General features: G+C 63.9%; 54 protein-coding genes (2 of these 54 running past the window's edge). 33 read left to right on the forward strand and 21 right to left on the reverse strand.

The features are described from left to right. Window positions 1–72, forward strand: partial view of a hypothetical protein gene (locus EPN80_RS01170; RefSeq protein ID WP_293022582.1) — the 3' end only. Its footprint begins 291 nt before the window's first position; 72 of the gene's 363 nt are visible here — the last part of the coding sequence; its start codon lies off the left edge, out of view; its stop codon occupies window positions 70–72. Window positions 73–102: 30 nt separating this feature from the next. Next, window positions 103–735 (forward strand): DUF938 domain-containing protein, encoded by a 633-nt coding sequence (locus tag EPN80_RS01175; RefSeq protein WP_293022585.1) that lies wholly within the window; start codon window positions 103–105, stop codon window positions 733–735. Window positions 736–757: 22 nt separating this feature from the next. Here EPN80_RS01175 and mog read toward each other — a convergent pair whose 3' ends face one another. Together mog and yjgA are read right to left on the reverse strand one after the other, a co-directional pair. Then, window positions 758–1,372: a molybdopterin adenylyltransferase gene (mog, locus tag EPN80_RS01180; RefSeq protein ID WP_293022588.1), complete on the reverse strand. Its 615-nt coding sequence runs from the start codon at window positions 1,370–1,372 to the stop codon at window positions 758–760. After that, window positions 1,369–1,968: a ribosome biogenesis factor YjgA gene (yjgA, locus tag EPN80_RS01185; protein WP_293022591.1), complete on the reverse strand. Its 600-nt coding sequence runs from the start codon at window positions 1,966–1,968 to the stop codon at window positions 1,369–1,371. Before yjgA ends, mog begins: the two co-directional genes overlap by 4 nt. A gap of 130 nt (window positions 1,969–2,098) precedes the next feature. On the opposite strand from yjgA, the gene pmbA reads away from it, so the two are divergent. The 6 genes from pmbA to EPN80_RS01215 all read left to right on the forward strand — a co-directional run bounded on the left by pmbA (window position 2,099) and on the right by EPN80_RS01215 (window position 8,282). Beyond that, a complete protein-coding gene (gene pmbA / locus EPN80_RS01190; RefSeq protein WP_293022593.1) occupies window positions 2,099–3,457 on the forward strand; it encodes a metalloprotease PmbA in 1,359 nt (452 codons plus the stop codon). A gap of 161 nt (window positions 3,458–3,618) precedes the next feature. Next, entirely contained in the window at window positions 3,619–4,773 is a 1,155-nt protein-coding gene (locus EPN80_RS01195) for an ABC transporter substrate-binding protein (RefSeq protein WP_293022596.1), read from the forward strand. A gap of 138 nt (window positions 4,774–4,911) precedes the next feature. Further along, entirely contained in the window at window positions 4,912–5,793 is an 882-nt protein-coding gene (locus tag EPN80_RS01200) for a branched-chain amino acid ABC transporter permease (RefSeq protein WP_293022599.1), read from the forward strand. 101 nt (window positions 5,794–5,894) lie between these two features. Further along, window positions 5,895–6,746 (forward strand): branched-chain amino acid ABC transporter permease, encoded by an 852-nt coding sequence (locus tag EPN80_RS01205; protein ID WP_047214487.1) that lies wholly within the window; start codon window positions 5,895–5,897, stop codon window positions 6,744–6,746. A gap of 10 nt (window positions 6,747–6,756) precedes the next feature. Further along, window positions 6,757–7,572, forward strand: coding sequence for an ABC transporter ATP-binding protein (locus tag EPN80_RS01210; protein WP_293022605.1), 816 nt, complete (start codon window positions 6,757–6,759; stop codon window positions 7,570–7,572). Next, entirely contained in the window at window positions 7,569–8,282 is a 714-nt protein-coding gene (locus EPN80_RS01215; protein WP_293022608.1) for an ABC transporter ATP-binding protein, read from the forward strand. Before EPN80_RS01210 ends, EPN80_RS01215 begins: the two co-directional genes overlap by 4 nt. Window positions 8,283–8,345: 63 nt before the next feature. Here the strand turns inward: EPN80_RS01215 and EPN80_RS01220 are convergent, their stop codons facing one another. Genes EPN80_RS01220 through EPN80_RS01230 form a run of 3 tightly spaced genes read right to left on the reverse strand, consistent with a single transcriptional unit; the run spans window position 8,346 to window position 10,823 of the window. Beyond that, a complete protein-coding gene (locus tag EPN80_RS01220) occupies window positions 8,346–8,837 on the reverse strand; it encodes a dihydrofolate reductase (protein WP_293022611.1) in 492 nt (163 codons plus the stop codon). A gap of 45 nt (window positions 8,838–8,882) precedes the next feature. Continuing rightward, the gene (locus EPN80_RS01225; RefSeq protein WP_293022613.1) at window positions 8,883–9,677 is read right to left on the reverse strand and encodes a thymidylate synthase; all 795 of its coding nucleotides are present in this window, start codon (window positions 9,675–9,677) and stop codon (window positions 8,883–8,885) included. A 51-nt stretch (window positions 9,678–9,728) separates the two neighbouring features. After that, window positions 9,729–10,823, reverse strand: coding sequence for an ABC transporter ATP-binding protein (locus EPN80_RS01230; RefSeq protein WP_293022616.1), 1,095 nt, complete (start codon window positions 10,821–10,823; stop codon window positions 9,729–9,731). Window positions 10,824–10,968: 145 nt separating this feature from the next. Between EPN80_RS01230 and EPN80_RS01235 the strand changes: the two genes are divergently transcribed. The 6 genes from EPN80_RS01235 to EPN80_RS01260 all read left to right on the forward strand — a co-directional run bounded on the left by EPN80_RS01235 (window position 10,969) and on the right by EPN80_RS01260 (window position 18,413). Continuing rightward, complete coding sequence (locus EPN80_RS01235; protein ID WP_293022619.1) at window positions 10,969–12,639, forward strand: iron ABC transporter permease; 1,671 nt, start codon at window positions 10,969–10,971, stop codon at window positions 12,637–12,639. A gap of 87 nt (window positions 12,640–12,726) precedes the next feature. Beyond that, a complete protein-coding gene (locus tag EPN80_RS01240; protein WP_293022622.1) occupies window positions 12,727–12,855 on the forward strand; it encodes a hypothetical protein in 129 nt (42 codons plus the stop codon). Window positions 12,856–12,979: 124 nt separating this feature from the next. Next, the gene (locus EPN80_RS01245; protein ID WP_293022625.1) at window positions 12,980–13,873 is read left to right on the forward strand and encodes a LysR family transcriptional regulator; all 894 of its coding nucleotides are present in this window, start codon (window positions 12,980–12,982) and stop codon (window positions 13,871–13,873) included. A gap of 204 nt (window positions 13,874–14,077) precedes the next feature. Further along, the gene (locus EPN80_RS01250; RefSeq protein ID WP_293022628.1) at window positions 14,078–16,090 is read left to right on the forward strand and encodes an aconitase family protein; all 2,013 of its coding nucleotides are present in this window, start codon (window positions 14,078–14,080) and stop codon (window positions 16,088–16,090) included. 26 nt (window positions 16,091–16,116) lie between these two features. Further along, complete coding sequence (locus tag EPN80_RS01255; protein WP_293022631.1) at window positions 16,117–17,313, forward strand: CaiB/BaiF CoA-transferase family protein; 1,197 nt, start codon at window positions 16,117–16,119, stop codon at window positions 17,311–17,313. A 71-nt stretch (window positions 17,314–17,384) separates the two neighbouring features. Further along, window positions 17,385–18,413, forward strand: a complete 1,029-nt coding sequence (locus tag EPN80_RS01260; protein ID WP_293022634.1) for a CaiB/BaiF CoA-transferase family protein — start codon at window positions 17,385–17,387, stop codon at window positions 18,411–18,413. A gap of 24 nt (window positions 18,414–18,437) precedes the next feature. On the opposite strand, the gene EPN80_RS01265 is transcribed toward EPN80_RS01260, so the two are convergent. The 4 genes from EPN80_RS01265 to EPN80_RS01280 form a co-directional block, all read right to left on the reverse strand. Next, window positions 18,438–18,641 (reverse strand): glycine zipper 2TM domain-containing protein, encoded by a 204-nt coding sequence (locus EPN80_RS01265; RefSeq protein ID WP_293022639.1) that lies wholly within the window; start codon window positions 18,639–18,641, stop codon window positions 18,438–18,440. Window positions 18,642–18,723: 82 nt separating this feature from the next. Then, window positions 18,724–19,821 (reverse strand): DNA polymerase IV, encoded by a 1,098-nt coding sequence (gene dinB, locus EPN80_RS01270; protein WP_293022806.1) that lies wholly within the window; start codon window positions 19,819–19,821, stop codon window positions 18,724–18,726. Between the two features lie 77 nt (window positions 19,822–19,898). Further along, window positions 19,899–20,807 carry an OmpA family protein gene (locus tag EPN80_RS01275; protein WP_293022642.1) on the reverse strand — a complete coding sequence of 303 codons (909 nt, stop codon included), beginning with the start codon at window positions 20,805–20,807 and terminating at the stop codon, window positions 19,899–19,901. Window positions 20,808–21,208: 401 nt separating this feature from the next. Then, window positions 21,209–22,225: a TadG family pilus assembly protein gene (locus EPN80_RS01280; RefSeq protein WP_293022645.1), complete on the reverse strand. Its 1,017-nt coding sequence runs from the start codon at window positions 22,223–22,225 to the stop codon at window positions 21,209–21,211. A gap of 1,332 nt (window positions 22,226–23,557) precedes the next feature. Between EPN80_RS01280 and EPN80_RS01285 the strand changes: the two genes are divergently transcribed. From EPN80_RS01285 to EPN80_RS01355, 15 genes are all read left to right on the forward strand, one after another. Continuing rightward, window positions 23,558–23,737, forward strand: coding sequence for a Flp family type IVb pilin (locus tag EPN80_RS01285; RefSeq protein WP_047214472.1), 180 nt, complete (start codon window positions 23,558–23,560; stop codon window positions 23,735–23,737). Window positions 23,738–23,824: 87 nt separating this feature from the next. Next, window positions 23,825–24,373 (forward strand): prepilin peptidase, encoded by a 549-nt coding sequence (locus tag EPN80_RS01290; protein WP_293022649.1) that lies wholly within the window; start codon window positions 23,825–23,827, stop codon window positions 24,371–24,373. Window positions 24,374–24,479: 106 nt separating this feature from the next. Beyond that, on the forward strand, window positions 24,480–25,904 hold the full coding sequence (locus tag EPN80_RS01295) for an ATP-binding protein (RefSeq protein ID WP_293022651.1): 1,425 nt from the start codon (window positions 24,480–24,482) through the stop codon (window positions 25,902–25,904). Between the two features lie 57 nt (window positions 25,905–25,961). Next, complete coding sequence (gene cpaB, locus EPN80_RS01300; protein WP_293022653.1) at window positions 25,962–26,795, forward strand: Flp pilus assembly protein CpaB; 834 nt, start codon at window positions 25,962–25,964, stop codon at window positions 26,793–26,795. 47 nt (window positions 26,796–26,842) lie between these two features. Then, window positions 26,843–28,717, forward strand: a complete 1,875-nt coding sequence (locus EPN80_RS01305; RefSeq protein WP_293022655.1) for a pilus assembly protein N-terminal domain-containing protein — start codon at window positions 26,843–26,845, stop codon at window positions 28,715–28,717. 79 nt (window positions 28,718–28,796) lie between these two features. Further along, window positions 28,797–29,096, forward strand: a complete 300-nt coding sequence (locus EPN80_RS01310; protein ID WP_293022658.1) for a hypothetical protein — start codon at window positions 28,797–28,799, stop codon at window positions 29,094–29,096. Between the two features lie 10 nt (window positions 29,097–29,106). Then, a complete protein-coding gene (locus tag EPN80_RS01315) occupies window positions 29,107–30,363 on the forward strand; it encodes a pilus assembly protein TadG-related protein (protein WP_293022661.1) in 1,257 nt (418 codons plus the stop codon). 10 nt (window positions 30,364–30,373) lie between these two features. Continuing rightward, a complete protein-coding gene (locus EPN80_RS01320; protein WP_293022663.1) occupies window positions 30,374–30,859 on the forward strand; it encodes a TadE/TadG family type IV pilus assembly protein in 486 nt (161 codons plus the stop codon). Beyond that, on the forward strand, window positions 30,856–31,311 hold the full coding sequence (locus EPN80_RS01325) for a TadE/TadG family type IV pilus assembly protein (protein ID WP_293022666.1): 456 nt from the start codon (window positions 30,856–30,858) through the stop codon (window positions 31,309–31,311). Before EPN80_RS01320 ends, EPN80_RS01325 begins: the two co-directional genes overlap by 4 nt. A gap of 30 nt (window positions 31,312–31,341) precedes the next feature. Further along, window positions 31,342–32,517 carry an AAA family ATPase gene (locus EPN80_RS01330; protein ID WP_293022669.1) on the forward strand — a complete coding sequence of 392 codons (1,176 nt, stop codon included), beginning with the start codon at window positions 31,342–31,344 and terminating at the stop codon, window positions 32,515–32,517. Between the two features lie 13 nt (window positions 32,518–32,530). After that, entirely contained in the window at window positions 32,531–33,904 is a 1,374-nt protein-coding gene (locus tag EPN80_RS01335; protein ID WP_293022670.1) for a CpaF family protein, read from the forward strand. Between the two features lie 39 nt (window positions 33,905–33,943). Further along, a complete protein-coding gene (locus tag EPN80_RS01340; RefSeq protein WP_293022808.1) occupies window positions 33,944–34,921 on the forward strand; it encodes a type II secretion system F family protein in 978 nt (325 codons plus the stop codon). Window positions 34,922–34,972: 51 nt separating this feature from the next. Then, entirely contained in the window at window positions 34,973–35,938 is a 966-nt protein-coding gene (locus EPN80_RS01345; protein ID WP_293022673.1) for a type II secretion system F family protein, read from the forward strand. Beyond that, window positions 35,935–36,438, forward strand: coding sequence for a MarR family transcriptional regulator (locus EPN80_RS01350; protein WP_293022676.1), 504 nt, complete (start codon window positions 35,935–35,937; stop codon window positions 36,436–36,438). The genes EPN80_RS01345 and EPN80_RS01350 overlap by 4 nt, the downstream gene beginning before the upstream one ends. Window positions 36,439–36,503: 65 nt before the next feature. Further along, window positions 36,504–37,199, forward strand: a complete 696-nt coding sequence (locus tag EPN80_RS01355; RefSeq protein ID WP_293022679.1) for an isoprenylcysteine carboxylmethyltransferase family protein — start codon at window positions 36,504–36,506, stop codon at window positions 37,197–37,199. Between the two features lie 140 nt (window positions 37,200–37,339). On the opposite strand, the gene EPN80_RS01360 is transcribed toward EPN80_RS01355, so the two are convergent. Both EPN80_RS01360 and EPN80_RS01365 read right to left on the reverse strand, forming a co-directional pair. Further along, a complete protein-coding gene (locus EPN80_RS01360) occupies window positions 37,340–38,233 on the reverse strand; it encodes an urea transporter (RefSeq protein WP_293022682.1) in 894 nt (297 codons plus the stop codon). A gap of 18 nt (window positions 38,234–38,251) precedes the next feature. After that, entirely contained in the window at window positions 38,252–39,961 is a 1,710-nt protein-coding gene (locus EPN80_RS01365) for a glutamine--tRNA ligase/YqeY domain fusion protein (protein ID WP_293022685.1), read from the reverse strand. Between the two features lie 193 nt (window positions 39,962–40,154). Between EPN80_RS01365 and EPN80_RS01370 the strand changes: the two genes are divergently transcribed. Further along, a complete protein-coding gene (locus EPN80_RS01370; RefSeq protein ID WP_293022687.1) occupies window positions 40,155–40,391 on the forward strand; it encodes a hypothetical protein in 237 nt (78 codons plus the stop codon). Between the two features lie 67 nt (window positions 40,392–40,458). Further along, complete coding sequence (locus EPN80_RS01375; RefSeq protein WP_293022689.1) at window positions 40,459–40,659, forward strand: hypothetical protein; 201 nt, start codon at window positions 40,459–40,461, stop codon at window positions 40,657–40,659. An 18-nt stretch (window positions 40,660–40,677) separates the two neighbouring features. Here the strand turns inward: EPN80_RS01375 and EPN80_RS01380 are convergent, their stop codons facing one another. From EPN80_RS01380 to EPN80_RS01425, 10 genes are all read right to left on the reverse strand, one after another. Then, window positions 40,678–41,934, reverse strand: a complete 1,257-nt coding sequence (locus EPN80_RS01380; protein WP_293022692.1) for a cytochrome P450 — start codon at window positions 41,932–41,934, stop codon at window positions 40,678–40,680. Beyond that, on the reverse strand, window positions 41,931–42,929 hold the full coding sequence (gene bioB, locus EPN80_RS01385; protein ID WP_293022810.1) for a biotin synthase BioB: 999 nt from the start codon (window positions 42,927–42,929) through the stop codon (window positions 41,931–41,933). The genes EPN80_RS01380 and bioB overlap by 4 nt, the downstream gene beginning before the upstream one ends. A 136-nt stretch (window positions 42,930–43,065) precedes the next feature. After that, a complete protein-coding gene (locus EPN80_RS01390; RefSeq protein ID WP_293022695.1) occupies window positions 43,066–44,634 on the reverse strand; it encodes a carboxyl transferase domain-containing protein in 1,569 nt (522 codons plus the stop codon). Between the two features lie 101 nt (window positions 44,635–44,735). Further along, window positions 44,736–45,986 carry an MFS transporter gene (locus EPN80_RS01395; RefSeq protein WP_293022698.1) on the reverse strand — a complete coding sequence of 417 codons (1,251 nt, stop codon included), beginning with the start codon at window positions 45,984–45,986 and terminating at the stop codon, window positions 44,736–44,738. A 211-nt stretch (window positions 45,987–46,197) separates the two neighbouring features. After that, window positions 46,198–46,419: a biotin/lipoyl-binding carrier protein gene (locus EPN80_RS01400; protein ID WP_293022700.1), complete on the reverse strand. Its 222-nt coding sequence runs from the start codon at window positions 46,417–46,419 to the stop codon at window positions 46,198–46,200. A gap of 26 nt (window positions 46,420–46,445) precedes the next feature. Continuing rightward, on the reverse strand, window positions 46,446–47,786 hold the full coding sequence (locus EPN80_RS01405; protein WP_293022702.1) for a biotin carboxylase N-terminal domain-containing protein: 1,341 nt from the start codon (window positions 47,784–47,786) through the stop codon (window positions 46,446–46,448). 17 nt (window positions 47,787–47,803) lie between these two features. Further along, window positions 47,804–49,360: a carboxyl transferase domain-containing protein gene (locus EPN80_RS01410; RefSeq protein WP_293022704.1), complete on the reverse strand. Its 1,557-nt coding sequence runs from the start codon at window positions 49,358–49,360 to the stop codon at window positions 47,804–47,806. A 48-nt stretch (window positions 49,361–49,408) separates the two neighbouring features. Then, window positions 49,409–50,671, reverse strand: a complete 1,263-nt coding sequence (locus EPN80_RS01415) for a CaiB/BaiF CoA-transferase family protein (RefSeq protein ID WP_293022706.1) — start codon at window positions 50,669–50,671, stop codon at window positions 49,409–49,411. Window positions 50,672–50,707: 36 nt separating this feature from the next. Beyond that, window positions 50,708–51,349: a GntR family transcriptional regulator gene (locus tag EPN80_RS01420; RefSeq protein ID WP_293022709.1), complete on the reverse strand. Its 642-nt coding sequence runs from the start codon at window positions 51,347–51,349 to the stop codon at window positions 50,708–50,710. Between the two features lie 388 nt (window positions 51,350–51,737). Continuing rightward, a complete protein-coding gene (locus EPN80_RS01425; RefSeq protein WP_293022711.1) occupies window positions 51,738–52,958 on the reverse strand; it encodes a CaiB/BaiF CoA-transferase family protein in 1,221 nt (406 codons plus the stop codon). Window positions 52,959–53,164: 206 nt separating this feature from the next. Between EPN80_RS01425 and alaS the strand changes: the two genes are divergently transcribed. Together alaS and EPN80_RS01435 are read left to right on the forward strand one after the other, a co-directional pair. Beyond that, window positions 53,165–55,789: an alanine--tRNA ligase gene (alaS, locus tag EPN80_RS01430; RefSeq protein WP_293022714.1), complete on the forward strand. Its 2,625-nt coding sequence runs from the start codon at window positions 53,165–53,167 to the stop codon at window positions 55,787–55,789. Window positions 55,790–55,969: 180 nt separating this feature from the next. Continuing rightward, window positions 55,970–56,470 carry the 5' portion of a YbfB/YjiJ family MFS transporter gene (locus EPN80_RS01435; RefSeq protein ID WP_293022717.1) on the forward strand. The gene runs 714 nt beyond the window's last position, so the window shows 501 of its 1,215 coding nt (coding positions 1–501); it begins with the start codon at window positions 55,970–55,972; its stop codon lies off the right edge, out of view.

The raw sequence follows: 56,470 nt of genomic DNA on the forward strand, positions 1-56,470 counted from the left end.
CGCTCCGACATCGCATTCGATTTGCTCGACGAGTGCGAGCGACTGCTGCGCGAAAACGGCGTGACCGAATAGGCCGCGCCTGGCGCGAGGAGATATTCAAGCGTGACCGATCCTGGAACTTCCGATGCGCGCGCCGTCGCGCCAGCGGCCGAGCGCAATCGCGACGCCATTCTGACGGTGCTGCGGCGCGTCCTGCCGGGCACCGGCACCGTGCTGGAAATCGCCAGCGGTACCGGCCAGCATGCGGTGTATTTCGCCGCGGCGTTGCCGAACCTGACCTGGCAGCCCAGCGACGCCGATGCCGCCGCACGCGACTCGATCGCGGCCTGGCGCGCTCACGCCGGGCTGGCGAATCTGCGCGCGCCGCTGGCGCTTGACGTGTGTGGCCAGCCATGGCCGATCGATGTCGCGCAGGCGCTGGTATGCATCAATATGATCCACATTGCGCCGTGGGCGGCAGCCGAACATCTGTTCGCCGGCGCCGCAGAGGTGCTGAGCCCCGATGGCACGCTGTTTCTCTATGGGCCGTACAAGCGCGGCGGCGAGCATACCTCGCCGGGCAACGCGGCGTTCGATGCGCAATTGCGGTCCCGCAATCCGGCCTGGGGCGTGCGCGACATGGAAGTGGTGACGCAACTGGCCAGCAGCCACGGCTTCCCGTTGATCGAGGCGGTGCCGATGCCGGCCAACAATTTCAGTCTGGTCTTTCGGAAGGGCAGTCCGAGCCGCGCTTGAGTCGCAGGCCAGGCGCGCCCCGTCAGGGCCGCTGACGCACTGCGCTTTTGGGCCGGAATGCCTTGCACACGCCGTCGTGCGTGTCGATATAGGGCCCGCCGATCAGGTCGATGCAATAGGGGACGGCGGCAAAGATACCGTGCACCAACGTGTTGCCCTGGGCATCCTTGAGACCCTCCAGGGTTTCCTGGATAGATTTCGGCTGGCCGGGCAAATTGATGATCAGCGCCGCATGCGCCGGCGTCTCTCGGATCACCGCCACTTGGCGCGACAGAATCGCGGTGGGCACGAAGTTCAGGCTGATTTGCCGCATCTGCTCGCCGAAACCGGGCATTTCCCTGGTGCCGGCAGCCAGCGTGGCCTCGGGCGTGACGTCGCGTCGTGCCGGCCCGGTGCCGCCGGTAGTCAGCACTAGATCGCAACCGGCTTCATCGACCAGTTCGATCAGTGTGCGCACGATCGTCTGGTGCTCGTCCGGAATCAGACGGGTTTCGGCCTGCCAGGGGCTGGCGAGCGCCTGACCCAGCCAGGCCTGCAGGGCCGGAATGCCCTGATCCTGGTAGGTGCCCTGGCTCGCTCGGTCACTGACCGACACCAGGCCGACCAGCAGTTCGTCGGGATGATGACGCGCTTTCATTCTGGATACTCCTCGCCGCGGCCATCTTCAGGGACGGTCGCGCTGCCAGCGGCATCGGGCGTCTCGAGCAATTCGCGCAACACCTGGAACAACTCGCGGAACGCCTTGGGCGGGCGCTGCTGCTGTTGCTCGCGTCGCGCATTGCGGATCAGCGTGCGCAACTGCTGGGCGTCGGCCTGCGGATGGGCCGCCAATAATTGCGTCAGTGCGTCATCGTCGGCCAGCAGCCGCTCGCGCCAGCGCTCGAGCGTATGCAGGCGGGCGGTTTCGGCCTTGCTGACACCCTTGATGGCGTCGAGCGCGCGGCGGATCGCCGCGACCTCGCTCTCATGCAGCGAGCGCATGATCTTGCCGACGTACTGGAGCTGGCGCCGCTTGCCTTCGTGGCTGGTGATGTTGCGCGCCTCGCGCACCGCGTCATGCAGGCGCTCGGGCAGATCGAGCCGGCCGAGCGCTTCTTTCGAGAGCGCGACAAGTTCCTCGCCGATCTCCTGCAGGGCGTGCATTTCGCGCTTGAGCTGCGATTTGCTCGGCCGCGCATCCGGGTCGGGCAACTGGCTGTGCGCGATTTGATCGAATCGTTGTTGGTGCGTCATGGCGCGTATTGTAGCGCGCCGGCAGGATTTCCAGCAGGATCGGGCGGCCGCGCCGCGCGACAGAACATGGAACGGGATGGGCCAGGAATTGTTAAGATTGCGGTTCCCTCTGCTTTGCGCCCAGCCACTCATGTCATCTTCGATTCAGTATTTCCCCCATTCCCAGGATCAATTGAAGGAAATCGCCTCGGACGTTCTGCGGCAAGCGAAGGCACTCGGCGCGACCGATGCGGCGACCGAAATCTCCGAAGGCGATGGACTGTCGGTCTCGGTGCGCCGCGGCAAAGTCGAAACCATTGAACACAATCGCGACAAACTGGTCGGCGTAACGGTATTCATCGGCCAGCGGCGCGGTAACGCCAGCACCTCGGATTTTTCGCCCCAGGCGCTGCGCGACACGGTCGCCGCGGCATACAACATTGCGCGCTTTACCGCCGAGGACGACTGCGCGGGTCTGGCCGAGGCGGAATTGCTCGAGACCGATCCGCAAGACCTGTCGCTGTTCCACCATTGGGCGCTGACCCCCGACGAGGCCGTCGAACTGGCCCGGCGTGCAGAACAGGCCGCTTTCGATACCAGTCCGCTGATTCGCAACTCCGAAGGTGCCGGCGTGTCGGCGCAGCATTCCCAGTTCGTGCTGGCCACCACCCGCGGCTTCCTGGCCGGCTACCCGTATTCGCGCCATTACATCTCCTGCTCGCCGATCGCCGGATCGGGCCGCGACATGCAGCGCGACGACTGGTACAGCTCCAAGCGCGCCGCGGCCGATCTGGCCGCGCCCGAGGCGATTGGCCGGTATGCTGCGCAGCGGACCCTGGCGCGCTTGCGCGGGCGCAAGCTCTCCACTCGCAAATGCCCGGTGCTGTTCGAGGCGCCGCTGGCCACCGGTTTGCTCGGCGCCTTCGTGCAGGCCGTGAGCGGTGGATCGCTCTACCGCAAGGCGACGTTCCTGGTCGATAGTCTGGGCAAGCCGGTTTTCGCGCCGCACGTGGGCATCAGAGAGAATCCGCACGAGCCGCGCGCGATGGGCAGCGCGCCGTTCGACGAGGAGGGAGTGCGCACCCAGGCGCGCGACGTGGTGTGCGGCGGCGTGCTCGAGGGCTATTTCCTCTCGACTTACTCGGCTCGCAAGCTCGGCATGCAGACCACCGGCAACGCCGGCGGCTCGCACAACCTGCGCCTCTACAGCAACGCGGCCCAGGACAGCGACGATTTCCGCGCAATGCTCGGCAAGCTCGGCACCGGGCTGCTGGTGACGGAGCTGATGGGGCAGGGCGTCAATTACGTGACCGGCGACTATTCACGCGGGGCGGCCGGATTCTGGGTCGAAAACGGCGAAATCCAGTATCCGGTCGAGGAAATCACCCTGGCCGGCAACCTGCGCGACATGTTTCGCCAGATCGTGGCGATCGGCAACGACGTGATTGTGCGCGGCACCAAGGAAACCGGCTCGGTTCTGATCGACCAAATGACGATTGCCGGCCATTGATGGGTATTCGGGTTTCCCTGTAAGCGAGGTATTTCCCGAGCGGGGCCGGCGCGTTTTGCGCTATCCTTGGGAGCTTTCTTAATAAATTGGCGGCGATCCGCGGGGGGTCGCCGTATCGCATGTACGGCATGTACGACTTGATGTCTGGAGGAAAGACAACGATGAAAAAAAGCACCATGAATAAAGTGTTGGTGGCGCTCGCCGCCGCGGGGGTGGTTGCCACAGCGCAGGCGGCCGATATCAAGATCGGCGTGGCCGAGGCGCTCACCGGCGGCGCGGCGCAGTATGGCATCGCGATTCGCAACGGGTTCGAGTTGGCGGCCGAGCAGATCAACGCGGCGGGCGGCGTCAACGGCAACAAGCTCCAACTCGTGATCGAGGACGAGCAAGGCAAGAAGGATGAAGCCATCAACGTCTTCAAGAAACTGATTTTCGAAGACAAGGTGCTGATGGTGTTCGGCCCGACCCTGTCGAATTCCGCCCAGGCGGCCGACCCGATCGCCCAGGCCGCCAAGACCGTGGCGTTCGGCACGTCCAACACCGCCGACGGCATCACCTCGATCGGCAACTACGTGTTCCGCAACTCGGTGACCGAGGCCGACGTGTTGCCTGAGACCATCAAGGTGGCGGCCAAGCATACCGGGCTCAAGAAAGTCGCCATCATGTACGGCAACGACGACGTCTTCACCAAGAGCGGCTACGACAACTTCAAGAAGGCGCTGGCCGACCTGAAGATTCCGGTGACCGCCACCGAAACGTTCTCCAAGGGCGACGTCGACTTCAAGGCGCAACTGACCAAGATCAAGGCCACGCATCCGGACGCGCTGGTGCTCTCCGCGCTGATCGCCGAGGGTGCGCCGATCATGGTGCAGGCGCGGCAGGTCGGATTGAACGTGCCGTTCATCGGCGGCAACGGCATGAATTCGGTCAAGGTATTCGATCTGGCCAAGGGCAATTCCGACAACCTGTGGGTCGGCAGCCCATGGTCGATCGACAACCAGACGCCGGAGAACCAGCAGTTTATCGCCGCCTACAAGGCCAAGTTCAAGATGGCGCCTGACCAGTTCGCCGCGCAAGCCTACGACGCGATGCATATCGCCGTGCAGGCCATGAAGCAGGTCAAGTTCAACGGCAACCTGGCGGCCGAGCGTACCGCCTTGCGCAATGCGCTGCCTGCGGTCAAATGGACCGGCGCCACCGGACCGTTCGCGTTCCGCGAGGCGATGGGGCGCGGCGGCAAGCCGGCCGGCTATGACGCGCTGCAAAAGCCGATCATCAGCGTGACCAAGGACGGCCACTACACCATCGAGAAATAAGGCTTCGTCATACTGCGGCACGCGCGACGGCATAGCCGCCGCGCGACACGCGGGCGCGGGCGATCCCGCGCCCGCGATGTATCCGGCAGCGCGAGCCATGAGTTCGCGCTGCTTTCATTTCAAGCTGGAAAATAGACCATGCTGGATCAGCAACTTGTCAACGCGCTGGCGCTGGGCTGTGTGTACGCACTGTTTGCGCTCGGCTTCACGCTTGTGTTCGGCATCCTCGGGGTGATCAACCTGTCGCACGGCGCCGTCTTCATGGTCGGCTCCTATGCCGCGCTGCAGGCGATCGTGCATCTTCATCTGCCGCTGTGGGGCGCGCTGATATTCGCCTTTTTCGTCGGCGGCGTGGTCGGCATGATCATCGACGTGCTGGTGCTCAAGCCATTGCGCAAGCGCAATGTGCCGCACCTGGTGCCAATGATCGCCACCATCGGCGTGGCAATCATCATCAACAACGGCGCGCAAGGCATTTTCGGCGCGCAGAACATGCGGTATCCGTACGGCACCATTTCCGACACCACGCTTTCGCTGGCCGGGCTGCGCGTGACGACGCTCGAACTCGGCATCGTCTTCCTGTCGTTCGCCCTGATGATGGTGCTGATGGTCCTGATTCGCAAAACCCAACTGGGGCGCGCGCTGCGCGCGATCGCCGAATCCCCCAAGGCGGCGAGCCTGCTTGGCATCAACGTCGAGGGCCTGTTTCTGCTGACCTCGTTTGCCGCGGCCGCGCTCGGTGGCGTCTCGGGGGTCATGATCAGTCTGTACTCGAACGCCATTTTTCCGCTGATGGGTCAGCCGATGCTGGAAAAGGGCATCGCCGTCATCATTCTGGGCGGCATGGGCGACATTCGCGGCGCGATGCTCGGCGGCCTGTTCCTCGGGTTCGCAGAGGTGCTGTCGGTGGCCTACGTCGGCTCGACCATGCGCGACGCGGTGGCCTTCGGCCTGTTGTTCCTCATCCTGCTGGTGCGGCCCCAGGGCCTGTTCGGCAAAGTGCTGGAACGCAAGGCATGAGACCTTCACGCACCACGGCGGGCACGGGCTCGCGCGTTTGCCCAAGACGTCTCGCCGGTGGCTGAGTGCGTCGCAACGATACCGTTTTCTGCGGGGAAACCATGGATTGGTTGAGTAATTTCTGGGCGGTGTACAGCAACCTGGTGCTATCGCTTGGCACCAACGCGCTGCTGGCGCTGTCGATCTATCTGACCTTGTCGTGCGGCATGCTGGCGATGGCCAATGCCGCCTTCATGGGCATCGGCGCCTATACCGCGGCGCTGCTGACGATGAACTACAACATGCCGTTCCCGGTCTCGCTGGCCGGCGGCATGCTGATGCCGGCGCTGGCCGCATTCATCATCGGCAAGCCCACGCTGCGCCTGTCGGGCGTGTATCTGGCCATTGCCACCCTGAGCTTCGGCGAAGTGGTGCGCGTGATCGTGCTCAACACCGACTCGCTCACTGGCGGCGCGCTCGGCCTGAACGGCATACCGCAGCTCACCCAATGGTGGCACGTGGCGCTGGCCGTGGTGCTCACGCTCGCCGTGCTGTACCGGCTGCGTCGCTCCAAGGTCGGGCGGGCTTTCGAGGCCATCAAGGAAGACGAAACGGCAGCCGGCCTGATGGGGATTCACGTGGACGGCTACAAGATGCTGGCGTTCGTGCTGGGCGCGGCGATCGCCGGGCTCGCCGGCGGGCTCGACGCTCATTTGACCTTCTTCATCGGTCCCAACGAATACGGCTTCGGGCGCGGCGTGGAAATCCTGACCATGGCGATTCTGGGCGGCATCGGCGGGCTGGTCGGCCCGGTACTGGGTGGCGTGATCCTGACGCTGCTGCCGGAAGTGCTGCGCTCCTTCGACAACTTCCGGCTCATAGCCAACGGCCTGATTCTGGTGCTCATCGTGCTGTTCCTGCCCAAGGGCATTTGGGACCCCGCGCGCATGCGCCGCTGGTTCAAGAAAGCCTGAGGAGCGCGCCATGCTGACACTTTCATCCGTCTCGAAAAGCTTCGGCGGCCTGCACGTGCTGCAGGACGTCAACATCGAGGTTCCGCAAGGGACCATTTTCGGCCTGATCGGCCCCAACGGCGCCGGCAAGACAACCGTATTCAATCTCATCACCGGCCTGCTCGCGCCCAGCGGCGGCGACATCACCTTCGACGGCGCGAGCCTGCTGGGCCATAAACCGCACCGGATCACCCAGCGCGGGATTGCGCGCACTTTCCAGAACATCCGCATCTTCAGGGAGATGTCGCTGCTCGACAACGTGGTGGTCGGCATGCACCGTCACTTCGACTACGGCCCGGCCGGGTTGCTGCTGTCGCTGCCGGGATATCGACGCCAGGAAAAACGCGCCCGCGAGCGGGCGCTCGAACTGCTGTCGTGGGTGCGTCTGGATCACAAGGCGCACGAAACGGCCGACAACCTCTCATATGGCGATCAGCGCAAGCTCGAACTGGCGCGCGCCCTGGCGACCGAGCCCAAGCTGCTGCTGCTTGACGAGCCGGTGGCGGGCATGAACACCGGCGAGAAAGTCGACCTGATGGGCGAAATCGAAAACATCCGTGCGCGCGGCTATACGATCTTCATGATCGAGCACGATATGCGTTTCGTGATGGGGTTGTGCGAGCGCATCGCGGTGCTCAATTTCGGCCGCATCATCGCCGAAGGCAAGCCCGACGAAATCAAGAATAACCCGCAAGTCATCGAAGCCTACCTGGGCAGCGACGATGACGGCGACGACGGTGACGAACCGCCCGGCAACGCGGCGACGGGCGCGGGGGTGACGGCATGAGCGCATTATTGGAAGTACAGGGACTGCAGGTCGCTTACGGTCACATCCAGGCGGTCAAGGGCATCGATCTGAGCTTGCGCGAGGGCGAGATCACCACACTGGTGGGCGCCAACGGCGCGGGCAAGTCGACCACGCTGCTGGCGTTGTCCGGACTGGTCAGGAAAAACGGCGGTACCGTGCGTTTCGACGGGCAAGATATTTCCCGCCTGGCGCCGCATCAGATCGTTGCGCGCGGTGTCGTGCAAGTGGCCGAGGGCCGCGCGATCCTGACCACCATGACGGTACGCGAGAACCTCGAACTGGGTGCTTACACCCGCAAGGATCGCCAGGCCGTCGGCAGCGATCTGGAACGGGTCTTTCATCTGTTCCCGCGCCTGAAGGAGCGCATCGACGGCATGGCCGGCAACCTCTCGGGCGGCGAACAGCAGATGCTGGCGATCGGCCGCGCGCTGATGGCCAAGCCGCGCCTGCTGCTGCTCGACGAGCCGTCGATGGGCCTGGCGCCGATCATCGTGCAGGAAATTTTCCGCACCTTGCGCGATATCAATCGGGATGGGTTGACCATCTTCCTGGTCGAGCAGAACGTGCGGCAGGCGCTGAAAATTGCCCATCACGGCTATGTGCTGGAAACCGGGGAGATCGTGCTGGCCGACACCGGCCGCGCGCTGCTGGGCCATCCGCGCGTGCTCGAGGCTTATCTGGGCGCCTGAGCCTGCGGGTTCGATATGCGTTGGCAATGGCCGGTAGCGTACCGGCCATTTTTCATGCGGAGTTCAGTCGCGCCGCCGGTAGGTCACGAACGCGTAGTCGAAATCGTTGGGCGCCGGCGCATGATGCCGCTCGGCGTCAACCACACGCCACACCGCCGGGTCGGGGGCCGGAAAGAATGCATCCCCGTCGAACTCCCGGGCAATCTCGGTGACGATCAGCTTGTCGGCCGAAGGCAATGCCTCGGCATAGAGCTGAGCGCCGCCGATCAGGCAGACTTCCTCGGCGCCCACGCACAGGCGCAGGGCGTCGATCAGCGAGCTGGCGACCTCGCAGCCCTCGATGTGCAACTCCGGATTGCGCGAGACCACGATATTGCGACGCCCCGGCAGGGGCCGGCCGATCGACTCGAACGTTTTGCGACCCATCACGATCGGCTTGCCGAGCGTGGCACGCTTGAAATGCGCCAGGTCCTCCGGCAAGCGCCAGGGCAGCTGATTGTTGCGGCCGATCGTGCCGTTGGCGGCGCGGGCCACGATAAGCGTGAGGATCGTCATCGAGTGCTCTGAAAACAGCGTAAGGGTTGTGCGTGGCCGCGCCGCTCAGACGGCGACCGGCGCTTTGATGTGCGGGTGTGCCTCGTAGCCAACGATGGCGAAGTCCTCGAAGCGGTAATCGAACAGCGACGCGGGCTTGCGGGCAATCTCCAGACGCGGCAACGGATACGGCGTGCGCGCCAGTTGCGTTTGCACCTGCTCGAAATGGTTGCTGTAGATATGGCAGTCGCCCCCGGTCCAGATGAACTCGCCCGGCGCCAGGCCGGTCTGTTGCGCGACCATATGCGTGAGTAGCGCGTAGCTGGCGATGTTGAAGGGCACGCCAAGAAAGATGTCGGCGCTGCGCTGGTACAACTGGCAGGACAGTTTTCCGTCGGCCACGTAGAACTGGAAAAACGCGTGGCACGGCGGCAGCTTCATGCGCGGGATCTCGCCCACATTCCAGGCCGAGACGATCAGGCGGCGCGAATCCGGATTGGCGCGGATCTGCTTGAGCACTTCGCTGATCTGGTCGATGTGCCGGCCGTCGGGCGTGGGCCACGAGCGCCATTGCGAGCCGTAGACCGGGCCCAGCTCGCCATCGGCATCGGCCCATTCGTCCCAGATCGATACGCCGTGTTCCTGGAGCCAGCGCACGTTGGTGCTGCCTTGCAGGAACCACAGCAGTTCGTAGATGATCGATTTCAGGTGCAGCTTCTTGGTGGTGACCAGCGGAAAGCCTTCCTGCAGGTCGAAGCGCATCTGGTAACCGAAGACCGAGCGTGTGCCGGTTCCCGTGCGGTCGGTTTTTTCGGTGCCATGCTCGTACACATGGCGCATGAAGTCGAGATATTGTTTCATCGGGCAGGCTCGCAGCGCGATTCGGGCAACGCCACGCTCCGGGACGGAGCGTCAAGCCGACGATTCTACCAGCCCAACGGCGTATCCATCGCCCGTGCGCTCCAGCGTCACGGCATGCCGCGCCGCCAGGCGAACGCCGATCGCATCGCCCGGCGCGAACTGGCGATCGCCCGGCGCATGCGCGAAAATCTGCCGGCCGGAAGCCAGTCGCAGCGTAAGCAAAGTGTCGGCGCCGCGAAAGGCCCGCCGCACGACCTCGACGCGATGCGGGCTGGTGTCGTCGAGCACGATATGCTCGGCGCGCAGCAGTACATCGAGCGCGCGCTGGCGAGTCGCGACACCGGGCGGTAGCGGCAGCTCGCCCAGTTCGAGGCGCACCGCAGCGCCGTCGCACTGGCCGGGCAGTACCGCGCCGCGCCCGATGAAATCGGCGACGAAATGCGTGGCCGGCGCGTGGTAAAGGCGCTGTGGCGTGTCCCATTGGACGAGCGTGCCGCCGTCCATCACGCCGACCCGGTCGGCCATCACGAAGGCCTCGTGCTGATCGTGGGTGACCAGCAGCGCGGTGGTGCCGCTTTCCACCAGCAGATCCCGCACCTCGAGCGCGAGCCGCTCCCGCAGTTCCTGATCGAGGCTGGAAAACGGTTCGTCGAGCAGCAGCAGGTCGGGGGCCGGCGCGAGTGCACGGGCAATCGCCACACGTTGCTGCTGGCCGCCCGACAGCTCGTGCGGGAAGCGCCGCAGGCTGGCCGACAGCCCGACCAGCGCCGCCAGTGCGGCCACACGCTCACGCCGCTGCCGCGCCGGTGCGAGGCGCAAGCCGAAACCGATGTTGTCCGCCACATTGAGATGAGGGAACAACGCATGTTCCTGAAAGACCACGCCGATACGCCGGGCCTCGGGCGCGAGCGCCCGGCAGGCAGAGGCGATTTGCCGGCCACCCAGCACGATGCGCCCGTCGAGCAGCGGCTCGAATCCGGCGAGCGCGCGCAGCACGGTGGTTTTGCCACAGCCCGAGGGGCCCAGCAGGCAGCCGATCGCGCCGCGCTCGAGCGTCAGTGAAAGGCCGCGCACCACCGCAAGCCGGTCGGCGCCGGCAAGGTAAGCGACGTGAATGTCTTCAACGAAGAGATGATCTGGGTTCATGCGGCAGATGGGGACCGTGCGCGGGCCGGGTATAATTCCAAGCTGGTTTGTCGTTCCAGGCCTCGCGCGGTTCCCCCTGCCGTTTCGCGATTTATCTCCGATTTATCTCCAATACATCCGGTTTTAACCGGTGTTACCGCTTCGCATGCCATTGATCTCGCGCGCTTCAGGCGCCATTCGCACGCTTGCGCTTCGCTGGTTTTGGCGCCCCGGCAGGGGTTGGGACAGCCTCGCCGCGGCACTGGCGCTGGCCATGCTGTTGCCCGTGTTGGGCATCGTTGCGGCGTGGGCACAGGGCGACGCCGCCTCGCGCGACATTTTGGCGCACCTGATGGCGACCGTGCTGCCCGGCTACGTCAGGAATTCCATGGTGATTGGGCTGTCGGTCGCGCTCGGCGTTACCCTGGTTGGCGTATCGACGGCCTGGGTGGTGGCCGCGCATGAGTTTCCCGGCTGCCGATTCTTTGCCTGGGCGCTGATCCTGCCGCTGGCGATGCCGGCCTATGTCATGGCATACGCCTATACCGATTTCCTGCAGTTTTCCGGGCCTCTGCAAGGCGCGTTGCGCAAGTGGCTGGGGGTCCCACGGCTTGCGTGGTTTCCGGAAATACGTTCCTGGTATGGCGCCTCGCTGGTGTTCGTGAGTGCCTTTTATCCCTACGTGTACCTGTTGGCGCGCACTGCCTTCGTGGAGCGAAATCCCCGTCTGGACGAAGCGGCCCGCACGCTCGGCTGCGGGCCATGGCGCCGCTTCGGGCTGGTGGCGTTGCCGCTCGCGCGCCCGGCGGTAGTCGCGGGTGTCGCCCTGGTGCTGATGGAGACCTTGGCCGACTACGGCGCGGTGGCCTATTTTGGCGTGCCCACCTTCACGACCGGCATCTATCGCGCCTGGCTGTCGATGGGCGACCGCCTGGCGGCCGCGCAACTGGCCTCGCTGCTGTTGCTTTTCGTGCTCGTATTGCTCGCCCTCGAGACCCGCAGCCGCGCCAGCCTGCGCTTCCATTCAGCCGGCCCGCGCACACGCCGCATCGCGCCGGCGCCGCTGCACGGGGTGGCCGGCTGGGCGGCCACCGCGCTGTGCGGCGTGCCGCTGCTGCTGGGTTTCGGTCTGCCCGCGCTCATCATGCTGCGCCTGGCCTGGCTCGAGGCGGAGGCGGTGGCGTGGGCGCGCTACGCGGGATGGGTCTGGAACACGCTGGTGCTCGCCGGGCTCACGGCCGGCCTGGCGGTCCTGCTGGCGACTGTGCTGGCCTATGCGCAGCGGCACTCGCCCGGCCGGCTGCCGCGCTGGGCCGCGCGGATGGTCGGCGCGGGCTACGCGATTCCTGGCGCGGTCATCGCGGTAGGATTGCTCACGCCAATGACCCGGCTCGACGCCTGGCTGGCCGGCCTGATGGGTGCCCAGGGCCTGGTGCTGAGCGGCAGCATGGGCATGCTGATCTACGCCTATCTGGTGCGCTTTATGGCCGCCGGGGTGCAAACGATCGAAGCAGGCCTGGCGAAAATATCCCCCAGCCTGGAGTCCAGCGCCCGCAGCCTGGGGGTGTCCGGATGGGCCATGCTGCGCGCGGTGCATGCACCGCTGCTTCGGCGCAGCGTGCTGAGCGCGGCGTTGCTAGTGTTCGTCGACGTGATGAAGGAGTTGCCAGCGACCCTGGCGTTGCGGCCTTTCAACATGGACACGCTGGCCGTCGTGGCCAGCCAGTTCGCGGCAGATGAACGTCTTGGCGAGGCGGCATTGCCCGCCCTGACGCTGGTGGCCGTCGGGCTAATCCCCGTTTTTTTGATCTCGCGCACGACTTGTGCGCGCCCGTGATGCGCCCGGCTGGCGGCGCGCGCACAATCGTCTATATTGAAATCAGGGCGTGCACTGGGAATGAACGCCTTTACGGGGATCAACGCAATGATTGCGATCGTCCTTTGCAAGTGCTGGCTAGCGCTTGCCGTCGCCGCCATCCCGCCCCAGGCAATCATCGGGTATGACGGTGGCACGGCGAATCCGCTGACCACCTCGGTAAGCTACACGGATTGAACCGGCAGAATCAAAAAATACCGGGGCCAATCCAATTCGGCCGCCCGATCGGGCATCGGCCGTGGATTTTTTCAACGATACAGTCCACAATCGCGGCACGACTGTCCTGGCGGATAACGGTGCTATGTGGCGTATCGACCTGGTATCCCTGCGTTTGTTCGTGGCCGTATGCGAAGAAGGCGGTATCGCGCGTGCTGCCGAGCGCGAATTCATCGCGGCCTCGGCCATCAGCAAGCGCATCAATGACCTCGAGACCCTGGTCGGCGCGGCATTGCTGCAGCGCCACAAATGGGGCGTCAGTCCCACCCCGGCCGGCGAGGCGATGCTCCATCACGCGCGCAACGTGCTGCGCAGCCTCGAAAAAATGCAGGGTGAACTGAGCGAATACGTCAGCGGCGTGCGCGGCTATATCCGCCTGTTCGCGAATATTTCGTCGATGGTCGAGACACTGTCCGAGGACATCGGCACCTTTTTGGCCCATCACGAAAACGTCAAGATCGATCTGGAGGAGCATGTCAGCAGCCAGGTGGTGCGCGCGGTCGCCGAAGGCAGCACCGATATCGGTATTTGCTGGGCGCAGGCCGATACCCGCGAACTGCAGGTGTTTCCCTACCGAACCGATCATCTGGTGGCCGTCATGCACCCGGGACATCCGCTGGCGTCGCGCCCAACGCTGGCTTTTGCCGACACGCTCGATCATGACCAGATCGGCCTGCATCCGGACAGCATGATGTACGCCACGCTGCGCCCGCTGGCCGCACAACTCGGCAAGACGCTGCGCTTTCGCATCCACGTCTCGACGTTCGAGTCGGCCTGCCGCATGGTGCGCGCCAATCTCGCCATGGCGATCGTGCCGGAAGAGGCCGTGACGCTCTACCGCACTCTGTTCGGACTGCACCAGATTCGCCTGAGCGATCCCTGGGCAGTGCGCCAGCAGGTGATCTGCGTGCGGGACTACGAGGCCTTGCCGGTGCCGGCGCGCCTGCTGGTCGATCATCTGCGCGTCGATTCGTCGTGATTCGCGATGGCAGCGATGGCGAATCGCGACTTGCCCGATTCCCTGCCATTGGTAATCCTATCGAAAACACCGTGCCGCCCAGAAGCGGCCGACAAAAGCCGGCGCCCGGCGCATGGGCGAGCCGCGCAAGACCGACGTTATCTGCAATCCGGACGGACCGCCGCCGCGCAAGCGGGGCTGGGCCATCCGACAGAAGGGGCCGACATGCTTGAGGCAGTGCGTTTCGACGGCAGGATTTTGTTCCTCGCCGAAGCAGGCGAGGCGATGGCCCGTCAAATGGCAGGCGAGGATCTCGCGCTCGAGTCGGCACTGCCGCTGCGCGACCAGCTCTCCACCGACGAAATCACGCCCGCCTGGGTGTGTTTTCATTACGACGAAAAGCTCGGCGACTATGTTTATCTCGGCCTCAAGTGCCTGCCGCTCGATGGCGCGCCGGGCGGCGGCGAATTCCCGATCCGGGTGGGGGCGATCAGGCAGGGCGGCTTCAGCGTCAGCGTGGCCGGCGCGCGGCGCGGCAAAGGCTCCTCGCGCGAGGCCAGCCCGTTTGCCGAACTGTCGGCCGGCATCCGCCTGGTGATCGCCGAGAGCTTCGAGCGGATCTATCAGCAAAACTGCCAAAATCTCGGACTGCTGACCTCGACCGATTTCGGCCTGATCGAGCGTATTCGCGCCGGCGAGACGATTCCGATCGAGGCTTTTCTGGAAGATTGCGACGCGCTCAGCGAGCAGATCGTGCGTTGCGGCGGCCTGTTCGGTTTCAATCAGCGCCGCCTGGCCGGGGCGGTGAGCGTGCCGTTGCCGGACCATCCGGCAGGCCCGATGACCTACGGCGAGAAGTTGCTGGCGCGGGCCCTGGGCATCGCGCGCGTGCGCCCGGGCGACGGCGTTTTCGTCAAGACCGATTGGCGCTTCTCCCATGAATACGTGACGCCCATGGCGGTCAGCTTTCTGTCCCGTCACCTGGGCTCGCCGGCCGCGCAGGCGCAGCACATCGCATTGCACGATCCGGCTTCGATCCTGTGCTTCGAGGACCATCTCAGCTTGCTGGCCGAGGTGATCGACGAAAAGAAACGAGCGCTTGGCCTGCTCGACGCGGCCGGACAAATGGCTCAGGTGCAGCGAGACTTCTGCGCCCGCCAGGGCATCCGGCTGCACGGGCGCAGCCCTGCGGGCGGCTCGGAGGGAATCTGCCATGCGCTGATGGCCGAACGCTACGTGCTGCCGGGCCAGATCGTCGCAGGCACCGACTCGCACACCACCCACTGCGGCGCCCTGGGCGCGCTGGCCTTTGGGGTGGGGACCACCGATATGGCCAATGCGTGGCTCACCGGCGATGTGCGCCTGAGCGTGCCCACCACCTGTCTGATCCAGTTGCACGGACAACTGCGTCCCGGCGTCAGCGCCAAGGATCTGGTGCTGCATTTGCTGCACCTGCCGTACATCCGCGACGGCCGGGCGATCGGGCAGATCATCGAATACGCGGGACCGGCCGTGGCCGGCCTGTCGATCGACGAGCGCGCGACCCTGACCAATATGGCGGCCGAAATCGGCGGCATGACCGGGTTGATCGCGCCGGACCGCGAGACACAGCGTTTCCTGCGCGAGCGGCGCGGCGTCGATGTCGCCCTCGAACCATGGATGAGGGGCGACGCCGACGCCAGCTATGCGCATGTCATCGAAGTCGACTGCGCGGTTCTCGAGCCGATGCTGGCAATGCCCGGGGATCCGGGCAACGGCCTGCCGGTCTCGGCGCTGCGCGAGGCAGTGCGCATCGATATCGCCTATGGCGGCTCGTGCACCGGCGGCAAGCGGGAAGATTTGCGCCGCTACCACGAGGTGCTGGCCTGGGGGCTGGCGCATGGCATGAAGGTCGCCGATCACGTCAAGTTCTACCTGCAGTTCGGCAGCGAAGACGTACGCGCCTACTGCGAGTCGCAGGGGTTCATGGAAACCTTCGAAGCTGCCGGCGTGGCGCTGGTGGCCCCGAGCTGCGGCGCTTGCGTCAACGCCGGGCCGGGCGCGTCGCGGCGCGCCGGCGAGGTCGTCATCAGCGCGCAGAACCGCAATTTCCCTGGGCGCTCGGGGCCTGGCCAGATGTGGCTGGCGAGCCCGGCGACGGTCGCGGCCAGCGCGCTGGCCGGCCGCATCGTGAGCTTCGCCGGGTTGCGGCAAGCGCTCGGGCAGGCGGCCGAACAAGCATTGCAGGAGCGATCCTGACAAAACGAAAAAGAGAGATTCGACGCATGGCAGAACAACAAGCATTGCCGCTGGCGGGTATCCGCATGGTGGAGTTTTCGCATATGGTGATGGGGCCCACGTGCGGCATGATTCTCGGCGATCTGGGGGCCGAAGTGATCAAGATCGAGCCGCTCGCGGGCGACGGCACGCGGCGCCTGCTGGGCGCGGGAGCCGGCTTCTTCCGGGCATTCAACCGCAACAAGCAAAGCCTGGCGATCGATCTGCTGCAGCCCGAGGGACGCGAAATCCTGTTGCGCCTGATCGCGACGGCCGATGTGGTCAGCGAAAATTTCAAGCCGGGCAAGATGAAGCAGGCCGGGCTTGACTACGCGACCCTGGCGCGCCTTAATCCGCGCCTCGTCTATGTCTCGCTCAAGGGCTTTCTGCCGGGGCCGTACGAGCATCGCACCGCGCTCGACGAAGTCGTGCAGATGATGGGCGGGCTGGCCTACATGACCGGGCCGGAGGGCAGGCCGCTGCGCGCCGGCGCTTCGGTCAACGACATCATGGGCGGCATGTTCGGCGCGCTGGGCGTGCTGGCCGCGTTGTTCGAGCGCCAGCACAGCGGGCGAGGACAGGAGGTGCAAAGTGCGCTGTTCGAAAACTGCGTGCTGCTCAGCGCCCAGCATATGCAGCAATTCGCGGTGACCGGCCAGGCACCCGCACCGATGCCGTCGCGCATCTCGTCATGGGGTATTTACGATGTATTTGCAACGCGCGACGGCACGCAGATTTTCCTGGCGGTGGTCAGCGACGGGCAGTGGCGTACCTTCTGCGACGTGTTCGGCCTGACGGCCTGGGCCGACGATGCCCGGCTGGCGACCAATAACGATCGCGTGCGCGCCCGCGAATGGTTCCTGCCGGCGCTGCGCGAGGTGATCGCCGGCTACGACGCGGCCTATTTGCAGCAGGCGTTCGAGCGGCACGGCCTGCCTTACGCGCCGATCGTGCGCCCGGAGACGTTGTTCGACGACGAGCACCTCAATGCCAGCGGCGCGCTCGGCGAGCTGCATACCGACGACGGCCAGCTCACCCGCGTGCCGTTGCTGCCGATCACCATGCGCGGCCAGCATCTGCCGATTCGCATGCCGTTGCCGCGCATCGGCGAGCATACGCAGGCTATCCTGCGCGAATTGGGGTACCACGACGATCAGATCGCGCAATGGGTCGCGCGCGGCATCGTCGGCACCCCCGCCGAATAGGCACTCGCTACGCGCTTGCGGCGCGCCATTGAAGCCGATAGTGTGGCGGTTTTGAGCAAAGGAACAGCAAGATGGCCGATCTTCCCCTGAGCGGTGTGCGCGTGCTCGACCTGTCGCGGCTGCTGCCCGGTCCGCTGGCCACGCTGCGGCTGCAGGAAATGGGCGCGCAGGTCACCAAAGTGGAGGACCCTGGCGCTGGCGACACCGCGCGCGCAATGCTGCGAACAGAATCGCAGTGCGCGGCTGGCGAGCCGGGCACGTTCTACACCCTGCTTAATCGGGGCAAGACGATCGAGCGGCTCGACCTGAAAAGCCCGGCCGGGCATGCGCGCCTGCTCGGGCTGGTGGCGCAGTGCGATGTGCTGGTCGAAGGGTTTCGCCCTGGCGTGATGGCGCGCCTGGGGCTTGGCTACGATACGCTGCGCACGCTCAATCCGCGCCTGGTGTACTGCGCGATCAGTGGCTACGGACAGCACGGACCGATGGCGCAGCGCGCCGGCCACGACATCAACTACATCGGTTACGCCGGGGTGCTCGACCAGTTGGCCGCACCCGACGATGCACCCATCGTGCCGAACTTCCAGATCGGCGACCTGTTCGGCGGCGCGCAGAGCGCCGTGCAGGAAATCCTCGCCGCCCTGTACGCAGTCGGGCGCACCGGACAAGGCCGCGCGCTCGATATCTCGATGACGCATGCGGTGCAGCGCAGCAACCTGCTGCCGGCGGTGGCCGTGCGCGATCACGGCGCGACGCGCCGCAGCGGCCAGGACCTGCTCAATGGCGGGGTGCCGTGCTACAACGTGTACCGCACGCGCGACGACCGCTGGATGGCCGTTGGCGCGCTCGAACTGAAATTCTGGCAGGCATTGTGCGAGGTGATCGGCAAGCCGCAATGGCGAACACTGCACTGGAGCCTGGGGCAAGCGCCGGGCAGCGATGCCGCCCGCGCGCTCAAGGCCGAGCTGGATGCGATTTTCGCTACCCGTACCCAGGCAGCGTGGTGCGCGCTGTTCGATCCGGCCGATTGCTGCGTGAGTCCTGTCTTGCGCCTGGAGGAGGCGCTCGCGCATCCGTTATTCAACCCAGGACAGGTCCAGTGATCGGTGCCGGCGGCGCCGGCTTAACTACTTGCTGACGCCCGCGCCGATCACGCCGCCCACCGCGGCTCCGCCGACGGTGCCGAGCGCATTGCCGGTCAGGACGTTACCCAGCACGCCACCGGCCACCGCGCCGATCGCCGCTCCTTTTTGCTGATGGCTCATGCTGGCGCAGCCTGCCATCGACGCCGCGAGCGTTGTCACGGCCAACAGCCGAGTCAATTTTTTCATGATGGAACCTCCGCGAGTTCTACTGATATTTTATGAGAGCCGCCTGCTTCCCGAAAGTTTGACAACTGCAACTGGGGGGCGATCAATCATCGAACAATTTGAATTGCCGCATCGCAGCATCGTCGGCCAGCCGCACGCCAACCCCCAGCAGCCGGACCGGGCGGCTGTGGCGCTTGAAGCCGGTGGCCAGCAATTGCAGGCATTGTGCTGCATCGAGCGTTGCGCTGACGCACTCGGCCGTGGTGCGGCTGAAGTCGTCGAAACGCAGCTTGACGAACAATTTATGTATCCACGCGCCTGCGTCGTTGCGTTCGATCCGCCGCGCCAATTGCTCGATCAATACGCCGAGCTCGCGCCGGCAATCGTCCAGCGTGCGCAAGTCGTGCACGTAAGTGGTTTCGACGCTGATCGACTTTCGCTCCTGGTCAGGATTGACGCGCCGGGTGTCGACGCCACGGCACAGATCGAACAGGCGCTGGCCGAAGCTGCCGAATTGCCGGTGCAGATCGAGCTTGGACCAGCCGCGCAACTCGCCGCAGGTCTTGACGCCCAACTCATGCAGCCGGGCGGCCGTCACTTTGCCGACGCCGAACAGCTTCTCGACCGGCAGCGCCGCGACGAAGGCGTCGGCCTCGCGCGGATGAATCACGAACAGGCCATCCGGCTTGCGCCAGTCGCTGGCGATCTTGGCGAGAAATTTATTCGGCGCGACGCCGGCCGACACGGTGATGCCGACATCGCGCGCCACGCGCGCGCGGATTTCGCGCGCGATCAGCGTGCCGCTGCCCTGGCAATGTTCGACGCCGGTCACGTCGAGATAGGCTTCGTCGAGCGAGAGCGGCTCCACCAGGGCCGTGTAGTCGCGGTAGATCGCCATGATCTGGCGCGACGCGATGCGATAACGCTCCATCGACGGCGGCAGAATCAACAGGGCAGGGCAGAGCTTGAGGGCCTGCGAGGACGGCATCGCCGAGCGCACTCCGAAGGCCCGCGCTTCGTAATTGCAGGTAGCGATCACGCCGCGCTGCGAAGGCTGGCCGCCGACCGCCAGCGGGATGCCGCGCAGTGAGGGGTCGTCACGCATCTCGATCGCCGCGTAAAAGCAGTCGCAATCGCAATGAATGATCTTGTTGGGAACGCTGGGGGGAATCTCGGGTTTCAAAATGGCGCCGGCACCGATCGCGCAAACGGTGTGCGTATTATGAAGCACTCGCGTCTCGCGCGCCGTGGGCCGCGGCGCCGGGGCGGCGCGGCGCGCTAGCGCCGGCGGTATGCCGAGCGTTGCGCCAGTAGCCGGTCGTGGCGCGCCAATTCGGCGATGCGGCGATTGACGACCTCGATCATGACGCGGCGATTCAGGGCGCGGCCCGCGGGGGTCGTGTCCGGCGCGATGAAGTCGCCGGCCGGTAGCGAAAACACTTGTATCTTCGCGGACGCGATGCCGTGGTCGAGCAGGAATTGCCTGACCGACAAGGCGCGCTGCCGGGCGATTTTGGGGTCGAGCGGACCGGGTATCGTCGAATCGGTCCGGCCGCGCAGCGTGATCCGATCGGCTGATCGCGCGGCCGACACCAATAACTGCGAGAACGCCGGGCTGGGCCGGAAGGCCGTCTGATAGGCGTCGAAGTGCGCCATCAGCATGGCAGCCGACGCCGCCTCCAGCACGTGCTGGATGTGATCCAGGCGGCGATTGAGCGCATGCAGCGTGCGCTCGTCGGGGGAGCCGTGCTCGACGACGGCCCGGGCGGCGGCAAGCTGGCTCGCGGCCGCCTCGATCAAGGTCGCTACATCGTTGTCGCTCGCACGTGCCGGCGCGCGAGCGGAACTGGCCGCGTTGGCGGCGGCTGGCGCGGGCGCCGGCGCAGCGGCAACCGCAGCGCCAACCGCCACTGCGGTCGACGCGGGCGGCACGCTGGCGGCGACTGGCGCTGGGCGCTGCAAATGAATTCGCCTCGCGCCTGCCGCGGTGTGGATGGTGAAATCGTAGATCTTGCGGGCAAGGCGAAAATTCGAGCCTTCGCGTGCGAGTCCGACTGGTGCGCCGCTCGCATCGGTCACCGATAGCGACGACGGCGCAGCGGTGAATTCCAGAACGATGCTGGACCCATAGTCATAGGCGCGCACCAGTTTGGGCTGGGCGGCGGCCGGCGATGCCGAACGAGTCATGGCGGTCGTTGGTCCCCCGGCGGTGGTACTCGACGCCGCGCAGGCGACCAATAATGCGCTTGCGGCCGCTGTCGCGGCCAGGCGAGGCAGGCTCATTGGTGCAATCCCCCTTGTCGTATGTGCCAAACATGCGATGGTTTTATCGCGGGCCGAGGCGAGCTTTCGCAAGTCCCTGCGATGCGCGGCTGCCTGGCAGGAATGGTCGCGCGCGCGGTGGCGGACGGCCATAGAGAGATACGCTGAGTCGTGGTTTTCCCGTCATACGCGTCAAGACAAGAGGCGGCAGGTTGCCCGGGCATGCGATCGATTTGCTCGATTAAAAGATTCGGTGGATTCGTTTGCGCGATGGTTTCCGCCCCTTTTTAAACATTGAAACAATCCAGGCCGCGCGCCCTGCCGTCTCATCGCACCAGCGTCGGACTGGCGACGGCGCCGGCGCTGGCCCGCTGACGGGCCGCATCGTCGGCAATGAAATGACCCTCGATATAGCGGCCGCCATGCGTTGCCGCAACGGTGATGCGAAATGGCGCGAACGCCACGATCGGCACGGCGCGATGCTCGCCGAATCCGGCCACGACCGGCAGCAGGACGTCCGCCGGCGCGCTCACCGCCGCGTTGCCCGGGCCTGTTGCGCCAGGCTGAGTCCATATGCTGTCGCCGGTGCTGATGCCGGTCGGGTTGCCGTGGGCGATCAGCCTGCCGAGCGGCGCCGCGCCGGGCGCGTCGTTCTCGAACGAGGTCCACCGCCCCGACGGGCATGCGCCGTCGCGATACGTCGCGCCGATTTTCAGGATGAATGGCCGGCCCGTGATGGGGTCGTTTCTCGGTCTGGCATTGGCGCTGTCCCAATACGCGTCGTACAGGCAGGCGGGAATCGCCAGCGGGAACACGGTCCCGGCGGCCGCATGGTCCGCGACCGCGATGACCGCGACGGCCGTCGCGCTGACGGGGATATGCGCCATCGCCAGCAACGAGGCCAGCAGCCGCCCGGACGCGTCCGGCTGACGAGCGGGCGCGTGACCGACCGTGACCATGACCGCCGGGCGGTCGTTGGCGCCGGGCGTGATGCCGGTCGGCCGCAGGCTGGCCCGGGGCTGGTTGAGGTTCCAGTAGCCCGTCTGGATTCGTTCGACGGCCAGTCTCGGCGTCGCCGCGCTGTTGAGCGAAACGGCGAGTGTGGCGAGGGTGCGCGCGCGTGACCAGTCGGGTCGCGGATATCCGGGCTCGAGCGCGCCGGCTCCGGCCAGGGCGGCCGCGTCGGCGGCGTTCTGCAATTCGCCGTGCAGCGCCCAGAACTTGCCGAAATCGATCGCCAGCACCCCAGCGCTCAGCAGCACTGCCGCCATAAGCGCGCTCAGCACGCCTGCCGAGGCGTGTTGGCGTATGTGGGCACGCTCGCCGATCGAATGAGTGCGCATCGATTTCCCCGCGATGCCGTACTGGTGCGCCGCGGCGGCCTAGTCGCCGCGAAAGGCCACGCGGGCGGCAAGAGCCGCTGTCGCGCACGATCGCGCAGGCCCGCCGAGCGGGCGTGGCGAGCATGGCAGAAATGATGGAAATCGCGCCAGACGGCGCCAGATGGTATCGCGCATCACTTCCCCCGGTTGACTCATGACTCAGGCTGACTTGGTACGGTCGGTTGACGGCAATGACCGCTTGATTTTGATGCTCAAAATCAAGCATGAAACATGCCACGGCGTGCCAACCCGGATGCCTGTTGAGGTCGCGCCCGATGGATGTCGCCGCGCCTGGTGCGCTTCGCACAAAACGTATCAAAACTGAAATGATGCCGCTTCAGATGCGCCGCGATCGCTGCAATGCCCGCCAAATAAGGCCTGGCGGGCGGTTCGGCAGCCTGCCGAACCATGAGTATTCCTCAATAAGCGAGCTTTTTTTCGTGGCATACCCACTCAAAAAGGCCGGTAAGCGGGGGTTGTATCAATTACGTAACATTTTGTAACGTTTTGTTTCTGCCGCGCGCCCGGTATCCGAACGCGCTCGACTGCGTGTTATTGGCCCGGCTGTCGCTCACCGTCAGCGGTATTTTCCTGGCCGGCGACGGCAAACGGTTAACTCTCGATTGACTTTGCCGGAAATCGCGCTCTCCGTTGGCGTGCCGGTCTTTTTTACTGCTTGCAAGACAGTCTCGGTCGGTGCGGGCGCTTGCCTCAAGCCTGTTGCTGGGCATCGAGTTGTTGTGCAAAACAGACGGCCGTCGGGATAGGTTTAGCGGCTTTTTTTCTGATGCGAGGCCAACGCGTCGGCGAGCCACTGCGCCACATCTCAATCGATTCCACGTCTTTCGTTATCAAAAATGAAACGTTTTCGCGCTATTGGCTGATTGGCAGGCCTTTTATTTTTTCAATTATTCAGTAATCACAACGATTTCCGTGCGCTGGCACGGTCTTCGCATCGGATATGGGCAACGGCGGCGTGTCGGCTGGGTAACCAACGGCGCGCCGGCTTCCGGAGTCACAGGACTGCTGTCGGGGAATCAGTGCTTTGACGCCGGAAAACTTTGATGCCTCGCAGAGCCGGCCATGCCGGTTCGCGGGTATCGAAGGCCGGGGCTGCGCGCACCGCTGGCACGGTGTGCGAAGCCAAACGCAGGCGCGGGCGGGTGGTCCGGCTGGACCGCTCGCCAAGCCTGGGGGCCATGCGGCAACGGCCCTATCGCAGTGCTCGGTCCCGCAGCGGGCATGTGTTTTGTACTTGAGTCAACAACTTCTTTCGCAATCAAGGAGCTTCAAATGCAAAAAACTCTTGACCTGGTCCGCGACTTTGCACGCGACGAAGAGGGCGTAACCGCCATCGAATACGGCTTGCTGGCCGCGTTGATCGCGGTGGCGATCATCGCTGCCGCGGGGCTTGTCGGCACCAATTTGGCCGGCATGTTCAACTATATCGCCGGTTTGTTGCCGCAGGGCTAACAGAATTGAGCCCAGCGAGTGGTCGTGGGTCCGGCTGTACACCGGGCCCACGCGGACACCTCGCAATCTGAGCAAAGAGGGGATGCCATGAATGCCTTCGAATTTCCTGTCGGGGCTTGCGTGCTGGGTCTGGTGGGCCTGGCGGCTGCCTGGGATCTACACGCGCGGCGTATCCCGAATTGGCTGGTGTTGCTCGGGCTGGTCGTGGCGCTCGCCGTGCAATGGGGTTTGCGTGGAGCGAGCGCGGGTATTGGGCAATGGCTCGGCGGCCTGGCGGTGGGCTTCGGCCTGTTTATGCCGATTTATCTGCTGCGCGGCATGAGTGCCGGCGACGTGAAATTGATGGCCGCCGTGGGCGCTTTCGTGGGGCCTGCCATGGCGTTGGAAATCGTGCTGGGCACCTGGGCGATCGGCGGTGTGCTGGCGCTTGGCGCCATCGTGCGCGAGCGGGCGTTTCGCGCCTCGGGCAGCAGCCTGCTGGCCATTTTTCTGAGCGGAACCAGCCGAGCGCGCTGGCACGCGGCGCCGGCGAGCGCCCACGCCAATGCGTCGATGGGAACGCTGCCCTATGCCGTGGCCATTGCGCTGGGCACCGTGGGAGTGATGTTCCTGCATGCCGCCGGCCACGTGCTTTGACGGCGCGACGCCGCGGGCAAGCAGTGCGGTGAAGTGAGCCTCCTGCAGAGAGGCACAGGCAGTAAGAGCATGGCCGCGCACGGCGCGGACAACCGGGGGAATGAACATGTCAGACATCCTGAAGCCAGTGCCGGGCGGCTCGGCCGACGTCAGCCATCTGCAAGATGTTAGCCGGGCCAGATTCAAGGGCGTGGATGCCGAATCCGGTCCGCTCGGGCGCGCGCCCAAGACCATCGCCGAGACCGGCCTGACGCAGAATTTCCTGTTCGAGCTGGTCGCCAAGAGCGCGCTGCTGGGCGGCAAGACCTCGCTCACCCAACTGGTTCAACGCCTCAAGCTGGGCATTGGCGTGCTCGATGCGGTGGTCGCTTTCGCGGTGCGCGAGCGCCTGCTGGAAATCGTCCGGCGCGGCGCCAACGACATCGACGTCGAGTTGCAATTGACCGACAACGGCCGGGTCCGGGCCGCCGAATTCATGGCCCGCTGCCGCTATGCCGGCCCCGCGCCGGTTTCGCTGGCGACGTATGAGGAGGTCATTCGCCGGCAGTCGGTCAGCCACCGGTTCGTCACCCGGCCGGCCCTGCGCGCGGCGTTTGCCGGCCTGGTCGTCAAGAGCGAATTGCTCGACGACATTGGCGGTGCCGTCAACAGCGGCAAACCGGTGATCTTTTTCGGCCCGGCCGGCAGCGGCAAGACCTCGCTGGCCGAGCGCCTGGGCAAATTGCTGCCCGGTTCGATCGCCGTGCCCTATGCGCTTGCTGTCGATAACGAGGTCGTGCAGATTTTCGACCCCCTGATTCATCAGCCTGCGCCGCCCGAAGAGGCGCCGGGCGCGGCCGATGCCCCGCTCGATACGCGCTGGCAGCGCTGCCGCCGCCCGGCGGTTATTTCGGGTGGCGAACTGACGCTCGAAATGCTCGAACTGCGTTATGACCCGTCGAGCGGCTTTTATCAGGCGCCGCCGCACGTCAAGGCCAACGGCGGCCTGTACGTGGTCGACGACCTCGGGCGCCAGCGCGTGGCGCCGGCCGATCTGCTCAACCGCTGGATCGCGCCGTTCGATCGCGGCCGCGACATGCTCACGCTGCATACGGGCACGCGTTTTTCGATGCCGTTCGATGTGTGGGTGGCCTTTTCCAGCAACTTCTCGCCCGACGAGCTTGGCGACGAGGCTTTCTTTCGGCGGCTCGGCAGCAAACTCTATGTGGGCGCGCTCGATATCGAGGCATATCGCCAGGTCTACGACCAGCGCTGCGCGGAGCTCGGCGTGGACTCCAGCGACGATGCCTTCCAGTTCCTGATTCATCACCTGCACATGCCTGCCGGGCGGCCGCTGCTCGCCTGCTATCCCGGCGACCTGCTGCGCATCGTGCTGGCCAGCGCGCGCTATCTGGAGCAGCCCGCACTGGCCGACCGGGGCAGCCTGCTGCGGGCATGGAACAGCTATTTCGCCGTGGTCGGCGATAACGACAATCTGCCGCCGCCGCATGGCGCAACGGAGTGGCCGGCAAAAAAGCTCGTGGCCGGCTAGACGGCCAAAAACGGTGAGCGGCAGGGCGCCTGGCGGGATCGACAAGGGGAAAGCATCATGAAAAACGTACGCGCGTTGGTGACGCTGCTGATCGCGGCACTGGCCGGTCTGGCGGCCGTGGCGATGGCTTCGCGTTGGCTGCTGGAGAAATCGTCGGCCATGACGACCCAGATCGCGGTTGCCGCGGTCGATATCAATTTGGGGCAGCGGCTCAACCCCGAGTTCATCAAGATGGTCGCCTGGCCCTCCGGCAGCATGCCGCCGGGGGCCTTTACCGACGCGGCGAAACTCGATGGCCGGGTGCTGCGCAGCAGCATGCTGCGCGGCGAACCGATCCTGGCCGGCAAGCTGACGCCGATCGGCACCAAGGGCGGCCTCTCGGCGGTGATCCCGGACGGCCGGCGCGCGATCACCGTACGCGTCAACGATGTGATCGGGGTAGCCGGTTTCGCCTTGCCCGGCAACTATGTCGACATCATCGTCAACACGCAAAAAGACGGCAACAACAACGCCAATAAGGACGCCAGCATCTCCAAGATTGTCCTCGAAAAAATCCTGGTGCTGGCCGTCGCGCAGGAGGTCAATCGCGACGAAACCAAACCCAAGGTGGTCAACGCGGTGACGCTGGAGGTCACGCCGGAACAGGCCGAGAAGCTCGATCTGGCGCGCAGCGTCGGCACCCTGTCGCTGGTATTGCGCAATCAAACCGATCCGAATCCGGTCGCGCCGGTGGGGGTCACCAAGGACATGCTGCTGGGCGAGAAGCCGGTACCGGCTGCGGCACCGGCCGACAAGAAGGCGCCGAGGGTCGCGCTCAGACGTGTCGCCGCGCAGCGCGGCGACTGTGTGGGCGTGATCGACGGCGTCAATAGCAGCAAAGAGTGCTTCTGAGCGCGTCGCCGCGATGCCGGACGGCAGCAATTTACCGGGGGAACAAAATGGACCGCATTGATCATCTTCGTTGGAGCAGCCACGCCAACGGTCGGCACGGCGAGCGGCGCTTCGGCTGGCGGGCGGCGGCATGCATGGCGCTGTGCGCCGGGCTCGCGGCGACGCAGGCTGCCGCGCAAACCCTGGCGATGGCCGCTGCCGAGCCGTCGCAACGCACGGAAGTCGTGCGCCCGGGCCAAGTGCAGGTAACCGTGGGCTTGCCGCGCGCGCCGGAGCGCCCGGTAAGCCTGAAGGGCCCGAATTGCGTGGGCGACTTGCGCGAGCACACGCAGGTGTCGGTGCCGGTCGGAAAATCGACCATCGTGACCCTGCCCGAGGCGGTGCGCAATCGCACGGTGGGCAATCCGAACATTCTTCAGGCCATGCTGGTGTCGCCGCGCGAACTCTATTTGCTCGGCATGAGCCTCGGCTCGACCAATATGATCGTGCAGGGCCGCAGCGGCGCCTGTTCGGTGATCGATGTCGAAGTCGGCGCTGATCCGGCGGGCGTGCAGGCGGCGCTGGCCAGGCTGATGCCGGAAGAAAAGGATATCCATGTGTCGGCCGCTGCCGACAGCCTGGTGCTGGCCGGCACCGTGTCGGATGCGCTCGCTGCACAACGTGTCGTGGAAATTGCCAGCGCGTTTGTGCGACGCGAAACTGCAAAAGACGTACCGACGGCTAGCTGCAAACAATTGGGTAATTGCATGTCGACACCAGACGAAAAGGTGGCGGCAGCACCGTCACCCAACGGAGACAATGTCCGCATCGTCAACATGCTCAGCATCGGCGCGCCGCAGCAGGTGCTGCTGGAAGTCAAGGTGGCCGAGGTCTCCAAGACGTTGATCGACCAGCTGGGTGCATCGGCCAATATCAATGGGGCGATCGGCAGCTGGAATTTCGGCCTGCTGGCTGACTTCCTGAGCGGCGCGACCAGCCTGATTTCCGCCACCAAGAACAATCATTTGCCGTTGAACCTGAATCTCGATGCCGAGAAACGCGACGGTCTGGTCAAGATCCTGGCCGAGCCGAACCTGATGGCGATCAGCGGGCAAACCGCCAGTTTCCTGGCCGGCGGCAAGGTGTTCATTCCGGTGCCGCAAAGCAACGGCACCGGCGGCTCGACCATCACCTTGCAGGAAGAGCAATTCGGCGTCGCTCTTAAATTCACGCCGACCGTGCTCGCCGGCGGGCGCATCAATCTGCAGGTCGCGCCCGAGGTCTCCGAGCTGTCGTCGACCGGCGTGACGCTCACCGCGCCCAATATCAACGGTAGCACGATCCTGCCGCTGATCACCACGCGCCGGGCGTCGACGACGGTGCAACTGCGCGATGGCCAGAGCTTCGCGATCGGCGGCCTGATCAAAAACAATGTGACGAGCAATGTCAACGGCTTGCCGGGGTTGGGCGAAGTGCCGGTATTGGGTGCGTTGTTTCGCAGCACGAACTTTCAGCAGGACAAGACCGAGCTGATGTTCGTGGTCACGCCGCATTTGGCCAAGCCGCTGGGCGCCAACTACCGGTTGCCGACGGATACCTTCGGTCAGACCAATACGCCGGGCGTGTTGTTGATGGGTGATATGGAGGGCAAGAAGGCGCCGGCTGTCGCGCCTGCGCCGGTCCCTGCCCAGGGGCCCGCACCGGGTACGCCGGCGACCCCGGCAACCGTCCCCGCGACGCCGGCAGCGGTGCCGCCCGAACCTCCGACGCAGATTGTGCCGCTACTGCCGGCGCCGGGCATGCCGCCGGCATCGACTCAGCAGGGATTGCCGCCCGGCACGGCCGCGACGACGATTTCGCGCACGGCCGCCAGGCAGGACATCGCCCAGGCGGGCCGACCGCCGGGCGCGGTGGGACCGAGCGATGCCCGGTCGCTGCCGTAGGCGGGATGCCGGAATGCGAGCGCCGCGGGCGCGCGCGAACAAACGATTGATTTCACATCGATGAGTTGCGGGGGATCCAATGAAAATTCTGTCGATATTGATACGCGCTGGCACCTGCGCGTGCCTCGGCGGCGCCCTGGCCGGGTGCTATACCTCCACGCCGCAATGGGACCGGCAGTTCGGCCATGCGGTGACCGAAGCCACGGCGCGCCAGACCCTTAACCCCGGGGCGTGGCAGGATCAGGCGCCGGTCGTGGGCATCGATGGCGTATCGGCCAAGCACGCGATCGACGAGTACCAGAAATCGTTCGTGCACCCGCGACAAGACGCCAACGCTTTCACGATCGGCGTGGGCGGGGCAAGCACGGGCTCGCGTTAGGAGAAGCATCATGCGCGCACCGATGCCACGCTATTCTGCCCGTCGCCTCGCGCGCCGCCGCAGGCAGGGCGGTGCGGTCGCAATTGTGGTCGGGCTCACGCTGGCGGTGTTGATCGGCTTTGCCGGGCTGTCGCTGGATCTGGGCAAGCTGTACATTGCCAAAACCGAACTGGCCAATGCGGCCGACGCGTGCGCGCTGGCCGCCGCGCGAGACCTCACCACCGCTCAGCCGCTGGCCACCGCGGAGGCGGCCGGCATTACCACCGGCACGAGCAATCGGGTGCTGTTCCAGAGCGAGGCAGTGTCGCTGTTGCCGGACGATAACGTCACCTTCAGCGAATCGTTTACCGGACCCTATCTGACCAAGGGCAATTTCACCACCGCCGATTTGCCCAAGGTCAAATACGTCAGATGTTCGGCCAGTCGCACCGGCATCACGAACTGGTTCATCCAGGTGCTCGATGCCGCCCTCGGAGCCTCGAGCGTATCGTCCACGGCGGTTGCCTCGACTACGCAATCGCAAACCACCTGCGCGTTGCCGGTGGGGATCTGCCAGGCGCCCAGCTCGACCCCCTATACGGTCGGCCAGTGGGTGGCCAGCAAGGTAGGCTCGAACAATCAGCTTACCGGCAACTTCATGTGGGTCGCCTATCCGGACAACCCGACCGTGCCGGACATGCGAGCGCTCCTGACCGGCGCGGGCGAGTGCAATCTGCCGACCCTGGGCACGGAGGTGGGCAAGACCGGCAACATCCAGAGCCTGGCGGCGGCCTGGAATACGCGCTTCGGCGTTTATCAGAACCCATATAATCCGCCGCCTGACCCGACCGGCGTGCCGGATTCCACGGGTTACGCCTACTCGCCGGTGACGCCCGGGCCGCAGTCGAACGCTTACAGCGATTTCGTCACGAGGCGGCTGCAACACGCACCCTATCAAGGCAACTCGGTGACGGGTCTCAATGTGCAAGGCGGCGCCAACGCCCCGCCGGCCAGCTATTACAGCAGCGGCACCGATCGCCGCCTGGCGCTGGTGCCGGTGATCAGTTGCCCGAGTTTGCTGAACAACCAAAAGGCACCGGTGCAATCGTGGGCCTGCGTGCTGATGCTGCATCCGATGGAGAAGAACATCAACGGCGCGCTCAATGGCAACGTCTATCTCGAGTACCGGGGCGACGCGTCCGATCCGAGTTCGCCTTGCGCGACCCAGGGCATTCCCGGCAGCAATACCGCCGGCATCGGGCCGCTGGTGCCCGTGCTGGTGCAATAGGAGACCCATCATGCGCAATCGGCTCGCACGAATTCGGCGCATGCGCGGCGTGGCCGCCGTCGAGTTCGCCCTGGTCGCGATTCCCATGGCACTGTTGCTCAGCGGGATCGTCGACTTCGGTTATGCCTTCTTTCAGTACAACACGCTGGCCAAATCGACCCGCGACGCGGTCCGCCTGTTGTCGACCTACAGTCCGACTTCCAGCGATTATCCGCTGGCCGCCGCCAAATGCTATGCGGTCTACGGCAACGGCAGCTGCACCGGTTCGCCGCTCGCCCCGGGCCTGACGACGGCCATGGTGGTCGTGTGCGACCCGGTCAACACCAGCGGTTGCGCCGGGACTTACCAGAACGTTCAAACCGACCCCAGTGGCGACACCATCAATCTGGTGCAGGTGAAGATCACCGGATTTGCCTTTACGCAACTGGTCGGTTTCTTCCAGATCAGCAATCTGGTCTTTGGCGACATCAGTTGCGTCATGAGGCAAGTGTCATGAATTCCCGGCTCCGTCACCGTCAAGGCATGGCCACTGCGGCGCGCCAGCGCGGCACGGCCGCGCTCGAGTTCGCGTTGATCTCGGTAGCTTTCTTTTCGCTGCTGATCGGCATCATGGAAATGGGGCGCGTGATGTTCTACTGGAACACGGCCGCCGAGGCCACGCGCCTGGGCGCACGCGTCGCGGTGGTGTGTGACATCGATTCCCCGGCGATCAAGACAAAGATGGAAACCATGCTGTCGATTCTGCAGGACGGCAACATCGACGTGACGTATTCGCCGCCGGGGTGCGACGTGACGAGCTGCACCGATGTCACGGTGAGCATCGTCAACGTGACGGTCGACACGCTGATCCCGTTCGTGCCGATCGACATTGCCATGCCCCCTTTTTCGACCACGCTGCCCCGCGAGAGCCTGGATAGCGTCAACGGGACCAACCCGACCTGCAGCTAGGTCTGAAGCCATTTGAGCGAGCAGAAAGACATGATCGACATTCTCGTGATTTCGTCCGATCCGGAGCACGTCACGGAGATCGAGAAAATCGTCGCGGCCGACGATGCGCACCATCGCCTGAGAACCGCATCCACCGGTCTGGCCGCCGTATTGAATCATCCGCAGAGCCTGGCGCAGACGGATTTGCTGATTTTCGACGGTACCCGCATGACGCCGGAAGATCTTGATTCGCTGGGCGCGATTGCCGCGCTGCGCTCCGATATGGCGTGCATGCTGATCGCGCTCGCGCCGTCGGCCGACCTGCTGATGCGCGCGATGCGCGCCGGCGTGCGCGACGTGCAGCCCTGGCCGATCGAGTCCGACGGCATGCGCCAGGCGATCCGGCGCGTCGCGCAAAAAGTCGCCGGCAACCGGCGCGAGGGGCAGGTGGTGTCGTTCGTGTCGTGCAAGGGCGGCAGCGGCACCTCGTTCCTTGCCGCCAACGTCGCGTTCGATGCGTCCATGGCGGGCCGGCGCACCCTCCTGTTCGATTTGAATCAGCAGTTCGGCGAGGCCGCGTTTTTGGTCTCGGAGCAGACCCCGCCGGCCACGCTGGCCGACATATGCGCCCAGATCGAGCGGCTCGACGCGGCGTTCTTCGACGCCTGCGTGCTGCGCGTGAGCAAGGACTTCGATGTGCTGGCGGGCGCGTCAGATCCGGCCAAGGCCAAGGAGATCAAGCCGGAGCATGTGCAGCGCATCCTGAACCTGGTGCGCCATCAGTACGACCTCATCGTGTTCGATGTCGGACAGAGCATCGGCAGCGTATCGATCGCCGCGCTGGATCAGAGCAGCACGATCTTCGCGGTGCTGCAACTGACGCTGCCGTATTTGCGAAACGGCCGCCGCATGCTGGAAATCTTCCGCTCGCTGGGCTACCGCAACGACAAGATCCGCGTGCTGGTCAATCGCTACGACAAGAAAGGGCCGATCGGGTTGACCGCCTGGCAGGAGGCGCTGGGGGTTCCGGTGGCCAGCCTGATCCCGGAGGACGCCGCGACGGTGGCCGACTCGATCAATCAGGGCGTACCGGTGCAGCGCCTGGCCAAGACCAGCGCGGTGGCGCGCAGCATCGACCAGATCCTCGGCGGGTTGTCGCCGCAGGCCACGCCGCGCAGCGGCATTTTTGGAAAATTATTCGCCAAGCCGGTGTTGAGCAAGGCTTGAGTGAGCAGGAGCCATGACCATGGAGAACGTGATGACGCTACGTGAGCAATTTCTCTTGCCGACGGATTCCCCCGAGTACGGACAGAGCCCGAGCAAACAGCGCATGGCGAGAAACGCCTACCAGCAACTGAAAAAGGACGTTCATCAGGCAATTATCGATCGGGTCGAACTGGAAAAGCTGCAGCGCCTGTCGAACGACCAGATCCAGCAGGAATTGGCCCGCCTGGTCGAGTTGATCATCGACGAGGAAGGCATCCCCATTAACGAGGTCGAGCGGCGCCACCTGGTGCGGGACGTCCGTGACGAAATGCTCGGCTTCGGCCCGCTCGAGCCGCTACTGGCCGACCCGACCATCTCCGACATTCTGGTCAACACGTCCAAGCATGTGTACGTGGAGCGGCGCGGCAAGCTCGAGCTCACCGATGTGACGTTTTACGACGACGCGCATTTGATGAAGGTGATCGAAAAGATCGTCTCGCGCGTCGGACGCCGTATCGACGAGTCCACGCCGATGGTCGATGCGCGGTTGCCGGACGGCTCGCGCATGAATGCGATCATCCCGCCGTCGGCTATTGACGGACCGCTGCTGTCGATTCGCCGCTTCGCGGTCAATCCACTGACGGTGCAGAATCTGGTCGATTACCAGAGCCTGACGCCGCCGATGGCTCAGGTGCTCGAGGCATTGTCGGCGGCCAAGGTCAACGTGTTGATTTCGGGCGGCACAGGCAGCGGCAAAACGACGCTGCTGAACATTCTCTCCGGCTTCATTCCAGCCGACGAGCGCATCGTCACCATCGAGGATGCGGCCGAACTGCAACTGCGCCAGGAGCACGTGCTGCGCCTGGAGACGCGCCCTCCCAATATCGAGGGCAAGGGCGAGATCACGCAGCGCTCGCTGGTGCGCAACGCGCTGCGCATGCGCCCGGATCGCATCATTCTTGGCGAGGTGCGCGGCGCCGAGGCGTTCGACATGCTGCAGGCAATGAATACCGGCCACGAGGGATCGCTGGCCACGGTGCACGCCAATACGCCTCGCGATGCGCTGACACGGCTCGAGAACATGATCGGCATGGCCGGATTGAATCTGACCACCAAGGGAACGCGCCACCAGATCAGTTCGGCCATCGGGGTGATCGTCCAGGTCGCGCGCCTGACCGATGGGCGTCGCAAGATCGTCAGCATCCAGGAGATCACCGGCATGGAGGGCGATGTGATCAATCTGCAGGAGATCTTTACGTTCAAGCGCGTCGGGCTCGACCGCGACGGCAAGGTGACCGGCTATTTTTGTGCGACGGGTGTGCGGCCCAAATTTTCCGAGCGCCTGGCGGCTTTCGGCGTGGCAGTGCCAGACGCGCTGTATGACCCGACCAAACAATTTCCGGTTTAGCGTCGTGCGAAGCGGTCGGCAACTTGAAGGGGCATGGCCATGAATCTTGCGTTCTATGGTTTTATCGTCTTGGTGTTCCTTGCCTGCATTCTGACGGCCGAGGCCGTCTATCTCTGGTGGCAAGGCCACCATAGCAGCGCCGTCAAGCGGGTCGAGAGCCGCATCCGCATGATGTCGGCCGGCGCGCACGGCAACGCCAAGACGCTATCGATTCTCAAGCAGCGGGAGTTGAGCCGCTCGCCGACACTCACCAAAATGCTGATGCAGATCCCGCGGATTCATGTGCTGGATCGGCAATTGGTGCAATCCGGCCTGAATCTGACGGTCGGCGGCTTGCTGTTTTATGTGGTGGTGCCGCCGCTTGGCATCTGGATGATCAGCTCGCTGGTACCGATACCCGGGCTGGCGGTGTTGAGTTTGATGGCGGTCGCCGCCCTGGTGATGCCGTTTCGCGTGATGCGCGCCAAGGCCAGGCGCCTGCGCCAGATCGAAGAGCAGTTGCCCGAGGCTGCCGACATGATCAGCCGCGCGTTGCGGGCGGGACATTCGTTCTCCACCGCGCTGAGTATCGTTGCCGACGAGATGCCCGCGCCGATCGGTAATGAGTTTCGCATCGCCTTCGATGAGATCAATTTCGGCGTGCCGCTCAACGATGCGCTGCTCGGACTGGCTACGCGCTCGCCGATCAGCGACCTGCGTTACTTCGTGATCGCGGTATTGATCCAGCGCGAGAGCGGCGGCAATCTGGCGGAGATTCTGGGCAATATCAGCCAGATCATTCGCAGCCGGCTTGCCCTGCTGGGCAAGGTCCGGGTGCTCTCGTCCGAGGGGCGCCTGTCGGCCTGGATTCTGGGGATCCTGCCGTTCGCCATGGCGCTGATCATTTCGATCGTCAATCCCAAGTTCTTGCGCATTCTGTGGACCGATCCCCTGGGGATCAAGATGGTAGGCGCCGCGATGGTGATGATGTTGTTCGGGCTCCTATGGATGAGAAAAATCATTCGCATCCATGTGTGATACGCGGCTTTAGCGCTCAATTTTCGCAGGAGGGGGATTCCCCACGTCGTCATGAGAATCGATCAAATCCTATTGCTGGCCGCGATCTTCGGGATCGTTGCGGTGTCGGTGCTGGCCGTCATCAAATTGCTGACGCCCGACACCGTGCGGCGGCGCATGACCCAGGTGGTCGACGGCGGATCACCGGATGCCGGCCAAACCGAACGCGCGCCCTGGGTGGAGACGGTGGTGCAGATATCGAAGCCGTTTGGCAAGCTCTCGATTCCCAAGGAAGGATGGGAGAACTCGCCGCTGCGCACGAAATTCATCAATGCCGGCTGGCGCGAGGCATCGGCGCCGGCGATTTACTTCGCTGCCAAAACGATCCTCGCGATCGGCTTGCCGCTGGTGTGCCTGGCGGTGGCCGGGCCGTATCTGAGCAGCGGCAACGGACGGCGCTTCCTGCTCGTTTTGCTGGTGCTGGCCGCAGTGGGCTATTACCTGCCCAACGGCGTGCTGTCGCGGCAGGTGCGGAGGCGGCAGCAGACCATTTTCGAGGACTTTCCGGATGCGCTGGATTTGCTTACGGTCTGCGTCGAGGCGGGGCTTGGCATGGACGCGGCGCTCACGCGAGTGGCCGACGAAATGCATATCAAGAGCCAGGCACTGAGCGAGGAGCTGCAGCTGGTGTTGCTGGAAATGCGTGCCGGACTGAGCAAGGAAGTCGCGCTACGGAACCTGGCATTGCGCACCGGGGTGGAAGACATCGACGTGCTGGTTGCGATGCTGATCCAGGCCGAGCGCTTTGGCACCAGCGTCGGTGAATCATTGCGGGTTCACTCGGAGAACCTCAGGCTCAAGCGCCGCCTGCGGGCCGAGGAAACCGCCGGAAAGATCGGCGTCAAGTTGCTGTTTCCGCTGATATTCTGCATTTTCCCGACACTGATGCTGGTCTTGCTCGGCCCCGCCGTGATCCAGGTGATGCGCGTGCTGGTGCCGACCCTGACCGCGCATGGCGCTGGCGTGGGGCCGTTATGAGCCGGCCCGCCAAGCGCACGCCAATCAAGGCCAAAGGCGGCAGGCAGACGGACATTGTCAAGCTGCGGTTCATGCTCGGCCTGAAGCTGACTGCGTTCAATCATTTCGTGGCGAACCGCCTGGGGTTGAGCGTGACCGATCTGAAGTGCCTGGAAGTGGCCTATCACGACGAGATGCAGCCGATCACGCCTGGCCGCCTGGCAAGATTGATCGGTCTGTCGCCCGCCAGCGTGACGGTCTCGCTCAAGCGCCTGGAAAAGAGCGGCCTGATTCGGCGCGAAATCGATCCGACCGACCGGCGACGGATTCTGCTGCGCTTCGTCCCGGCTCGGGTCGCGCTGCTCAACGCGTGTTACCAGGTTATCAACGAGCGGCTCGACAGCTTCGATGCCGCGCTGGCCGAAGACGAATTCGAGTGCGTCAGGAAGTACCTGTCCGGATTGCTCGATATTCTCGACAGTGGCATGCTCGAGGACGCCGAAAATACCGAAGAAGCATGACGACGACCGCAAGGCTTCGATAATGCGCCGGCCAGGCCCCGGGGCGGTCCGAGAAGGAGTCCGTGATGCTGGAAAATGAAGCTGCACCCGTTGCGATACCTCCGGCGCCCGTCGAGGCGCCCCACAGCAGCGCGCCCCCGTCGCCGGGAGCGCGAGAATTTCTTACCGAGCTGGCGTGCCGCAGCGCATCCGCGACGCTGCTGGGTATCTTTGCGTACGGCGCGATTCGGCAGTGGCTGGCTGCGCCGGCGCGCATTACCCTCGTACTGCTGGTCGTGACGGCGTGCGTCACCGTCGGGCTCTCGCTGTTCTCCAAGGTGCCGGCGAAGCGCGATTGGACGCCCATGGCATTTGTATGCTCGGTGGGCGGCACTTACTATTTTCTGGCCGTGCAACTGGCGCCCGGCGTGCACCTGGTGCCGGAGTGGGCTGGCGCTACGCTGCAAGTGCTTGGACTGGCCTGGCAATTGTTCGCCAAGGCTTCGCTGCGCCGCGCATTCGGCATTTTGCCGGCCAATCGCGGCGTGGTGTCCAGCGGGCCCTATCGGTTCATGCGGCACCCGATGTATCTGGGCTATTTCATGACCGATATCGGTTTTCTGCTGGTGAATTTCGATGTGCGCAATTGCATCGTGTACGGCGCGCAGTTCGCGCTTCAGGCGGGCCGGATCTGGCGTGAGGAGCGATTGTTGTCGGACGACGAGCAATACCGGGCTTATCGGCAACAGGTTCGCTATCGTGTATTGCCCGGATTGTTTTGAGGCCAGGCGTATAAAAGAAAAGGCCCGCCAGAGGCGGGCTAATGACGTTGTCGCAGTACCCTCAAAAGGACGTAAGAGGGTGAAAGGATTATCCAGCGCCCGAGCCGCCGGGCCAATTGGTGCTTGCCCGATTAGGGAAATTACCGGGCTGCGCGGCGCGATTGCTCGCGCAACAACCAGATGCTCCACACGGCGAGATTGAACGGCAGGGTGAAATACGGCCATGACAGCGCGCCGAACAGCAAACACAGCAGGCTCGCCGCAAACGCGCCGGCGAGGCGGGCCGGCACACCGAAACCGAACATTCCCAGGCCGAGTGCGGCGAGGAAGCTGTTGACGCCGATGCCGCCGGTTTGCGCCGCCAATGGGGGCCAGACCGGACCGAGCGCCGCGGCGCAGGCCCATACGAGCAGCGCGCCGAGCATGGCCCAGGCCGTGGCGCGTGTATCGCGCACGGCCAGTACGTAGCTCAGCAGCAAGCCCAGGGCCAGCGGCGCGACGAATACCACTTGACCGATCGAGCAAAACACGAAACCAAGATCGCCGGGCTGACAACCCGTGGCAAGTGAGTGGCGGTGGGCGAGACCCAGGGCGGGCGCCCATGCCATGGTGAGCAGCATGATCGCGACGAACGGCCCGGTCAGCGCCGGCACTCGCCGCGCGGCAAGCAGGTGAGTCAAGGCCACGCCGAGCATGGCGGCGAGCACCAGCCAGGCGGCCAATACGCTGGTGGCCTGGAACAGCGCGGCCAGCGCAATGCCTGTGAGGGCGCCGTTGTAACTGTATAAGCCCGCATGGAGAGGCTTGCGCGGCAGGCGCAGCGACCAGGCGGTGGCCGTGGCGACGACGCTGCCCAGCGCGCCGCCGAGCGCGGCGGGTGGGTCGGCCAGGACCAGAATGGCGAAGAACGCCATGCCGGTGAATACACTGGGCTGGAAATAAATTTGCGCCAGCCCGCGCCAGCACGCGCGCAGGAATGCATTGCCGCGCACGAGGGTGGGCCAGGAGATGCCGAGAGTACGCATCGCGCGCATGCCGAGCCGTCCGGCAGCCTACCGGGCGGGTTTGGCGCCACCCCAGCTGTCGCGCAGCGAGACGATGCGATTGAACACCGGCTTGCCTGGCTGGGAGTCGACCCGATCGGCCACGAAATAGCCATGCCGCTCGAACTGGAAGTGATCTTCGGGCTGGGCCTGCGCGGTGCTGGGTTCGAGGTAGGCCTGCACTACCCGCTTGGCGTTCGGATTGATCGCCTCGAGGAAATTCTTGTCGCCCGAATCGGGGTACGGGTCGGCAAACAGGCGGTCGTACAGGCGCACCTCGGCCGGCACGGCGGCCGCCGCGCTGACCCAGTGGATATTGCCCTTGACCTTGTAGTTATTCGACCCCTCGGTGCCGGATTTGCTGTCGGGGAAGTACTGGCAGTGCACCGCCGTGACGTTGCCGTCGGCGTCCTTGTCGGCGCCGGTGCATTCGACCACGAAACCATAGCGCAGCCGCACGCGATTGCCTGGGAACAGGCGGAAATATCCCTTGGGCGGCTGCTCGTTGAAATCTTCGCGCTCGATCCAGAGCTCGCGGGAGAACGGGAAGTGCCGCAGGCCCTGCTCCGGGTGATGCGGATGAATCGGCGCGGTGCAATCTTCCTGCTGATCGGCCGGGTAGTTGTCGATGATCAGCTTGAGCGGGTCGAGCACGGCGATCGCGCGCGGCGCAGCGGGATCGAGATCGTCGCGCAGCGCTTGTTCGAGCGTGCCCATGTCGATCCAGGAGTCGGCCTTGGCCACGCCGACCCGGTCGCAGAACAGCCGGATGCTGCTGGGCGTGAAGCCGCGCCGGCGCAACCCCACCAGAGTCGGCATGCGCGGATCGTCCCAGCCGTCGACGTGCCCTTCATTGACCAGTTGCAGCAGCTTGCGCTTGCTGGTGATGGCGTAGGTCACCTTGAGCCGGGCGAATTCGATTTGCTGCGGCAGCGGACGCTTGAACACGCCGGCGTCGGCCAATTGTCCGAGCACCCAGTCGTAAAAGGGCCGCTGGTCCTGGAACTCGAGCGTGCACAGGCTGTGCGTGATGTTCTCGATCGCGTCCTCGAGCGGATGGGCATAGGTATAGAGCGGATAGACGCACCATGCATCGCCGGTGCGGTGGTGATGCGCATGGCGGATCCGGTAGATCACCGGGTCGCGCAGATTGATGTTGGGCGAGGCCATGTCGATCCTGGCGCGCAGCACGTGCGTGCCATCGGGGAATTCACCGGCGCGCATGCGGCGGAACAGATCGAGGTTTTCCTCGACGCTGCGGGTGCGGAACGGTGAATCCTTGCCCGGTTCGGTCAGCGTGCCGCGGTTGACGCGCATTTCGTCGGCGCTTTGGCTGTCGACATAGGCCTTGCCGCGCTCGATCAGAATCTGCGCGTAGCGGTACAGTTGCTCGAAATAGTCGCTGGCGTAGTACTCGTGCTGGCGTCCATCCTTTTCCCATGCAAAGCCCAGCCAACGCACCACGTCGATGATTGCCCCGACGTATTCGGTTTCTTCCTTTTCCGGATTGGTGTCATCGAAGCGCAGGTGGCACACGCCGCCGTAATCGCCGGCCACGCCGAAATTCAGGCAAATGCTCTTGGCGTGGCCAATGTGCAGGTAGCCGTTGGGTTCCGGCGGAAAGCGCGTTTCCACGCGCCCCCCCCATTTGCCGGAGCGGTTGTCGTCTTCGATGATGGTGCGGATAAAGTTCGATGCCGCCGTCGACTCGTTGCTCATGCCTGTCCTGAATTTCAAGGTTAACGCGGCATTTTACCGTACCGGCGGCGGCGCGGCGCACCGATTCGGTTGATCCGTGGGGGAAACTTCTTGCCCGGAGCCGGTAAAACTCCTGATGTTGCGCGGGCTGTTTGCTCTGTTGGCGAGACCAGGCCTCTCGCTAACATGCGCGTCTTTGACTGCAAGCGAACTGATGCAAATGATGACACTCGACAAACAAGATCTCCACGAGGCCGTGGCGCGACGCATTCTCGAACCGGGTCAGGCCGCGCTGCTGTGGGCCTACCTGCTCGGACGCGACGCGCAGAGCGGCCCGAGCCGGGCGTATGCCGGTGCGGGCAAGTGTGCCGCGACTGTCCCACAGGGCCGCGGCGGCCGCACCGGGGCGCCGGCGGTGCCTGCGTTCACGGGCGTTTGTAACATCCGGTAAAAGGGATGGCGAGCGACTACGAGAATCGCTAATTTCTGCGGCAATTAAGCGAGAAAGGAGTCGAACGATGCGAGTCGTTAAATTATTGATTGGCGTCGCGCTGGTATTTTCCCTGGCGGCCTGTTCGTCGATGCGGCTGTCGTCGCGGCAAAAGAGCGTGGCCGTCGGCACGGTGCTGGGTGGCGTGGCCGGCGCGGTGCTGACCGACAGCGCACTGGGTATCGTCGGCGGCGCGGCGGTCGGCGGGATCATTGGGGCAAATCGGTAGGTAACGGTTCGATTGACGCTACTGGTGGGCGCCGGCCATGCTGCTAACGCGTACGGGCAGCTTGGCTAAGCCTCGATAGACCGGGTTGTGCAGCCATTGCGGAGCGTCTTGCGGATTGGCCAACTGAAGCGTGGGCAGGCGTGCGAGCAGTGCCCGAAAGGCAATTTCACCCTCCATCATCGTCAGTGCGGCGCCGATGCAGACGTGGGGACCGTGCCCGAACGAAAGGTGCGAACCCTCTCGGCGGGTAATGTCCAACCGGTCGGGCATGCCATAGCGCGCCGGGTCGCGGTTTGCCGCGCCAATCAGGCCGATCACCAATTGCCCGCGCCGCAAAAGCTTTCCATGCAACACATGGTCGGCCGCGACGCGGCGGCCGGTGTATTGCACCGGACTGTCATAGCGTAGCAATTCGCGAAGCGCCTGCGGCAGGAGTCCTGGATCTTCCAGCAGGCGTTGCCATTGCGTGGGGTGCGACAGCAGTGCGTGGAGGCCATTGCCCAACAAATTGCGGGTCGTTTCATGCCCGGCAAAGAGCAGCATGGCGCATTGCGCGAGCAGTTCGGCGCCAGCTTCAATGTGTCCGTCGCGCTGCGCGCGCAGCAACAGGCCGATCAAATCGTCTTTCGCTTCGCTGCGCCGGCGTTCGGCCAGCAGGGTCTCAAAGCAGGCGCTCATTTTCAGCAGGCTGATTTGCGCACGCCGCGTCAGTTCGTGCGTGGGCTGGGCGGCGCCGATGAAATCGGCGAGGTCGTCCGACCACGCAATGAATTCCGATCGAGGGTTCGCACCCATCCCGAGCAGCTTGGCGATGACTCGCGCAGGCAGCGGTTTGGCGACGGCTTGCATGAAGTCGAACTCGGCTGTATGCGCCAGTCGATCGAGCAAGTCGGTCACACATTGTTCGATGTATGGGCGCAGTGCCAGCAATGCGGCCGGGCGAAAGCCGGCGTTGATTACCTGGCGCAGTCGGTGATGCTCGGGGGCATCGAGAAACAGCATTGCTCTGCTGAACAGCCGTTGAAACGGGCAGAGTTCGGCGCGCTCCGCGGTCTGGCCGTTCATGACCCAGCCGCCGGTGCGCCGTGCGGAGTAGCGCGAGTCGCGCAACAGCGCCTCGACGTCGGCGTGACGGGTCAATAGCCACGCCCCGCCAAAGAGTTCCTCGCTCCAGTGGATCGGCCCTGCCCCCCGCAACGCCCGATAGGTTGGGTACGGGTCTTGCAAGAAGGCCGCATCAATCAGCGAGTGGCGTGCAGCGGGTACGGCGCTCATGCGGACCCGGCTTGCGCTCGCACGCCCAGGCGATCGAACAGGGCGCGGTCGCGTTGCGACTGAGGATTGGCGGTCGTGAGCAGCTTGTCACCGTAGAAGATCGAGTTGGCGCCAGCCAGGAAGCACAGGGCTTGCACGGCGTCATCCATGGTTTCGCGCCCGGCGGACAGGCGGACCATGGTGCGCGGCATCGTGATCCGGGCCACCGCGATGGTGCGCACGAATTCGAACGGGTCGAGCGGTTCGGTATGCGCCAGCGGCGTGCCTTCGACGGCGACCAGGTGATTGATCGGTACCGACTCGGGGTACGGATCCAGATTGGCGAGTTGTGCGATCAGGCCGGCGCGTTCATGGCGTGACTCGCCCAGTCCGATAATGCCGCCGCAGCAGATATGGATGCCAGCCTCGCGCACATGGGCGAGAGTGTCCAAGCGATCCCGATACGTGCGCGTGCTGATGATGCGACCGTAGAATTCCGGAGCAGTGTCGAGATTGTGATTGTAGTAGTCCAGTCCCGCGCTCTTGAGGGCCTGAGCCTGCTCGCCGTCGAGCATACCCAGCGTGACGCAGGTTTCCAGGCCCAAGGTTTTGACAGCGCGCACCATGGCGGTGACGCGCTCCATGTCGCGTGGCTTTGGGCTTCGCCAGGCCGCACCCATGCAAAAGCGCGTCGCCCCCTGGGCCTTGGCTGCCTCAGCGGCGGCCAGCACGTCCTCGAGCGGCATTAACTTGGTCGCTTCGACACCTGTTTCAAAATGCGCGGATTGTGGGCAATAGCCGCAGTCCTCGGCACATCCGCCGGTCTTGATCGACAGGAGCGTCGAGAGTTGCACCTCGTTGGCGTTGAAATTCTGCCGGTGCACCGTCTGGGCGCGAAACAGTAGGTCCATCAGGGGCAGGGCGTAGACATTTTCGATTGCCTCGACGGACCAGCGCTGCGACTGATCGGTTCGGCTGGGCGAAGCGGACCGCACTTGCGCCGCTTCGGCGCGCATTGCGTCACGCGGGACGATGGCGATGGGTTTCATGCGCTCTCCGGTGGCGGGTTGGTGGTTGGCGACGGATGTATCCGGGGGCGGCGAGCCGCCGCAGGCGATGGCACTCGAGTAGCGGTCTTGCGACGATCTCGACTCATGGCCGCACTCCCGCCTTCAACTTAGGGCCGACATCGGTCTTCAGTCGGCCCTGCGCCGCGTCGATGAAGCGGCATAAATGGGCGCGCGTCTCGCGCGGATCGATAATGTCTTCGACGCCGAAAGCTTCGGCGGTTCTGAAGGGCGAGGCCAGCGCGCGCAATTCTTCTTCGAGCTCCCGTTGTCGCGCAGCCGGATTGGCCGCGCTCTGGATCTCGCGCTTGAAGGCTGCCGCCACGCCACCTTCGACGGGTAAGGAGCCCCATTCGGCGGAGGGCCAAGCGACTTTCATGTCCAGACCGTTCTTGTCTGTCGTGCCCATCCCGGCCATGCCATAGCATTTGCGGATCACGACCGTGAGGATCGGTACCGTGGCCTGCAGGCCTACGTAGACTGCACGCATGCCTTCGCGCAGCGTGGCGGCGGCTTCGGCCTGCATGCCAACCATGAAGCCAGGGACGTCCACCAGAAAAACCAGCGGGATGTGGAACGTGTCGCACAGTTCGATGAAATGGATTTGCTTGCGCGCGGCTTTGACGTCCATCGCGCCGCCCGCAATCATCGGGTTGTTGGCGATAATACCCACGCTTTTGCCATTCAGGCGCGCGAACGACGTAATGAGCGCTTTACCGAAGGTGGGCTGAATTTCAAAGATGGAGCCTTTGTCGACCACCATCTCGATCAGGTGCCGCATGTTGTAGGGGCGCCGGCGGTCGCGAGGCACAATGCTCAACAGACGCTCTTCGGCGCGCTCGACCGGGTCGTCGCATGGTATGACCGGCGGCAGTTCGTAGACATTTTGCGGCAGATAGCTTAGAAAGCGGCGGATCATTTCGAAGCATTCTTCTTCGCTCTGAGCCACGTTGTCCACCGTGCCGGCGACATCAACGGCCATATGCGCGCCACCCAGTTCCTCTTTTGTGACTTTTTGCCCCAGCGATCGCTCCACCACAGGCGGACCAGCGGCAAAGATCTGACTGGAATCCTTGATCATGATCGACCAGTGCGACAGAATTGCGCGGCCAGCCGGGCCGCCCGCGGCCGTGCCCATGACGGCGCTGATGACCGGCACGGTCCCTAGCAACTGCACGGAGCGTTCAAAGCCGTGTACCCCAGGGAAGACCGTGTGTCCTCGTCGCTTGGCCGATGTGACCGTGCCGCCCGCGCCGTCGATCAAATTGATCAGTGGAATGCGGTATTGAAAAGCCAAGTCCTCCACGAACCCGCCTTGACCGCCTTTACGCCGGTCGCCACCCCAACTGGTCCCGCCACGCACGGTGAAGTCTTCCCCCCCGACGGCAACGGTACGATTGTCGACGCGGCCAAGGCCGCAAACATAGGGGGCTGGCGATACATGCCGAACCTGTCCGTCGACATAACTGCCATTGCCGGCCAGCATGCCAACCTCCCGGAACGAATGGGTATCCAGCAGATGACCAATCCGTTCCCGGATGGTCAATCTTCCCTGTGCATGATGTTTTGCCACTGCCTCGGCGCCGCCCAATTCCCTGGCCCAGTTTCGGCGCAGCTCGATTTCGTCGACTTCGGCCTGCCATGTATCACTCATCTTCGCTATCCTCGTGCGGATGACCTGATCGGTCTATCCCATTTCATCAAATCGTCCAATCATCGAATCGTTAAATCAGTATTGCCTGTCAATGCCGCCGCCTACAACTTTCTTGGATCGCAAGCAACGATCAACAACACCCCGAAAACGATGGGCAGCACTGATACGAGCATGAACGCGAGATAGAAGGTGCCGGTCGCGTTCACGATAAATCCAGTCAGCAAAGGGGCAAATATGCCGGCCAGAGAACCGATACCGGTTGTCAGGCTGGAGGCCGCGCCGCCGCTTTCGGGACAGGCGTCGATCGGGATGGCGAAAAAAATTGGGTTGGCTGTGAAATTGATCAGGCTGGCTATGCTGATCAGAATGACGATAAGGTACGTATTCGTGACAAACAAGGTCAAACTGATGATCAACCCCGTCAACACCAGACAAATGCCGGCGAGGTAGCTTCTGCCCCACCGCAGACTACCGGTTTTTTTGTACACGAAGTCGGAAATCGGACCGGAGAGTAATGCCCCGATGGTCATGAATATCCATGGCAGCGAGCCGAAATAGGCGATATGAGAGAACTCCATGTGCCTCTCCCTGACCAGATAGGTGGGCAGGAAATTCAATAGGAAGTAAAGTACATAGGCCGATGAGAAAAAGGCCAGTCCGGTCAGCCATAGCGTTTTACTGCCCAGGATTCGACCCCAGGGGGCACGCGTCGTGTTTGCTGCGCTGGCGTCGATGCTCTGTGGCGACACGCCCGCAGGCTTATTCGAGATAAAGACTTTGCACAGGATCGCCCAAAATAGTCCAACCACGCCCAGAAGGATAAATGGGGCCTGCCACCCGTAGGCGCTGGTCAGCCACACTGCGATCGGGATGATGATCAGCGAACCAAGGGGAATGCCCGCGCCCATCAAACAGGCCGCGCGGCCATGCTCCTTATCAGGAAACCAATTGCCGATTAATTGTGATCCGCTCGGAAATGCGACGCCCTCACTCGCACCAAACAGGATCCGCAACCCGAGCAGGCTTGCAAAACCGCTAGCTGCGCCGACGAGCATGATGGCAAAAGACCACAGGACCGACGAGTAGATGAAAGTTTTTTTGGGGCCCAGTAGCGAGACGACGCCGCCGCCCAGAAATACCATGAGCACGTATCCCCAGCCGAAACCCGAGGCAATGATGCCGAATTGCTTGATGCTGAGCCCGAAGGTTTTGATCAGCACTGGTGCAACTACGCCGAGCACGCCGCGGTCGGCATAGTTGATGACGGTGATGGCAAATAAAAGCCACGCGACGGTCCAGCGATTGCGCTGCTTCGCACCGACGACCTGGGTACTGTAATCTGCTGCGCTCATGACATGTCTCCTTGTTTTATCCAAACTAATGTCGTTTGATTGCACGCTTCGAATGCAGGTCATACGAAGCGCAATACCCATCTATTAGCGTCGATTGCCGCGGTGCTATGCGCCGGTCGAATGCGTGGGTTCTTGAAACTTGTGATGCGTCTGTCAATCGATGCAGGAAACACGGCGACTGGTCGGGCGAGCCCGGCAGCGCCCGGATATCTCAGGATTCGATGACCATCACGGTGTCACCATCCGCGACGGGGGAGCCCTCGGTGACACGCACTTCGGTAATCGTGCCGCTCTCTTCCGCGATTAACGGGATTTCCATCTTCATCGACTCGAAAATCATTAGCGTTTCGCCCTCCTCGGCAGTATCGCCAACGGACTTGAGGATTTTCCAGACCGATCCGGTTATTTCCGACTTTGCTTCATAGCGCTGCATTGCGTCTCCTCGTAAGTTTGTGGGTATCAGGCGATCAGTTGCGACAGCAGTCCGGTATGGACCTCACCGTCGCGAAATTGGCTCGAGCCGAGAATGATGTCCAGAGCGGCCAGATTGGTTTTCACACCGGCCACCGAGAAGTTGCGCAGGGCTTCGCGCAGCGTCTGGATTGCCGCGGCGCGAGACGGGCCGTGCGCGATAACCTTGGCCAACAGCGGGTCGTAATGCATCGTGACTGCGCGGCCTTCGGCATAGCCGGTTTCGACGCGAATTCCCGAGCCTTCGGGGGGGCGGAAGGTCGTCAGGCGTCCCGGCGATGGCAGAAAGCGCTTGGAGTCCTCGGCATATACGCGTGCCTCGATGGCGTGACCGTCGGCGTGCAGGGTGGGCGGCAGAATGTCGTCGAGTCGCAGCCCGGCCGCCGAGCGGATTTGCGCGGCCACCAGATCGACGCCTGTGATGGCCTCGGTCACGCCGTGCTCGACTTGCAGGCGCGTGTTCATCTCCAGGAAACTGAACGTGCCGTCGGCGCCCATCAGCATTTCAACGGTGCCGATGTTGTCGTAGCCCATCTTGGCAAACGTATTGGCAATCTGCTGCGCCAGCTCGTCAACCCTGGTCCGGTCTACCAGCGGCGCACTGGCTTCTTCGACGACTTTCTGGTGGCGGCGCTGCATCGAACAGTCGCGATCGAACAGATGGCGCACGTTGCCGTGACGATCACCGAGCAATTGGAATTCGATATGACGCGGCCGTGCCAAGTATTTCTCCAAATACACTTCCGGATTGGCGAAACCGCGCTGAGCCATCGAACGGGCCCGTTCGACCGCACTGGGAAGCTCTGACGCGTCGTTGGCAACCAGCATGCCGATGCCGCCACCGCCGCCGGCGGGTTTGACGAGCAGCGGAAAGCCGATGTGTTGCGCATGACGCATCATCTCGTACTGATCGTCCGAGAGTACCGGAGAGCCCCGCCCCACCGGCAAGCCGTGCTGCGCAGCGAGGTCGCGGGCGCGCGTCTTGTGGCCCATCGCATCGATCCACTGGGCGGAGGGGCCGACGAAGCACGCGCCAAGCGCATTGACCTTGCGCGCGAATTCGGCGTTTTCAGAGAGGAATCCGTAGCCCGGATGCAAGCCATCGGCATGCGAATCGCGCACGACTTGCAGCAACTTGTCTTGATTCAGGTAGCTCTCGCGGGCGGGTGCCGGGCCGATGCAATAGGCCTCATCCGCATTGGCGAGATAAGGCGCATCGGCGTCAGCCTCCGAATACACCGCAACCGAACGTATGTTCAGGTTTCCGAGGGCGCGTAGCACGCGGGCCGCTACGGCCCCGCGGTTGGCAACGACAATTTTATGGAACATGGAAAACTCTCTCGAATTCAATAGGTGGTCGGCCAGGTCCGCATCAAGTGTTGACCGACGCCGTTGTGCAGTCGTAGTCGATGGACTTCCAGTATTCGGATCAGATATGAACGCGTTTCGTGCGGGAGGATGACGCCTTGCACGCCGTAATTTGCCGCGATGCCATAGACGCTGCTGTCGCGCTCCATTTCCTCCAGCGCTGCGTCGAACCCGTCGTCGCCCGGTTTGAGTCCGTGGACGATCTCGACGGCGAAGTGCGGATTCATAAAGCTGATTTCGGCAGTTGGCCACGCGACGACCTCGTCGGAATTGCGGCCACCACCCATATTCAAATAGGCTTGCCCGTAACTCTTGCGCAGGATTACCGAAATCTTCGGCACGGTGACCAGCGACAAGGCGCCCATGAAATTCATGATCTTGCCTGGCGCGCGTTTGCGCTCGGCGTCTAGTCCGATGATGAAACCTGGAGTGTCGACGAACATCACGAGCGGGATGTTGAATGAATCGCACATCACGATGAAACCGGTGATTTTCTCGCAGGCCTCGGTGTCCAGTGCGCCGCCCTTGTGCAGGGGGTTGTTGGCGATGATGCCGACCGTGTGTCCGTCCAGGCGCGCCAACGCGGTCACCGCGACCTTGCCGAAGCGCGGCTTGAGTTCAAAAAAACTGTCGTTATCGACGATGGTCTTCAGAATCTTGCGTACGTCGTAGACCTGCGTGCGATTGGTCGGCAGCAGGTCGAAGATGCCTGCCATGCCGTCGCCTGACCCGGGCGTCACCGGATGCGCTGGCGGCGGTTCGTTGTGGTGGCTCGGCATGTAGCTTAGGAACTGACGTATCGCCTGCAGTGCCTCCTCGTCGGTGTCGACGACCATGTCGATCAACCCGGTGACTTCGGCATGCAGGCGCCACCCGCCGATTGCTTCGGGGTCGATGGCTTCCTTGACGGCGAGCGAGACCAGACGTGGGCTTGACACCGCCATGATCGCGCCTTTGCGCATTACGCTGAAATCGGAAAAGCCGGTGTACCAGGTTGACGAGCCATAGCAGTATCCCAATACCGCGCCTGCCCAAGGGGTTTCGCGCATGCGCTGATATTGCGTGGGATCATTGCCCAGCATGCTGCCCATGCCGCGCGAACCCATGGTGTCGGGCATGCGCGCGCCCGATGACTCGCCCAGGAACACCAAGGGAAGGCCGCGTTGGGTCGCGACGCGTTTCATTTGAGCGATCTTCTTGCCGTTGGTGGCGCTGCTCGAAGCGCCCATGACAGTGAAATCGTTCGAGACGACTGCGATTTCCCGACCATCCACTTTCGCGTACCCGACAATCTTGCCGTCGGCGGGCGTGCGAGCGCGGTCGGCCTCTATAACCGACGAGGTAGCGAACAGGCCAGATTCGATGAAACTGCCCGCGTCCACCAGACTGTCGATCCGCTCGCGAGCATTGAGTATTCCTTGCAGCCGACGCGCTTCGATTTTTTGGGCGCCGCCCATGGCCAGCGCATGCGCACGCCGTTTTTCATAGTCGCGACAAAGTTCCGCCCGTATGTCGGGTGTCTCCGAGGTTTCCACTGGATATGGCTCCTGTCAAGAAAAGATGCGGGTCGCTTGCATGCGCTATCAAATTGCGGCGATTGCCGCGCCGGCGTTGACGGGCGGCAGATGAATAACGCCGCGATCGCGCAGTTGCTCAATTTCCTCTGCTGATAGGCCGGCAAGATCGGTTAGTACTTGTCGGGTGTCGCGACCAATTTCCCCGCCGGACGTGCGCAATACCCCAGGTGTGTCCGAAAGGCGGGGTACGACGCCAGCCATCGTCACCTTACCCAACTGTTCGTCCGGTACATCGACGAGCATGTCGCGCGCCTTGAAATGCGGATCGGAAAAAATATCCCGCATCGTGAAGATGCGCGTGGCCGGGACATTGGCCGCAGCCAGCACCTGTTCTAGTTCGCTCAGATTGTGCGTCAGTGTCCAAGTCCCAATGAGCGCGTCGAGCGCCTCACTATGCTCGGAGCGCGCCAGATTTGAGGCGAAGCGGGCGTCGTCGGCCAGGCCCGGTCGTTGCATCACGGCGGCAAGGCGCTTGAAGACAGCATCGCCCATGGCTGTGATGTGGATGAAGCTATGGTCGCGAGTCGGATATAGATTATTCGGCGTGCTGTCCGGCAAGCGAGAGCCTGCGCGATTGGCGACGTAACCGAGTTTTTCGTATGCCGGAATATGCGGCTCCATGAAGCTGAAGGCGCATTCGTAGAGCGCGGCGTCGACACATTGTCCTCTGCCGGTGGCATGCCGAGACAACAGCGCCATGGTCGCGCCGAACGCCGCGTAGAGCCCGGTGAAGTAGTCGGTCAACGATACGGCGGCGCGTGCGGGCGGCCGGTCGGGGTCGCCGGTGATATGCCGCAACCCGCTGATCGCTTCGCCAATCACGCCATAACCCGCGCGCTCCCTGTAAGGGCCGGTTTGACCAAAACCGCTAATGCGCACCATGACGAGACCGGGGTTCAGCTTCGCAAGATCGTCGTAACCGAGGCCCCATTTTTCGAGTCCGCCAGGACGAAAATTCTCAACGACTACGTCGCATTGCGCGACGAGCTTTCTTACCAACGCCTGTCCTTCTGACGAGCGCAGGTCGACGGCGATGAGGGATTTGTTGCGCAGGATGCTGGCCGCGTAAAGGGATTTGCCGGCGTAACGCTTGCCCATCGTGCGCACCGGATCGCCCTCGATCGGTTCGACCTTGATCACTTCCGCGCCAAAGTCCGCCAGAAGCCTCCCGCAAAAAGGCCCCGCGACGGTCGAACCCATTTCCAGCACGCGGTATCCGGCGAGCGGTCCGCTCCGTGTCGCTTCGTTATTTTGCTGCGCTACCGCCATGTCTCCTCCAGAGAGAGCGTGCGTCTTTGCCAACGCTTAAAAGATGAAATTTTTGTAACGGGTGATGAATTCGCGCGCGCTTCGCATGTTCTCGCGTCGGCAGCGCTCAGCTTCCTCGGCGTCGCCGCGCCGCATCGCGGCCAATACGGCGCGATGCTCTTTGAGCCCCTGCTCGCCACGACCGGGCAAGACGATGATGCGGCGAATGAGGACCTGGGTTTTCTCATAGATGCTGTCGATCATGGCGGTCAACACTGGATTGGCGGCCGCCTCGATGATGCGGCGCCGGAATAGCGCGTAACCCGCGACGAAGGCCTCGTAGTCGCCTTTCTCGACATGCTCTTGCATCGGGCCGTCGAACAGTTCTACGAGGTCTTGCCACGAAGCCGGATCGGTGTTTTCGGTGGCCAGGCGTGCAGTCAGACCTTCCAGCACTTCGCGCACCTGGTAAATCTCGAACACCTGATCGAGGTCGAGCTTGACGACGATGGCGCCGCGATTCGGGATGCGTTCAACGAGACCGCGCTCTTGTAATGCCATGAGGGCTTCCCGCACCTTGGCACGTGGCGCGCCGTATTCGTCGGCCAATTCCTGCTCGCGCAATCGACTGCCTGGTGCTATTTCGTGGCTCACGATGCGCTCGCGCAGCAGCGCAAATACGTCAGGCGACTTCGCCACCTTGCCGGATTGTGGCTTCTCCGACTTGGCCGGGGTCGCTCGCTTTTGGGTTGTTGCGGACGTTGCAGGTGCGCTTTTTTTGGTCATGGCTGGCCGAAGTAGTGATCCATGCGTGCAGATTAGGTAGTGATAGCAAATTTGTCAACAAATTTGAAAACAAAATGTTTTAAAAGTAATTTTCAATTTTGTTAACAAAAATTTATATTATAAATATATGATAAATAAAGATATTTAATTTATTCATCGTTTTTTTCTCGCCGCTTTTTGGGTTGTTGCCTGTGATGGCGAGAATCTATCGGAAGGACGAGGTCGGCCGCGCGTGCGCTATTCGCGCGCGGTTCAGGTAGAACGTATGCTATCGGGGCGAGTCAGGAGATTCGGGGGAGGGTCAGATAATCCCTGCCGCGCGCAGCGCGGCAATGCGTGCGTCGTCATAGGCCAGCCGTTCGCGCAGAATGGCCTCGGTGTGCTGCCCGAGCGTGGGCGGGGCCGACTCGGCTTGCGGTGGCGTGGCGCTCATCTTGATCGGATTGTTCACCAGACGGGCCTGCCCGCCGCTGGGATGCGGCAGGTCGACGCGCAGGCCGCGGGCCTGGACCTGCGGGTTGTCGAAGACTTCGGGCAGGGTGTTGATCGGCCCGCACGGCACGCCCGCCGCCTCGAGTTGGTCGATCCATTGCGCCTTGCTTTTTTGCCGCACCATGTCGGCCAGGATCGGCACCAGCACGTCGCGCCGCCTGACCCTTTCCGGGTTGGTGGCAAAGCGCGGGTCGTCGGCGAGTTCGGGGCGTTGCCCGGCCTCGACGAATTTGCGGAACTGCCCGTCGTTGCCGACCGCGACGATGATCCAGCCGTCCGAGGTTTCGAACGTCTGGTAGGGCACGATGTTCGGATGAGCGTTGCCCCAGCGCACCGGCGCGCGCTCGCTGGCCAGGAAGTTGGTATTCATGTTGGCCAGCATGGCCACCTGCACGTCGAGCAGCGCCATGTCGATGTATTGGCCTTCGCCGGTGCGGTCGCGGTGCGCCAGGGCAGCGAGGATGGCAACCGTCGCGTACATGCCGGTCATCAGGTCGGCAATGGCCACGCCGGCCTTTTGCGGGCCGCCGCCGGGCAGCGTGTCGCGCTCGCCGGTGATGCTCATGAAGCCGCCCATGCCCTGCACGATGAAGTCATAGCCGGCGCGCGGCGCGTAAGGGCCGGTCTGCCCGAAGCCGGTGATCGAGCAGTAGACGAGATCGGGTTTGATGGCCTTGAGCGAGTCATAGTCCAGGCCGTATTTCCTGAGTTGACCGACCTTGTAGTTTTCCACCACGACATCGCTTTGCGCGGCCAGTTCGCGCACGACGGCCTGCCCGGCGGGGCTGGCGATGTCGATGGTGAGCGAGCGCTTGTTGCGGTTGGCGGCCAGGTAATAGGCGGCTTCGGCGGTGTCGTTGCCGGCTCCATCGCGCAGGTAGGGCGGCCCCCAGCGGCGCGTATCGTCGCCGCTGCCGGGACGCTCGATCTTGATCACATCGGCGCCGAAGTCGGCCAGATTCTGTGTGCACCAAGGCCCTGCCAGCACGCGGGACAGGTCGAGTATGCGGAGGTGGCTGAGCGCGCCCATGACGATCTTTCCAGCGGGGAAATGAATGCCCCCGAGTGTAAGAGCTTTGCCGTGCGGGTCAAAGCGCCGTTCCGCACAGCGGGCGCCGGCGCGGCCTGCGCGCCCGAGTGCCGCTGGTACGATACTGGGGGTGAGGGGATTTCCCGTATAATCAAACGTTTAATCAAACTCACCTCAAGCGCCGCCTGAACGACGCTCCGCACGCTATGAAAGCCGCTGAAATCCGCGAAAAATTCCTCAAATTCTTCGAGTCCAAGGGGCACACCATCGTTCGCTCGTCGAGCCTGGTACCGGCCAATGATCCCACGTTGCTGTTCACGAACTCGGGGATGGTGCAATTCAAGGACGTCTTTCTCGGTCAGGAGAGCCGCCCATACACGCGTGCCACCACGGCGCAGCGCAGCGTGCGCGCCGGCGGCAAGCACAACGATCTGGAGAACGTCGGTTACACGGCGCGCCACCACACGTTTTTCGAGATGCTGGGCAACTTCTCGTTCGGCGACTACTTCAAGCGCGAGGCGATCCATTATGCGTGGGAGCTGCTGACCGAGGTCTACCGGTTGCCGAAGGAAAAGCTGTGGGTCACCGTCTACCAGGAAGACGACGAAGCCTACGGGATCTGGGCCAACGAGATCGGTGTGCCTGCCGAGCGCATCGTGCGCATCGGCGATAACAAGGGCGCCCGCTATGCGTCCGACAACTTCTGGCAAATGGCCGACACCGGCCCGTGCGGCCCGTGCTCCGAGATTTTCTATGACCATGGTCCGGAGGTATGGGGTGGCCCGCCCGGATCGCCCGAGGAAGACGGCGACCGCTATATCGAGATCTGGAACCTGGTGTTCATGCAGTTCAATCGCGACGAGCAGGGCAACATGCCGCGCCTGCCCAAGCCGTGCGTCGATACCGGCATGGGGCTCGAACGCATTGCCGCGGTGCTGCAGCATGTGCACAGCAATTACGAGATCGATCTGTTCCAGCATTTGATCAAGGCCGCGGCGCGCGAGACCGGCTGCGCCGATCTGCACGCGAATTCTCTCAAGGTGATCGCCGATCACATTCGTGCCTGCTCGTTCCTGATCGTCGACGGCGTGATCCCGGGCAATGAAGGTCGCGGCTACGTGCTGCGCCGGATCATCCGGCGTGCGATCCGCCATGGCTACAAACTGGGCCGCAAGGAGCCGTTCTTCCATAAGCTGGTGCCCGATCTGGTCGCCGAGATGGGCGCGGCCTATCCGGAGTTGACCGAGGCGCAGCCGCGCGTGACCGATGTGCTGCGGCAGGAGGAAGAGCGCTTTTTCGAGACCATCGCCAACGGCATGGAGATTCTCGACGGCGCGCTGGCCGAGTTGCAGCAGCAGGGCAAGACCGAACTCGACGGTGAACTGGCCTTCAAGCTGCACGACACCTATGGCTTTCCGCTCGACTTGACCGCCGATGTGTGCCGCGAGCGCCAGATGACGGTCGACGAAGCGGCGTTCGACGCCGCCATGGCGCGCCAGCGCGAGCAGGCGCGCGCGGCGGGCAAGTTCAAGATGGCCCAGGCGCTCGAGTACAGCGGCGCCAAGACGGATTTTCGCGGCTATGACGTGCTGTCGCTCGAGCGCGCCAAGGTCACGGCGCTTTATGCCGACGGCACCAGCGTGGCGGAACTGCGCGCGGGCCAGTCGGGTATCGTGGTGCTCGACAAGACACCGTTCTATGCGGAGTCCGGCGGGCAGGTCGGCGACCAGGGCGTGCTGGCCGGCGACGCCGCGCGCTTTGCGGTGACCGACACCCAAAAGATTCAGCCCGACGTATTCGGTCACTATGGCACGCTGGAGCAGGGCAGCCTGAAGGTGGGAGACGCGCTGAACGCGCAGGTCGACACGGTGCGCCGTGCCCGCACCGTGCGCAATCACTCGGCGACTCACCTGATGCACAAGGCGCTGCGCGAAGTGCTGGGCAGCCATGTGCAGCAAAAGGGCTCGCTGGTCGACGCCGACAAGACGCGTTTCGACTTTGCGCACAACGCGCCATTGAGCGATGACGAGATCCGCCGCGTCGAGGACATCGTCAACGCGGAGGTGCTCAGGAACGTTGCCGCGCAGGCGCAGGTGATGGCGTTTGACGATGCCGTCAAGGGTGGCGCGATGGCGCTGTTCGGCGAGAAGTATGGCGAGAGCGTGCGCGTGCTGGACATCGGTTTCTCGCGCGAGTTGTGCGGCGGCACGCATGTGGCGCGCACCGGCGATATCGGCTTGTTCAAGATCGTGATGGAGGGCGGTGTGGCCGCCGGCATTCGCCGGATCGAGGCGATAACCGGCGATAACGCGCTGCGTTTCGTGCAGTCGCTCGACCGGCAGATCCATCAGGCCGCGGCCGCGCTCAAGGCGCAGCCTGCCGAGCTCACGCAACGGATCGGACAAGTGCAGGATCAGCTCAAGTCGCTGGAGAAGGAATTGGCGCAACTCAAGTCGCGCATGGCGTCGAGCCAGGGCGACGAGCTGGCGGCGCAGGCGGTCGACGTCAATGGTCTGAAGGTGCTGGCGGCCCAGCTCGATGGCGCCGACGTCAAAACCTTGCGCGAGACGATGGACAAGCTCAAGGACAAGCTCAAGAGCGCCGCGATCGTGCTGGCGGCGGTCGACGGCGGCAAGGTGAGCCTGATTGCCGGTGTCACGGCCGATGCCACGGGCAAGGTCAAGGCGGGCGAACTGGTCAATTTCGTTGCGCTGCAGGTCGGCGGCAAAGGCGGTGGCCGGGCGGACATGGCGCAGGCTGGCGGCACCGAGCCTGCGAAACTGCCGGGCGCATTGGCGAGCGTGACGGCTTGGGTCGCTCAGAAAGCGTGACGGCGTCTGCGTTGGGCGAAAAAGCGCGCGGGTTACTGCGCGCTTTTTTTATCGATTCTTGTGAGGTGTCCTGAGCAATCCGCCCGGCCGGCTTGACCGCGACGCTTGCAGGGCGAATGCCCGCGAATATGAATGTTTCGATGTAAAGTATCTGCTCGATAACAAATAACGCATCCGATTATGTCCAGTATCGCTTCCGAGCGCCCCGGCTTCTCCGTCGACCGTGCGGCCTGGCGGGCGGCGCTGGCGTGCATGCTGGCGCTGGCGGTGGCCATGGGGATCGGCCGCTTTGCCTTCACCCCGTTGCTGCCGATGATGCTGCGCGACCATTGGGTGACGATCAAGGGCGGCAGCTGGCTGGCCTCGCTCAATTACGCCGGTTACTTTGTCGGCGCGCTGTCATGCATGGTCGTGCGCGCGTCGTCGCCTCGCATGATTCGCCTGGGGCTGGCGGCGACGGTGGTGCTCACGCTCGGCATGGGGCTGCTGCACGATTACACGGTGTGGGCCGTGTTGCGCGCCGCGGCCGGTATCGGCAGCGCCTGGGTCATGGTGTTCTCGGCCAGTTGGGGGCTGCAGCGTCTGGCCGAATTGCAGCGGCCGGCACTGGCCGGCTATATCTTTGCGGGTCCGGGCGTTGGCATCGTCGTGACCGGCCTGGCCGGCAGCGCGACCACCGCC

It is taken from the genome of Pandoraea sp., from assembly GCF_004297875.1.
GTDB lineage: Bacteria > Pseudomonadota > Gammaproteobacteria > Burkholderiales > Burkholderiaceae > Pandoraea.

Excerpts from the sequence above, each read along its gene's own strand:
- pmbA (WP_293022593.1), top strand. The coding sequence starts at position 2,099 with ATGTCATCTTCGATTCAGTATTTCCCCCATTCCCAGGATCAATTGAAG.
- EPN80_RS01405 (WP_293022702.1), bottom strand. The coding sequence starts at position 47,786 with ATGTTCCATAAAATTGTCGTTGCCAACCGCGGGGCCGTAGCGGCCCGC.
- EPN80_RS01390 (WP_293022695.1), bottom strand. The coding sequence starts at position 44,634 with ATGAGTGATACATGGCAGGCCGAAGTCGACGAAATCGAGCTGCGCCGA.
- EPN80_RS01400 (WP_293022700.1), bottom strand. The coding sequence starts at position 46,419 with ATGCAGCGCTATGAAGCAAAGTCGGAAATAACCGGATCGGTCTGGAAA.
- yjgA (WP_293022591.1), bottom strand. The coding sequence starts at position 1,968 with ATGACGCACCAACAACGATTCGATCAAATCGCGCACAGCCAGTTGCCC.
- EPN80_RS01350 (WP_293022676.1), top strand. The coding sequence starts at position 35,935 with ATGAGCCGGCCCGCCAAGCGCACGCCAATCAAGGCCAAAGGCGGCAGG.
- EPN80_RS01240 (WP_293022622.1), top strand. The coding sequence starts at position 12,727 with ATGATTGCGATCGTCCTTTGCAAGTGCTGGCTAGCGCTTGCCGTCGCC.
- EPN80_RS01245 (WP_293022625.1), top strand. The coding sequence starts at position 12,980 with ATGTGGCGTATCGACCTGGTATCCCTGCGTTTGTTCGTGGCCGTATGC.
- EPN80_RS01220 (WP_293022611.1), bottom strand. The coding sequence starts at position 8,837 with ATGACGATCCTCACGCTTATCGTGGCCCGCGCCGCCAACGGCACGATC.
- EPN80_RS01280 (WP_293022645.1), bottom strand. The coding sequence starts at position 22,225 with ATGCGCACTCATTCGATCGGCGAGCGTGCCCACATACGCCAACACGCC.
- EPN80_RS01285 (WP_047214472.1), top strand. The coding sequence starts at position 23,558 with ATGCAAAAAACTCTTGACCTGGTCCGCGACTTTGCACGCGACGAAGAG.
- EPN80_RS01395 (WP_293022698.1), bottom strand. The coding sequence starts at position 45,986 with ATGAGCGCAGCAGATTACAGTACCCAGGTCGTCGGTGCGAAGCAGCGC.
- EPN80_RS01215 (WP_293022608.1), top strand. The coding sequence starts at position 7,569 with ATGAGCGCATTATTGGAAGTACAGGGACTGCAGGTCGCTTACGGTCAC.
- EPN80_RS01250 (WP_293022628.1), top strand. The coding sequence starts at position 14,078 with ATGCTTGAGGCAGTGCGTTTCGACGGCAGGATTTTGTTCCTCGCCGAA.
- EPN80_RS01265 (WP_293022639.1), bottom strand. The coding sequence starts at position 18,641 with ATGAAAAAATTGACTCGGCTGTTGGCCGTGACAACGCTCGCGGCGTCG.
- cpaB (WP_293022653.1), top strand. The coding sequence starts at position 25,962 with ATGAAAAACGTACGCGCGTTGGTGACGCTGCTGATCGCGGCACTGGCC.
- EPN80_RS01355 (WP_293022679.1), top strand. The coding sequence starts at position 36,504 with ATGCTGGAAAATGAAGCTGCACCCGTTGCGATACCTCCGGCGCCCGTC.
- EPN80_RS01275 (WP_293022642.1), bottom strand. The coding sequence starts at position 20,807 with ATGACTCGTTCGGCATCGCCGGCCGCCGCCCAGCCCAAACTGGTGCGC.
- EPN80_RS01310 (WP_293022658.1), top strand. The coding sequence starts at position 28,797 with ATGAAAATTCTGTCGATATTGATACGCGCTGGCACCTGCGCGTGCCTC.
- EPN80_RS01325 (WP_293022666.1), top strand. The coding sequence starts at position 30,856 with ATGAATTCCCGGCTCCGTCACCGTCAAGGCATGGCCACTGCGGCGCGC.
- EPN80_RS01225 (WP_293022613.1), bottom strand. The coding sequence starts at position 9,677 with ATGAAACAATATCTCGACTTCATGCGCCATGTGTACGAGCATGGCACC.
- EPN80_RS01415 (WP_293022706.1), bottom strand. The coding sequence starts at position 50,671 with ATGGCGGTAGCGCAGCAAAATAACGAAGCGACACGGAGCGGACCGCTC.
- EPN80_RS01255 (WP_293022631.1), top strand. The coding sequence starts at position 16,117 with ATGGCAGAACAACAAGCATTGCCGCTGGCGGGTATCCGCATGGTGGAG.
- alaS (WP_293022714.1), top strand. The coding sequence starts at position 53,165 with ATGAAAGCCGCTGAAATCCGCGAAAAATTCCTCAAATTCTTCGAGTCC.
- EPN80_RS01330 (WP_293022669.1), top strand. The coding sequence starts at position 31,342 with ATGATCGACATTCTCGTGATTTCGTCCGATCCGGAGCACGTCACGGAG.
- EPN80_RS01360 (WP_293022682.1), bottom strand. The coding sequence starts at position 38,233 with ATGCGCGCGATGCGTACTCTCGGCATCTCCTGGCCCACCCTCGTGCGC.
- EPN80_RS01200 (WP_293022599.1), top strand. The coding sequence starts at position 4,912 with ATGCTGGATCAGCAACTTGTCAACGCGCTGGCGCTGGGCTGTGTGTAC.
- EPN80_RS01295 (WP_293022651.1), top strand. The coding sequence starts at position 24,480 with ATGTCAGACATCCTGAAGCCAGTGCCGGGCGGCTCGGCCGACGTCAGC.
- EPN80_RS01365 (WP_293022685.1), bottom strand. The coding sequence starts at position 39,961 with ATGAGCAACGAGTCGACGGCGGCATCGAACTTTATCCGCACCATCATC.
- EPN80_RS01375 (WP_293022689.1), top strand. The coding sequence starts at position 40,459 with ATGCGAGTCGTTAAATTATTGATTGGCGTCGCGCTGGTATTTTCCCTG.
- EPN80_RS01425 (WP_293022711.1), bottom strand. The coding sequence starts at position 52,958 with ATGGGCGCGCTCAGCCACCTCCGCATACTCGACCTGTCCCGCGTGCTG.
- EPN80_RS01370 (WP_293022687.1), top strand. The coding sequence starts at position 40,155 with ATGCAAATGATGACACTCGACAAACAAGATCTCCACGAGGCCGTGGCG.
- EPN80_RS01230 (WP_293022616.1), bottom strand. The coding sequence starts at position 10,823 with ATGAACCCAGATCATCTCTTCGTTGAAGACATTCACGTCGCTTACCTT.
- EPN80_RS01205 (WP_047214487.1), top strand. The coding sequence starts at position 5,895 with ATGGATTGGTTGAGTAATTTCTGGGCGGTGTACAGCAACCTGGTGCTA.
- bioB (WP_293022810.1), bottom strand. The coding sequence starts at position 42,929 with ATGCGCGCCGAAGCGGCGCAAGTGCGGTCCGCTTCGCCCAGCCGAACC.
- EPN80_RS01210 (WP_293022605.1), top strand. The coding sequence starts at position 6,757 with ATGCTGACACTTTCATCCGTCTCGAAAAGCTTCGGCGGCCTGCACGTG.
- EPN80_RS01195 (WP_293022596.1), top strand. The coding sequence starts at position 3,619 with ATGAAAAAAAGCACCATGAATAAAGTGTTGGTGGCGCTCGCCGCCGCG.
- EPN80_RS01315 (WP_293022661.1), top strand. The coding sequence starts at position 29,107 with ATGCGCGCACCGATGCCACGCTATTCTGCCCGTCGCCTCGCGCGCCGC.
- EPN80_RS01335 (WP_293022670.1), top strand. The coding sequence starts at position 32,531 with ATGACCATGGAGAACGTGATGACGCTACGTGAGCAATTTCTCTTGCCG.
- mog (WP_293022588.1), bottom strand. The coding sequence starts at position 1,372 with ATGAAAGCGCGTCATCATCCCGACGAACTGCTGGTCGGCCTGGTGTCG.
- EPN80_RS01305 (WP_293022655.1), top strand. The coding sequence starts at position 26,843 with ATGGACCGCATTGATCATCTTCGTTGGAGCAGCCACGCCAACGGTCGG.
- EPN80_RS01380 (WP_293022692.1), bottom strand. The coding sequence starts at position 41,934 with ATGAGCGCCGTACCCGCTGCACGCCACTCGCTGATTGATGCGGCCTTC.
- EPN80_RS01340 (WP_293022808.1), top strand. The coding sequence starts at position 33,944 with ATGAATCTTGCGTTCTATGGTTTTATCGTCTTGGTGTTCCTTGCCTGC.
- EPN80_RS01320 (WP_293022663.1), top strand. The coding sequence starts at position 30,374 with ATGCGCAATCGGCTCGCACGAATTCGGCGCATGCGCGGCGTGGCCGCC.
- EPN80_RS01290 (WP_293022649.1), top strand. The coding sequence starts at position 23,825 with ATGAATGCCTTCGAATTTCCTGTCGGGGCTTGCGTGCTGGGTCTGGTG.
- EPN80_RS01235 (WP_293022619.1), top strand. The coding sequence starts at position 10,969 with ATGCCATTGATCTCGCGCGCTTCAGGCGCCATTCGCACGCTTGCGCTT.
- EPN80_RS01260 (WP_293022634.1), top strand. The coding sequence starts at position 17,385 with ATGGCCGATCTTCCCCTGAGCGGTGTGCGCGTGCTCGACCTGTCGCGG.
- EPN80_RS01345 (WP_293022673.1), top strand. The coding sequence starts at position 34,973 with ATGAGAATCGATCAAATCCTATTGCTGGCCGCGATCTTCGGGATCGTT.